We start from the raw sequence: 55932 nt of genomic DNA, 5'->3' as shown, positions 1-55932 counted from the left end.
CCGCCACAACGTCCGCCCGTGGAAGGATGTCCCTTCGCTCGCTGTGCCGCTCGTCCTCGGAGCGGTCCCGGGCGCGTATCTCGCCACGGTCCTCGACGAGGAGATCTTCCGCAAGGTCGTGGCGGTTCTCATCGGCGCGATGGCGATGACCGTCTTCGTCGACCCGAAGCGGTGGGAGGGGAAGAGCGAAGGCGGACGTGTTCCCTTGCGGCTCTATCCGCTCCTTTTTGCGCTCGGCTTCTACGGCGGGTTTCTCCAAGCGGGGATCGGCGTGCTTCTTCTCGGGACATTCGTGCTCGCGGGCGGCTACGACGCGGTGCGCGGGAACGCCGTCAAGTTTGCGCTCGCCGGCATCTTCACGATCGCTGCGCTTCTTCTCTTCGCGGGCGCCGGGCAGGTGCAATGGGCGCCGGGGCTCGTCGTCGCCGCGGGGACGATTCTCGGCGGAATCGTCGGAGCCCGCCTCGTGATCGCGAAGGGAGCCAGATGGGTTCGCGTGTTCGTCGTTCTTGCGGCGGTCGCAGCGATCGCCAAGCTCCTGAGCTGAACGTTCGGGGGAGCGGCGCGCGGTTCCTCGAGCGCGCAAGACGAAGGCCCGGGATTCGACCCGGGCCTTCGCCGCGAAAAACGATTTAGACGTTAATGACCGAGTCCTCGCTCCCGAAGGAGTTCGGAAGGTAGCGGTCCGCAGCCCAATCGTTCTCCCACTTCTTGCCGTCCAACAAGTAGCGGAAACGGTATTGCATCCCCGGCTTCAGGGAGACGGTGACGGAGAAGCCGCCTCCTTTCTTCCGCTTCATCGGATGCTTCGCCGGATCCCAACCATTGAAATCGCCGCAGACAGACGCCGACTTCGCCTGGACGTCCGGAGGCAGGTCGAACGTCACCTTGCACGTTTGGCCCTTTGTCGAATACGTCTTCTTCATCTTCACGCTCCTCGACCCGGCGGCTGACCGGCCGCCTTCCACAATCAAATCGCGGCCCCAGGGAGGCGCCGCCGTCCCCCGCGGCCGACCGGACATCGCTCGCCGATTCCGTCTCCGCGCGGAGCCGGCGCCGTTCCGGCGAATCACGTCGAATCATAGTACAAGGAGAGCCCCTCGCGAAAGAACTTTCGCGCCCTCCCCTCGGAAAGCGGCCGGGTCGCGCTCGCCACACAGGAAACGGCCCGGGCGAAGAGCCCGCCCCGGCTTCCCGACGGCGGCGGTGGACCGAACCCGCCCGGCAAGAGAGCAACCGAGCCATCTCCGGACGGCCATCGCGTCTTCCCAGGAACCCTGCCGCAGTACGCTCCGTCAATGAGACGACCGGTCCGGGATTTCTCAGACAGCCCGATTGCGAAGGTTCGACTTGAGGATATGCGGAGGAAGGAGCGCGGTCACGTCAAGGGACTGCAAAGCGCGTTAAGATTCCGGCAAGCTGGGCCGCGATCATGGTATAATCAACTCGTACTCGACCGTCCCGTAAATCCGCTCCCCAGAGGTGCCGCGTCATGCGAAGACTTATTGCCGCCGTTCTCCTCGCGAGCGTTCTCGCGATCCCGCCGATCTTCGCGGAGGAGATCGCTCTCGCCACCTGGAACCTGCTGAACTACCCGGGAAGCACCGGGCCCGAGAGGGCGCCCTACTTCCGGACCGTCCTCGGAAGCCTCGGACCGGACGTTCTCGTCGTGCAGGAGATGAATGGGCAGTCCGGCGTGAACGCGTTTCTCGCGGATGTCCTCGAGTTCGTCGAGCCGGGAGTGTGGTCCGCGGGGCCTTTTCATGACGGCTTCGATACAGACCGTGCGCTCTTCTACCGCACCGGCGCGATCGAGGTCCTGGGCTACGGATGGCTCGACACCGCTCTTCGCGACATCGACTGGTGGCATGTCCGTCTCCCCGAGAGCGGCGAGGAGGTCCGCATCTACACACTTCATCTCAAGGCGAGTCAGGGGAGCGACAACGAGGCGAAGCGTCTCGCTGAGTGCACGATTCTCCGGAACGCCCTCGACACGCTCGATGCGGATCTTCCGTTCGTGGTCGCCGGGGACTTCAATATCTACACGGCATCGGAATCCGCCTATCAGCATCTCGTCTTGGAGGGGCCCGGGAGACTCTACGACCCGATCGATCAGGAAGGCGATTGGCACGACAACGCCGCGTACGCTTCGATTCACACGCAAAGCACGCGGACGACCTCCTTCGGAGGAGGAGCGACGGGCGGAATGGACGACCGCTTCGACATGATCCTGGCGAGCGTCGAGATGCTCGACGGCGTGGGCCTGGAGATCGACGCGGACACGTACATCGCTTTCGGAAACGACGGGGCGCACCTCAACCAATCCATCATTCAGGGGGGCAACGCGGCCGTCCCGCCGGAAGTGGCCGAGGCTCTCCATCAGAGCAGCGATCACGTCCCGCTTCTCGCGGTGCTCCGCGCGGAGACCTCGACCTCCGTCGCCGGAGCGGTTCTCGCGGCGCCCCTTCTCGCGATCTCTCCGAATCCATTCAACGCGACGGCGACGATCCGCTTCACGATCGATCAGCCGGGCGATCTCGTGCTCGTTCTCTACGACGCGGCGGGACGCCGGGTCGGCACGCTCGCCTCCGGGCGCTTCGCGAGCGGCGCGTTCGAACGTTCCTGGGACGGGAAGGACGATGCGGGGCGCGAGGCCGCCTCGGGTGTCTACTTCGCGCGGCTCGTCGCGGGCGAGCGATCAGTCGTCGAGAAGCTCGTCCTGATTCGTTGAGCGGATTCGGGCGCGGGCGTTTTTCGGACGGCCCGCGCTGTTTGATCCCCCCAAGGCGCTTGCCGATGGTTCGCGCGGACCGCGAAGGCGGATCCGATCGAACGGCGAATCCGAACGCGGCCGCCTGACGTTCCTCATCATCTTTGGTATGATGAAGTCCCCGAGGAGGACGCCATGACGAACACAACGAGACGTGAGTTCTTGAGGCAAGCGGCGGCCGCCGCGGGGGCGGCCGCGCTCGCGCCCTACGCGGTCTGGGCGGACGGCGAAACCGACGCCTCGCCCCCCGACATGTGCATCGCAAGATGGGCGGGCGATCCGGTCGGAGAGGACGCTGTCGACAAGATGGCCGCCGCTCTCACGGAGCGCTCGATCGAGAGTCTCGGGGGCATGGGGCGCTTCGTGAGCAGGGGGGACGTCGTCTGGATCAAGCCGAACATCGCCTGGAACCGCGCTCCGGAGCTCGCCGCGACGACGAACCCCGCGGTCGTCGCCGCGCTCGTGCGCCTCTCGCTCGATGCCGGCGCTCGCAAGGTGAAGGTCGGGGACAACACCTGCCACGACGCGAGGCAGTCCTACCGTTCGAGCGGCATCGAGGCGGCCGCGAGGGAAGCGGGCGCGGAGGTCGTCTTCCTCGACGAGAACCGCTTCCGCGACGTCAAGATCGGCGGCCGCGTTCTCGACAAGTGGCCTCTCTATCCTGAGATCCTCGAGGCCGATCTCCTGATCAACGTTCCGGTCGCGAAGCATCACGGGCTCTCCCGCGCTACCCTCGCGATGAAGAACTACATGGGGATCATCGGAGGGAATCGCGGGGCGTGGCATCAAGATCTCGCGGGCTGCCTCTGCGATATCACCGCCTTCATCAAGCCGAGGCTCTCGATCCTCGACTGCGCGCGCGTTCTCACGGACCGCGGCCCGCAGGGAGGAAATCTTTCCGACGTCAAGAGAATGGACACGGTCGCCGCGTCCATCGACATCGTCGCGCTCGACGCGTTCGGGGCCGAGCTTCTCGGCCACGACCCCGCGCGGATCGGAACGGTGAAGGCGGCCCAGGCCGCCGGTCTCGGGCGGATCGCCTACCGGGAGCTCCGCCTGCGCGAGGTCGCCGTCTCGTGATCGCCCGAAGGCGCGCGCGGATCGTCGTCTGGACGCGGCGCGCGGTGCAGGGAATCGCTTTCGTTCTCTTTCTCAGTCTTCTTCTCGCGACGCGCTCTCCGGCGGATGGTCCACCGGACGGAGCTCTCTCCCTCTTCTTCGACTTGGATCCTCTTCTTCTGGCGGCCACCTGGCTTTCCGCCCGTTCCCTCGAGGGGCTTTCCCTTCTGGCGCTCGCTACCGTCGTCCTCACGATCCTTCTCGGGCGCGTCTTTTGCGGGTGGATCTGTCCCTTCGGCACGCTCCACAACATGATCGCGACGATCCGATCGAGGAAGACGCGTCTTCTCTCCGGCGGCGATGCGTTCTCCCGCTGGCAGCGCGCGAAGTACTACGTTCTCTTCGGGCTCGCCGCGATGGCGATCCTCGGCGCGCACTGGATCGGCGTCTTCGATCCGATCGCTCTCTTCTACCGGAGCGTCGCCGTGGCTGTTCTTCCCTCGCTCCACTACTCGGTGGAGGCGATCTCGACGGCGATCTACCACCAGGACCCGCGCGCCGGCCCTCTTTCTCTTGCGTCGATCAGCGAGCCGGTCTACCGATTGTTGCGCGACCACGTTTTCGTCGTGAAACGAGCGGCGTTCGCGGGGAGCACGCTCGTGTTTCTCGTCTTTCTCGCGGCGGCGCTTTTCAACCTTTTTCGCACCCGGTTCTGGTGCCGTTACGTGTGCCCTCTCGGCGCGCTCCTCGGTCTCTTCGCCGGACGAACCCTTCTCCGGCTTCGATCCGAGAACGAGGCGTGCGGGGGATGCAACCTCTGCCGTCTCGCCTGCCCGGCGGCGGCGCAGCCGGAATTGCCGGGCAAGTGGCTTCCGGTCGAGTGCTTCGGTTGCTGGAACTGCGTCGCCGCGTGCAAGCAGGACGCGATCGATTTTCGCTGGGAATCGCCCTTCAGAAAGACGCCGGCCGGCTCGATCGATCTTCGACGCCGCGCCGTCCTCGCTTCCGCCTTCGGCGGCGCCGGCGCGCTGCTCGCGATGCGTCTCTCTCCTCGCGCGCAGGCGCGCACGTACAACCCTGAGCTGATCCGTCCGCCCGGCTCGCGTCCGGAAGCGAGTTTCCTCGACCGGTGCGTGCAGTGCGGAATGTGCATGAAGGTGTGCCCAACGAACGCGCTTCATCCGGCGACGCTCCAGGGCGGACTCGAGGGGATCTGGACCCCCGTGCTCGTTCCGCGCCTCGGATACTGCGAGTACGAATGCAATCTTTGCGGGGCGGTCTGTCCGACATCCGCCATCCTTCCTCTGCCTCTTCCGGAGAAGAAGGAGGTCCGCATCGGGCTCGCCTTAATCGACACGACCCGCTGCCTTCCGTACGCGTATGAACGGGATTGCATCGTCTGCGAGGAGCATTGCCCGATCCCGGACAAGGCGATCTACTTCGTCGAGACGCCGGTTCGCCTAAGGGACGGAACGGTCCGCGTGTTGAAGCAGCCGCGCATGGATCCGGATCTTTGCACCGGATGCGGGATCTGCGAATATGTTTGTCCTTTCAAGGATCTGGCGGCGATCCGCGTGACGAGCGCCAACGAGAGCCGTCATCCGAGGAATCGTCCGCTCCTTCCCGTCTTCCCCGGCGCGGGCGGCTATGAAGACAAGGAAGGGAGCGAGGAGGAACCGCGAGGTCGAGAGGCCGCCGGCTCGTGGGCCGGAGGCGGGGGATCACTATGAAGACCGGGAGGTATCGGAGCATGCCGCGCGCGTTTCTCGTCGACCGCCGCGCGTTCTTGAAAGCGAGCGGAGCGGTCGGCACGGGGCTTCTTCTCGGAAACCCGTCCGTGTGGGCGGAGGAGAAGTCGCCGGAGAAAGCGCGCGCGAAGACGAACATCGACGAGGCGCTTGAGGTCCCGAGAACGACTCATTCGCTCCCCGGGCCTTTTCCCGGGAGGGTGGTCCACGTGATGGATCCCCAGGCGGTACGGGAAGACGAGCCGCGCGCGGAGGTCGTGGAGGCGATGTTCAACCGAGGCATCCGCGCGCTTGCGGGCGGCGACGAGAAGGCGGCGTTCGATCTTCTCTTCTCGAAGGACGACATCGTCGGCATCAAGGTGAACCCGGTCGGCCCGGGTCTCATCAGCACGCGTCTCGAACTCGTCGATGCGATCGTTCTCTGGCTCGCGGCAAGCGGCATCCCGAAGGAGCGGATCGTTATTTGGGATCGATTCGATTACATGCTCCGGGATGCCGGGTTCACGGCGGAGCGTTACCCGGGCGTCGGGATCGAGGGACTTCAGACGATGGACGAATCGGCCGCGTCGGGCGAAAGCGAGGACGACAGCGGCTGGCTCGACGCCGACGGGAACCACAAGAGCGCCGGCAACTTCGATCCCGACGCATACTACTGGGCGGACGTCGAGGCCCCGTCGGACAAGCAGTATCTCAACCAGCACGTGTTCAACGGCCGGCACTCCTACTTCGGCAAGCTGCTCACGAAGAGGCTTACGAAGATCATCAATGTTCCGGTCTTCAAGAACACGGGGAACGGCATTTCGATGGCGACGAAGAACATGGGCTACGGAGCGATCTGCAACACCGGACGCCTGCACCAGCCGCTTTTCTTCGACGTCTGCACGGAAGTGCTGGCGTTCCCCGCGGTCCGCGACAAGATGGTCCTCTCGGTGACGGACGGTCTCTGGGGACAGTACGACGGAGGGCCGATGCCGAACGCGGCGGCCAGGTACGTCTACAACACGCTCTTCTTCGCCACCGATCCTTTCGCGCTGGACGCGGTCTGCCATGCGATCATGGTCGAGAAGCGGAAGAGCATGGGGATCGACGTCAACGAGCATCCGAAGTACACCGAGTATCTTCGCTACGCGGAGCGGCTTGGGCTCGGGGTCGCGGATCCGGAGAAGATCGAGGTGCTTCACTCATAGACAGGGACGAACGAAAGGGGGGAGTGTCTTGCGATCCGTTCTCGTCGGGCTCGCGGCTCTCGCCGCCGCGTTCTTCTCCGCTCGAGCGGAAGAGCCGTTGGTGGGGTGGGCGCGCGAGGAGCGCCCGCTCCGCTTCGTAGGGAAGGACCTCTACGGCCACATCGACGGCGGGGCCGAGCTCTTCTTCGAGCTTGGCTTCAAGGACCTTCGGGTCGAGCGGTTTCGAAAGGACGGACGGGAGCTTGTCGTCGAAAGATACCGAATGGAGAGCCCGGAGTCGGCTCTCGCGATCTATCTCGCGATGCGCGGCGACGAGCGGCCGGTCGGAGAGGTCGGCGAGCGGAACAGCGGGAACCGCCATCAACTGATCGCCGTGAAGGGGGCGACCTACGTTCAGGTGAACAACCACGGCGGGGATGCTCTCCTTCCCGCGATGGCCGGACTCGCATCGAGAGCTCTCGCCGACGCCGAGCCCGGAGAGGCGGCGAGGCTCCTCGATCTTCTTCCGCAGGACGGCCTCGTTCCCGGGTCGGAGCGAATCGTGCGCGGGCCCTACTCTCTTCAGGCGATCTTCACGCTTGGGGAAGGGGACATCCTGATGCTCGCAGGGAAGGTATTCGGCGTCTCGGGGAACGTCGTCGATGCGGGCGACTCCTCGCGAGTGCTCATTCGAGTTCCGTATCCGGACGCGGAGACCGCGCGCGCCGCCTTCGCGAACCTCGTGACAAACCTCGATCCGTATCTCGAGGTGCTCCGCGCCGACCCGGACCGCCTGCTCTTTCGAGACTATCGAGAGAAGTACGGCGAGGCGTTTCTCGGCGACTCGATGCTCGAGATTCGGGTGAACCTGGCCGAGCCGCCGAAGTAGGAGGCCGCGTAACTTATCGCGCGAGAGAGTGTTGAGCGATCCGAGCCGCGCGCTTCCCCGGAGGAAGGTTTGGGGTTGGCCGCGGCCCGTAACTTTTGCTATAATAAGACGTTAACTGGAACGTCCCGGAACGGGATCCCGGGCATATGAGGAGGGTCATTCCGATGCTGAAAGGCCTCGTCGCCGCGCTTCTTCTTGGTCTTGCATCGCTCGCCGCGGCCTCATCCGCGAACAAAGCTCTCGTCGTCGTCGTCGAGGCTCCCCCTGGTCTCGCCGCCCGTCTGCAAGACGAGGGCGTCACGATCCTCCGCGACATGGATCGGTTTCTCATCGTCGCGGCCGGTCCGAGAGAGATCGCCCGTCTTGAGGAGCTTGGGATCGAACACGAGATCGCGGACGTTTCGATGGATACAAAAACCTTTTACACGGTGTCTGTTCGGGACGCGAAGGGTCTCGCCGCCGTCTCCACGGCCGTGCGGGTTCTCTATAGCGATGGGATCGACGCGCTCGTGCGCGCCGAGCCTGAAGAGGCGGAGGCGCTCGCCGCGGTCGGTTTCGAGATCGCGCGCGTCTTCACGGATCCGGCGCGCGTCCGGTCCGCGGAAGAGGCTCCTCGCGCCGCCAAGAGGCTGACCGCCGATCCGCTCGTCCAGGAGATGGTGGATTCCGTTTCGATCGCGGAGGTCTCCGCCGTCGTCCAGCGTCTCCAGGACTTCCGTACCCGGTACTGCCGCCACGACAGCTGCGCCGCCGCCGCGAGCTGGATCCAGGCGAAGTTCGAATCGTTCGGAATCGACAGCGTTTACTTCCACTGGTTCGATCCGGACATCAAGCACAACGTTGTGGCCGTGATCCCCGGCGTGAAGGACCCGGACAAGATCGTTCTCGTCGGCGGCCACTACGATTCGATCACTGGGAACCACAACTACTGCCCCGGCGCGGACGATGACGCGTCGGGGACCGCTCTCGTGATCGAGTGTGCGCGCATTCTGAGCCGGTATACGTTCAACCACACGCTCGTGTTCGTCGCCTTCGGAGGGGAGGAGGTCGGACTCGTCGGGAGCGAGGCATTCGCCGCGCGCGCCGCGCACGACGGCGACGACGTTATCGGCGTCGTCTGCGCCGACATGATCGGCTACGTGGCGCCGGGCGACGCGATCGATCTTGACATCGTCAAGAACGTCGCCTCGACTTGGATGCGGGATCTTGTGATGGATGTGGGGAGCGTCTACGTGCCGGAGCTTTCGATCGTGGACGGAGCGATCCCGGGGGGCGCGAGCAGCGATCATGCGTCCTTCTGGAGGCACGGCTACGACGCGATCCTTTTCTTTGAAGATTCGAACCAGTACTCGCCATATATTCATACATCAAACGACAGGATCGGAATCAGCTATATCTCGGAGGCGCTCGCCGAACGCTCGGTACGGGCGGCGGTCGGGCTCCTGGCGACGATGGCCGAGCCTTTCGACATCGCGATCGAGCACGTTCCTCTCGCGCATACGGAGGACTCGGAGAACCCGCACCGAGTTCTCGCGACGATCACCGCCTCCGGCTCGCTGAATCCGGATTCGCTCCTCGTGCGGTATCGGACGAGCAGCGCATGGAGCGACCTCGTCCTTACACCTGCGGCCGGACCGAACGAATACGAGGCGTTCATTCCTCCGCAACCATCCGGAACGTTCGTCGATTACTACCTCGTCGCGGGGGACATGGACGGAGACCGGCTCGTCGTTCCGAAAGGCGCGCCGGAAAGCGTACACACGTTCTTCGTCGGTACGATCACGCCGATCGTGGTGGACGGGCTCGAGGAGGAGAGCGGGTGGATTGTCGGGGACGCGGACGACGACGCGACGAAGGGGATTTGGGAGCGTGCAGCCCCGAACGGGACCTGGTGGCCGAACGGCCCGGTCGCTCCGGACGAGGACCACACGCCCGATCCGGGAACGATGTGCTTCGTCACGGGGAACGCGCCTCCGGGGTCGACGCAGCGCGCGAACGAGGTCCAGGGGGGGAAGACGACGCTCTTCAGTCCCGTCTATGACCTGTCGTCGTATCCGAACGTGCGGGTTCGGTACTATCGCTGGTATTCGAACAACACCGGCTTTCTCGATCCGGACGAATGGGTGGTGGACGTTTCCTCGGATAGTGGAGTCTCTTGGGTGCGGATCGAGACGGACGGGAAGAGCGATCAGCGCTGGCAGTTCGTCGAGCGGAACCTGTCGGACTTCATCCCTCTTACCTCCGAGGTCCGCTTTCGATTCATCGCGAGCGACGAGGGGTATATGTCGGTCATCGAAGCCGGCGTCGACGACTTCTCGCTCGTGACGTACGAGGAGGTCGAGACCGAGATCGCTTCCGATGCTCCCCGCGCGGCCTCGCGCGCGGTCCTCGCGAGAAACGTCCCGAATCCGTTCAATCCATCGACGCGGATCGCCTACACGATTCCGGAAGGGGCCGGCGCGCTTCCGGTCTCTTTACGTGTCTATGATCTCTCGGGCCGCCTCGTTCGCGTGCTCGTCGACGGTCCGGAAGGGCCCGGAGCGCGCGCCGTGACCTGGAATGGGTTCGACGAAAGAGGCCGGTCCGTTTCGAGCGGCGTGTATTTCTACCGGCTCCGCTGGAACGGGCAGGAAGAGACGAAGCGCATGGTGCTCTTGCGATAGGAGTTTCTCGTGAGCGACGCGGGAGGCCCGGGCGAGCCCCGGGCCTTTTCGCTTTCTAAGACCCGCCGGCCCTGTTTCTCTTTGAGCGAAGCCCATCTCTCTATCGTCTCTAGGGTGTGAGCGAGTCCGGCTCGCCGGGAGTCGTTTCGGCCGAGAGGCCGGCCTGAGCTCGTTCCCGTTCCCTGCGCAACCCGAACCGAAGAGGAATCCCGCCATGGCGAATCGAGCATCCGTCGCCGCCGCCTTCGGTCAAGTCGAGATCGCCCGAGTCCTCGTCGACGCCGGCGCGGCCGTGGACGGCTTCGATTCGGACGAGAGCACGCCGCTCCACGTGGCGGCCGTTCAGCGCCGTCCTCAGATGGTGGAGTTTCTCCTCTCGCGAGGGGCGGATGTGAACCGCAGGGACAAGAACGGCGCGTACTCAGTCAGCTTCGCCGCGGCGGGAGGGGACACGACGGTGATCCGCCTTCTTCTCGATGCCGGAGCGGACCTCAACTTCAGGGATCGCGGAGGGTACACGCTTCTTCACTTCGCCGCGTCAAGAGGACTCCGAGGTCTCTTCGACGGGCTGATGTTGCGAGGGACCGATGTGAACGCGGCGGCCGAGGACGGGACGACGCCTCTTCATTGGGCGGCGCAGGGGCGGAGCCCCGAGATGATCGATCTCCTGATCGATCGGGGCGCCGACCTGACTCTTGCCGACGAGCACGGCGCGACGCCTCTTCTCTCGGCGGTTTTCGGGGGGAAGATCGAATCCGTCCGTACTCTTCTCCGGAGAGGATCCGATCCCACCTCGGCGGATCCGAGGGGTTTGACGCCTCTCTTTCCGGCCGCGTGGCAAGGGAACGCGGAGATCGCGCGGCTCCTGATCAACGTCGGCGCCGATCCGAGCCATCGGGACACAACCGGATCGCCCCCGCTTCTCGCTGCGGTCGATCGGGGGCATGTTGAGGTCGCGACAATTCTCCTCGACGCGGGAGCGGATGTCGGAGCCGCCGAGAAGAAATCTGATCGTTCCCCTCTCTACGTCGCGGCGATACACGGCCGCGGCGGGATCGTCGATCTTCTGCTCGCGCGCGGGGCCTCGGCGCGCGCGCGGGATGCCGAGGGACGTACGCCTCGCGCTACGGTCACCGCGCAGTGGCGGATCGACTCGTCGCCTCCGGCGCGGATCCGGGCGGGGCTCTTGACGGAAACGGACGTCTCGCCGACGCTCCCGTGCTGCAAGAGCGGGAGGCGTCGGTATGGTATCTCGGCCATTCCGGATGGGCGGTCCGCACGAAGAACCATCTTCTCGTCTTCGACTACGCCCCATTCGTACCGCCTTGCGACGAGCCGAGCCTCGCGAACGGTCACATCAATCATGAGGAGATCGCCGGAGCGCGCGTCGATGTCTTCGCGAGCCACGCGCACGGCGATCATTACAGTCCCGCCGTGTTCGATTGGCGCGACCAGGTGAAGAAGATCACGTATGTCTTCGGCTTCCGCCCGGATTCGGCGTCCGGCTACGAGTTCGTCGGGCCGCGCGACACGAGGAAGATCGACGGAATGAAGGTCTCCGCGATCGAGTCGAACGACAGTGGCGCCGGTTTTCTCGTCGAGGTGGACGGCGTGACGATCCTCCACCCGGGCGACCACGCCAACCGGAGGCGCGACTTCTCGGGGCCCTACAAGGCCGAGATCGATTGGCTCGCCGGTCTCGGCGTTCGTCCGGACATCGCCTTCTTGCCGATCGCGGGATGCGGGTTCGGCGATCAGGAAGCGGTGCGGCTCGGCGTCGAGTACGCTCTCGAGACGCTCGAGCCCGCCGTCTTCTTCCCGATGCACGGGGGAACGAACTCGGGGCGCTACCGGGACTTCATCTCGCAGTGCGAAGATCGGTTCCCCAAGACGCGGATGATCGCGGTCGAGAACAGGGGCGACCATTACCTCTACAAGAAGGGGAAGATCAGTTAGCCGAGATTGTGCGCGCGTCTCCTGCTCCGGCTGCGGATCGCGGCCTCGCGACGAAGATGCGTGCCCAACTTGGGCTAGAACAAAAGCCGTTTCCCTCTTGATCGTTCCCGCTCGGAGACCGCCGTCGGCGCGCGGCGGTCTTGTTCGTTCGGGGAAGTTCGGGATATTCCCGGCGATCTTCCGGGGACGCCGTTCGGAAGTCCTTTGTCGCACATCCCTGTGGATCGCGCAGCGTTCGTCCAGACCGAGAGAAGAAACCCGCGCCGGCAGATCAGATCCTGGCGAGTTTCGTAACCAGTCACCAATGCTCAGACCGGAACCGCGGCGAGGAGCGTGAAGTCGTCGCCGAACGAGGCGAGCCCGGTAGAGGTTTCCACCTCGCGCTCGATCCGCTCGACGATCTCGTCCGGCCCGCGGCTCGCGTGTGCGGCTGCGAGGCTCGCGATCCTCTCCTCGCCGAACTCCTCGTCCGTCGGCCGCATCGCCTCGCTCACCCCGTCGGTGAAGAGAAGGAGCGTTTCCCCACGCTTCAGCGCGGTTCTCCCCTCCTCATAGGGCGCATCCGGCAGGATGCCGAGAGGAATCCCGCCGAGCCCAAGCCTCTCCACGCGTCCGTCCGACCGAACGAGCACCGGTAAATTGTGCCCCGCGTTGACGTAGGAGACGGCGCCGCTCCTCGGATCGATGATCGCGACGAAGAAGGTGATGAAGAGATCGGGCGGCGTGTTCTCGCGGATGAGCCCGTTGATTCGGCGGACGGCGTCCGCGAGCGAGATCTCGAGATCCTTGATGGTTCGAAGAGATGCTTGAAGGTTCGACATGAGGAGCGCGGCGCCGATCCCCTTCCCGGCCACGTCGCCGATCGCGAGCAAGGTGCGCCCGTCGTGAAGGGAGAGGACGTCGTAATAGTCCCCCGCCACATCCAAACAGAACCGGATCCGCGCCGCGAGCCGGAGCCCGGGCGTCTCCGGGAAGACGCGCGGAAGGAGCCCTTCTTGGATGCGGCGGGCGACTCCGATCTGTTCCTCGAGCTTCTGCTTCTCCAGCTTCTCCTCGAACAGCTCGAAGTTTTCCGCGGCGAGAGCGATCTGCGCCGCGAGGGATCGGAGGAGGTCGAGCTCCTCCGGCGAGTAGTCCTCTCCGTTCGTCTTTCGGCCGAGGAGGAGGAAACCGATTCGTTCCGAACGAGCGAAGAGGGGAAGAAGGACGGCCGCTCGTTCCTCCGAGAGACATCGCCTCTCTCCCTCGCTCATGGAGACCCGGCCGCTCGCGACAAGCTCGTCCACGAGAAGCGGACTGTCCCCGGTCCCGAGTCGTCCCACCAGATCGTCGAGCATCTCGAACGCGCTCGTTCCGTTTCCGTTCGGGGTCGACTCGCGGCTCTCTCGGCGGAGGATGGGGCGCACGTCATCCGCGGAGAGCCCGGCGGCGAGCCTGCGAGAGAGCTCGTTCCAGAAAGCCGCCGCGTCGGCCGTTCGCCTCTCCGCGGTCTGCAGGAAATCGCGAAGGAGCGCCCGAAGCCGAGCGCGCTCGGGATAGAAGCGATCCTCGAGAATGTGCCGGACCTTTCGCTGCGCGGGGATGAAGCCCATCGCGAGGATCAACCCGACCACTAGGGTCGGAGTCCGGCTTTCGACCGAGAACTGCTTCAGGATCAGCTCGCCGAAGAGATAGAGGATCGCGAAAACCGCGGCGAGAAAGATCGCGTTGATCGCGACGAGGCGCGTGCCGCGCCGGACCTTCGCCTCGACCTCGAGAAGACGGTATCTGCCGAACGCGTATGCGAAGGAGAGGGGAATGAGGAGGAGGAGAAGAAACGTCGCGTTGAAGAACCAGAGTTGCGCGATCGCCGACCGGCTCGCGAGCCAGTTCGGTGCCAGGAAGACGACCCACGGAAGAAGACCGTAGAGAACGAGTCCGGGGATCGATCCGAAGAGAACGAGGCGCGTTTGACGTCACGCGACGAAGCTCTCCGCCCGTGCGAAGCTCCGGACAAGGAGAAAGGAGCCGAGGAGGAGAAAGAGAGTTCCGTGCACCGCCACGAGACCCGCGAGCCCGATCCGATCGGCGAGGGCGAGCGCGAAGAGCGCGCATCCCGGAAGGAAAAGGAGGGCGTTCACCGCTTTCCTGTGGGCGGCGTAGAACGAGTTCGTCCTCGGAAAGACGAGGAGAAGCTTGAGATAGAAAACAGGCGCGAAGAACGCGAGCGCGGCGAAGGCGAGCCTAAGGAGGTTCGCGTACGGGATCTCGAAGGAGGCATACTCCTCAGCGATCACGACGCGCTGCTGGAGCATGCCGACCGCCGTCGCGAAGCTGAAAAGAGCGAGTGTCCGCACGGGGGGCGAGATCGGCCTCCGCGCGAACGCCCAGAAACCGACGAACACGAGAGCGAGCGTGAGGAGAGTCCTGAGGATGAAGAGGCTCACCACCTGAAAACGGAGAAGGCCGGGAATCGACCGCGTGATGACCTGGTTTTCATGATCCACTCCCCGACTGCGGAAGCGGATCGGGATCACCTTTCCCGGGGGCGTCTCCGTGTTGAAGGTGCTGAAGTAGTTCCGCGCCGTCGCCGGCAGGCCGTTCAACTCGAGGAGCGTATCGCCGGGCGATGGATACGGCGCGCCGACGAAGTCCTGGTTGGAAACCTCGGTGAAGACCGCCGGGCCCGGCGCCGCGAGGGCGACGAAGCTCCAGATGTCCCCCATTCGGACGAAGCGGGCGACCTTTGTGTACTCGCGCGCAAGGAAGACGCCGGAGTACGCAAGCACGAGCGCAAACACACCGATGATGATGACGCGCCAAATCCAGTCGCGATGTTCTTCGCTCATCGGGAGGTCCACGTCCTGGGGTTCATCTCGGATGCCGCTCCGGGGCGCACGACCGGTTCCACCGCAAGAGACGCGCGGAGGGGCAGAAGTGTTGCATCGTCTCGGTTGCTTTCCGAACCGCCGCTCGCAACCGATTGATGTGTCGCGCGATCCGCCGCCGTCCCCTTTTCTGCAGCGCGCGCGTCTACTCGGAAACGCCTCCGCGGAAGAACCGCTCGGATGTTTTCGATCCGCTCGCGTCGTAGGTCGTCCAGAGACCCTCCCGCATCCCCTCTCGAAACTCGCCCTCTTCGGCCTTGGTTCCGTCGGGGTGCCACGCGGTGTATGTTCCCTCTTCTCGTCCGTTCCGAAAGAAGGTCTCGGACTTCTTGGCGCCGTTCTCATGCCGGCGCACCCAAAGCCCCTCTTCTTTGCCGTCGCGGTACGCGCCCTCGCGCGCCTTGACGCCGTTCGCATGCCAATACGTGAAGCGGCCGTAGCGTTTCCCCGCGCGGTACTCGCACTTGGTTTCTTGTTGACCGTTCGGATGCCAGGCGATGTACGGCCCGTGATTGACCTGCCTTCCGTCCTCGTCGAGGCGAACGGCGCGGCGCACGCGCAGGCGGCCGTCGGGATAGCGGGTCTCGACGACCTCTGGCTTCCCTCCGCACGAGAGAACCAGCGCGGCGGCAAGACCGGCAAGAAGAAAGCGTCCGCATTGCTTCATTCGCGACCTCTTCCCTGTCCGATCGAGACGCGGTCGATGTCCGAGCCCGACGCTCATCCTATCACACGCTCCGGCGGCTCGGCCGCCCGCCTTCTACTCGCGCATCGGGATCGCAACGAAAGAAAGAGCGGGAACGCATCCCGCGCCCCCGCTCTCTTCGCTCGGAAGTTCGAACCTACCAGCGGTTCCCTCTGTCCCCTCGGCCGCCGCCTCTGCCGCCGCCGCCCCCGCCGCCCTGGCGCGGCTTCGCCTCGTCGACCTTCAGGGACCTCCCGCCCATGTCGTAGCCGTTGATCGCGCTGATCGCGGCCTGGGCCGTGTTGTCGTCCATCTCCACGAAGCAGAAGCCTCGCGGCTGCCCCGTGTAGCGGTCCGTGACAAGGTTGACCGAGTGGACGGCACCATGCTTCTCGAAGAGCGAGCGCACTTCGTCTTCCGTGGCCGTGAAGGGAAGGTTGCCGACATAGATCTTCGTCATGTTCTCTCCTGTTGAGTCGACGTCCTCGCGCGCGATGGAACGTCTTGGGAGTAGCTCGCCGCCGCGGCGCCGATGCCGAGACGACAGGACACGAGAGGACGATCAGACACCTGACGGAAATCGGGGGAAGCGCTACAGGAAGGACCCATGGAACTTCTAACGTAGGGCACCCGGCCGAAAAGGCGCCGCACCTCTCTTCACCGGCAATCATATCACGGAACCGCCGCGAGGAAAAGCAAGGATTTCCCGCGATCTTCGGCCGGTCCGATCCGGCTCTTTTCAGGGCTGTCCGTCCGGCGCCGCCGCCCGGATCACGACTCCAATCGACCGGCCACCTTCTCGACGGCGTCCAAGATCTCCCAAGCACGAACCGCCTCGGTCATCCGGTTGTTGTCCTCGTGGAGCGGTCGGTCCTCTTCGAGGCGCGGAACATGCTTGCGGATCGTCTCATGCGCGGCGCGCACCCCGGGCCCCGATTCTTGGCCGCGGAAGTCGAGCGCCTGCGCGCCCGCGATCAGCTCGATCGCGAGGACGCCGTACGCGTTGTCGAGAATCGTGCGGAGCTTGTGCGCCGAGGTCATCCCCATGCTGACGAAGTCCTCCTGGTCGGCCGCGGCGGGGATCGATCCGGTCGCCGCCGGGTGCGAGAGGATCCTCTGCTCGCAGATCAGCGCGCCCGCCGTGTACTGCGAGAGCATGAGCCCGGACATCATGCCGGGATTCTTCGTGAGGAAGGGGGGAAGACCGACGCTGAGCGCCGGGTTCACAAGCCGGTTCATGCGGCGCTCGGACAGTACCGAGGCGGTCGTCACGCCGATCGCGAGAAGGTCGAGCGGCATCGAGATCGGCGTCCCCTGGAAGTTCGCGCCGGTGAGGACGAGGTTGTCCTCGGGAATGAAGATCGGGTTGTCGCCGACGCCGTTCAGCTCGATGAGAAACTGCTCGCGCGCGTACTTGAGCGCGTCCCGCACGGCGCCGAGGACCTGGGGGGTTGATCGCATCGAGTACGCGTCCTGAACCTTCTTCGTTTTGCTCGCGAGGAACGCGCTCCCGCGGACGACCTTCATGATGTTCCGCGCGCTCGCCGCCGCCCCGGGAAAGCCGCGGAGAACGTGGAGCCGCTCGTCGTACGGCTTCATGTTCGCGTTCAACGCCTCGAGCGTGACCGCCGCGGTAATTTCCGCCGTGCGTAGGAGCTTGTCGATCTCGTCGATGAGAAGGCAGCCCATGCCGAGCGTGACGTTTGAACCGTTGATGACGGCGAGGCCGTCGCGCGCCTCATAGACGATCGTCGGGATCCCGGCGGCGTCCATCGCCTGTCTGCCCGGCATCCGCTTCCCCTTGTAATAGGCTTCGCCCTCGCCGAGGAGCACGAGGGCCATCTGCCCCATCGGGGAAAGGTCGCCGCACGCGCCGACGGACCCCTTCTGGAAGACGACCGGAGTGACCCCTTTGTTCAGCATCTCGGCGAGCGTTCGGGTGACGATCGGACGTTGCCCGGAGTTGCCGTGGCAATGCACGTTGATCCGCGTGAGCATCGCCGCGCGCACGATCTCCTCGGGGAACGGCTCTCCCCATCCGGCCGTGTGGCTGTAGATGAGGTAGCGCTGGAAAAGCTCGGTTTGTTCATCGGAGAGGACGACCTCGGAGAACTCGCCGATTCCCGTGTTGACCCCGTACATGATCTCGCGCGCTTTAATTTTGGCATCAAGCATCGCGCGGCACTTCTCGATGCGGCGGACCGCCTCCGGATCGATGGCGATCGGTTCGCGCCCGCGCGCAACGCGGACCACGTCCTCCACGGTCATACCGCTTCCTCGGACGACAAGGCTCATGCTGCACCCCCAGAGATCGCTCGCCCGCGCTCGCCAACGCGCGCCGCAACAATAAGTTTCGGCGTTCTCCCCCGCGAGCCACGAGGGTACCGGAAGGAGGGAGGGGGGTCAAGGGAGGGGCGAACCGCAGAAACGCGCGCATCGTTCCTTCGGGCCGAAGCAAGAACCGCAAGAAGAGCCGCTTCTCCTCCGCCTACTCCCCGATCACCTTCACCAGCACGCGCTTCGGGCGGCGGCCGTCGAACTCGCCGTAGAAGATCTGCTCCCAGGGCCCGAAGTCGAGGCGCCCCTTCGTGACCGCGACGACGACCTCGCGTCCCATGATCTGGCGCTTGTGATGCGCGTCGCCGTTCTCCTCGCCCGTCCGGTTGTGCTTGTAGCGCTCCGGCGAAGGATCGAACGGAGCCAGCTCTTCGAGCCACCTCCGGTAATCCTCGTGCAGTCCCGGCTCGTCGTCGTTGATGAAGACGGATGCGGTGATGTGCATCGCGTTCACGAGGCAAAGCCCTTCCTGCACGCCGCTCTTCGCGACGATCGCCTCGACCTGAGGCGTGATGTTCAAGAAGGCCATCCGCTCGGGAACATTGAACGTCAATCGTTCGGTAGTCGATTTCATCTTCGTTGCCTCCGCGAAGCCCCCCCTAAGGGAGCCGTTGGTTTGCCAGAGATCCGGCCGCTCTCCTTATGGTAGACTCGATCGGCACCCTCACGAGAGGAGAGAAGATGGACGGGCGCGCGTTCCCGCCGATGATCAAGAGCCTTCCCGAGGCGGACATCCCGTTCCCCGGCGTCCGCGGCTGGATCTCGCAGGGGAATGACCATCAGATCGTCTTTCTCGAGATCGAGCCGATCGGCGAGGTCTCCCCGCACAGCCACGGCGAGCAGTGGGGCGTCGTCCTCGATGGGGAGATGGAGCTCACCGTCGGCGGAGAGACGAAGCGCTATCGAGCCGGGGACGCCTATCACGTCGCGGCAGGCGCCGTCCACTCGGCGAGGTTCCCCGCGCTCTTTCGGGCGATCGACTTCTTCGCCGAAAAGGACCGCTACAAGCCCAAGCGCTGACGGAATCGCGATCCGCGGCCGCAGCAGGAAACGCGTGCATAGTCCAGGCTAGACGCTAAGGCCCTCCATCAGCTTGAGGAAGCTCTCGTACGGCATCGCCTCCCAGCTCTCGGCGGTGAGCGCTCCCTCCGCGCGCGAGATCAGCGAGACTCGATGGGCCGTCTCCACGTCCGGCGCCTCGTAGATGTCCATGAAATCGTACGGGCCGAGGAGCGCGTAGTGCGCGATCCACTTCACGTTCGGGCACGCGCTCTTCACCTTCTGCATCCAGGCCTTTCCCCTGCTTCTCCGTCCCTCCGCGTCCTTGAGCGCGTCGGGGGCGAGACGGGTCATGAGGACGAACGTCGGCATCTTCCACCTCCTCGTTCACGAGCCGCTCGGTCCTTTTCACCGGATTATCCCCCATCCGGCGCTTCCCAGCAAAGAAACCCGGAGCGAAAAAACGGGTGCCTTTCGCGCCGGGCGGTGTTTCCATTGTGCGGGGAAGCGGGTTTCCGGAAGACGCCGGGAACCCGCGGCGGGTTTTCTCCTGCTCGAAGCGGAAACCTTCTCGCGGAGGCGTGATCATGCGCAAGGCGGTCGGCATTGTCGCGGTCGTGGTTCTCGTTCTCGCGGTCGGCGCCGTTCTCTCCGTCCGCGTCTTCTTTCCCCCGGAAAAAGTGCGCCGTCTGGCGGTCGAGAAAGCGAGCGAGGCGCTCGGCTCCGAGGTCTCCCTCGACGACGCCCGGATCTCGCTCTTCCCGCTCGGGATCGAGGTCCGCGGGCTTCGCGTCGCGAATCGGGCGGCTGAAGATCCTCCGCTCATTGACCTTCGAGAGGCGAAGGTTTCCATGCGCCTTCTTCCCCTTCTTTCCCGGAGGATCGAGATCGCCCGGGTCGCGGCGAGAGGAATCGATGTGGCTCTCGTGGTCGAAGAGAAACCGCCGGCGAAGGAGGGAGCGCCCGCCGCGCCTCCTCCCGCCCGGCCGGAAACAGACCTCGCCGCCTCGTTCACCCTCCTTCTTTCGTCCGCCGAGATCGAGGAGGGAATGGTTCGGGTGATCGACCGCGCGGCCGGAGCGGACTTCCTTCTCGACAGCGTCTCCGCGCGGACCGCGCTTCGTCTCGGGGCGCGCGGGGGACCGCTCGTCGCGGAAGGGACGGTTCATGCAGGCCGGTTCTACGCGCCCGGGCTCGGCGCGATCGGATACGCGGGCGGGTTCGGTCCGGTGAGCGCCGAATACGAGGTCGAATACAGCCCGGCCGCGGGGACCGCTCGTGTTCGCGATCTTGCCGTCTCGGCGAGGAAGCTCTCCCTCTCTCTCGAAGGCGAGGTGTCGGGAATCCCCGAGGCCCCGCGAGGCGCGTTCACTCTCGCGACTCCGGAGATCCGCCTCGAGGAGATCCTCTCGCTTCTCCCCGCGGAACGCGCCGGCGGTTTCGAGGGATCGGGTCCGCTTGCGGTGGAGGGGGAGGTGCGGTTCGCCGCCGGGGAGCCGGTCTCGTATCGGATCGCTCTCTCTCTCGGGGGCCTGGAAGTTCGGAACAAGCTCTATCCGGGAAGGATCGAACGCCTCGCGGGTCGGATCGAGGCGACGGAGGAGAAAGCCGTCATCGAGAACCTCACCGCCGAGGTCGCGGGAAAGCCCTTCGCGGTGAGCGGGACCGTCGCCCACTATGAGGACCCGATTCTCGATCTCTCCGTGAACGGGGAGGTTGATCTCGATGCGCTCGCCGCGGCGGGTCTCCTACCCGAGAAGCTCCGCGCCGGCGGAAGGTTGAAGCTCGACATCCGAGCGAACGGACCGGCGAAGACTCCGGAGGGCCTCTCGCTAAACGGCGCGATCGATGCGGAGAACCTTTCCGCCGCGTCCGAGGAGCCGCCGATTCAGGTCGAGAACGGACACGGAAGGATCGCGCTCCGGGGGGAGACCGCGGAGACGAGCGCATTTCATTTTGATTTCAATGGTTCGCCCACAATCCTTTCCGGATCCATCCGAAACCCTCTCGGAGCGCTCTCGGCGGAGTTCGATCTTCGCACGCAGAAGATCGATCTCAACGCGTTTCTCCCTGCGCCCGAGGAGGGCGCGCCCGCTCCGAAGCCGGGGGAGGTCCCGCTCGTTCTCCCGCCCCTTCCGCCCATCGACGCGGCAGGACGGATTCGAATCGACACCCTTCTCACCGGCGTGAACGTTCTCGCCGGCGCGGACGCGCGGCTCGATATCGAGAAAGGAAGCGGCACGATTCGACTCGATCTCGCGCACGGTGTCTTCGGCGGGGTGCGCGTGCGGAAGGCCGCGTCCGATCTTCGAGTCGAGGACGGCGTTCTCTCCGGAACGCTTGCCGCGGACAGCGCGATCGCCTACCGGATTCCCCTCTCCTCGCTCAAAGGAAAGATCTCCGTCGTCCCTCCGGGAGAGATCGACCTCACCGATCTCGCGGCGAAGGTCTATCGCGGCTCGGTCTCCGGAAACGCGCGCGTCGAGATCGGCGGCCCGGGCGAGGCGATCTATCGCTTCCGCGCGCGAGCCGAGGATCTCGAGGCGAATGACTTCCTTTCGAGCCTCACGCCGGCGCGCGACGTTCTCTTCGGCCGCTTCGAGATGGAGTCGGAATGGGAGGGGAGCGGCCTCACCGAAGAGGAACTCCTCCGTCATCTGTCGGCTTCCGGAAACGTGCGCGCGAAGGACGGGTCGATCCGGAACCTCCCGGCTCTCGGCCGTCTGTCGAGCTTTCTCGGTTTGGGCGAGATGAAGGACGTCCGGTTCCGCGAGATGTGGTCCGCTTTCTCGGTCGCGGACGGGAAGCTCCGCCTCGACGATCTCGTCATCGCCTCGCCCGACGCCGACTGGAACATCTCGGGCGCGGTCGGCTTCGACGGAACCCTCGACTACGGGATCTCGGTTCTTCTTTCGGAAGCGGTCTCGAGGCGGTATCGGGAGAAGACGACTCTTGCCGGTCTCTTCGCGGACGAATCGGGACGGATCCTCCTCGACTTTCGGTTGACCGGGACGGCGAAAGAACCCGTTCTCACCTACGATGCCGCGAAGACCGCCTCGCACGCGGGGGTCCGGAATCTGGGCGATCTTCTCCAGAAGCTCAACTCGGACGACAAGGTCAAGGGAGCGATCGACAACCTCCTCACCGGGGAGAAGAGTCCTCTCAAGGATCTCCTCGGCCGCGAGAAGAAGAGGGAAGCGCCGCCGGACACGGCCGCCGCCAAGTAGCGCGGATCGGCTTGTCCTCGCGCGGCTCTTCGTCTATCTTTCGTGAGGCTCGTGCCACCCCCCGTCATCGCCCGGACGCGGCAGGAGGTGTCTCCGCATGCTTCACTGGTTGCTCGCGCTTCTCATCACGTTCGGGGCGGCGTATTTCCAGCGCAAGACCGGCCCGACGGTTCCGCTGGCGGAGGATGCCGCCGTGGGGCGCGGCCTGCTTCGAGTCGTCCTCCACCGCTCGCACGGGGGCGAAGGAGACCAGCCGGTCGTGATCGAGAACGCCGGACCCGAGGTGACCGGCCGGATTCTTTGGAGGCGCTATCCGACGCGCGAGGAGTTCCGGTCGATCGAGCTCGCGCGAAACGGCGAGCGCCTCGAAGGCGCGCTCCCGCATCAACCGCCGGCGGGGAAGATCGAGTACCGAGTGGAGCTGACCGATGGAAGCCGCACGGTCCGCGTTCCGGAGAGGGGGACCGCCGTGACGCGTTTCAAGGGGGCCGTTCCCGCTTGGGCGCTGGCGCCGCACGTTCTCTTCATGTTCGCGGCGATGCTCTTCTCCAACGCGGCCGGGATCGCGGCGCTTCGAAAGGAGACTCGCCTCGCGGCACTCTCGTGGTGGACGGCCGTTCTGCTCTTCCTCGGCGGTCTTCTCTTCGGGCCGATCGTCCAGAAGTACGCGTTCGGAAGCTTCTGGACCGGTTTTCCGGTCGGATACGATCTCACCGACAACAAGACTCTGATCGCGTTCATCGCGTGGATTCTTGCGCTTCGGTCTCTGCGGAAGGGTAGACACGCGCGGCGATTTGTCCTCGCGGCGGCGCTGGTCATGTTCGCAATCTTCCTCGTTCCGCACAGCCTTCTCGGGTCGGAGCTGAAGCCCGAGTAGGCGGAACCTTCCCGCTCGAGGGGAGAAAGGTTGATCGATGAAGGGTATGGTCCTCGAGAAGATCGGGGCGCCGCTCCGGCTCGTCGATCTTCCCGAACCGTCCCCGGGCTCCGAGGAAGTTCTCGTCCGCGTTCTCGCCTGCGGAGTGTGCCGGACCGATCTCCACATCGTCGACGGCGATCTCGCCGATCCGAAGCTTCCCCTCGTTCCCGGTCACCAGATCGTCGGCGTCGTCGCGGCGCGCGGGGCGCGAGTCGACGGCCTTCGGGAAGGGAATCGGGTCGGAGTTCCCTGGCTGGGGCGTACCTGCGGCGTCTGCCCGTATTGCCGGAGCGGGCGGGAGAACCTCTGCGGCGAGGCGCGCTTCACCGGCTACCAGATCGACGGCGGTTTCGCGGAGCTCGCTCTTGCCGACAATCGGTACTGCTTCCCCATTCCCGAAGGATACGATTCCGTGGAGGCAGCTCCGCTCCTTTGCGCGGGGCTCATCGGGTATCGGTCTCTGGTGAAGGCGGGGGATGCTCGCGCGCTCGGGCTCTACGGGTTCGGCGCGGCGGCCCACATCGTCGCGCAGGTCGCGCGGCACCAAGGGCGCGAAGTGTACGCGTTCACGAGGCCGGGCGACGAGAAGGCGCAAGCGTTCGCGCTCTCTCTCGGGGCGGTCTGGGCGGGCGGCGCGGACGAGAAGCCTCCGGTCCCTCTCGATGCGGCGATCCTCTTCGCTCCGGTCGGCGCGCTCGTCCCCGCCGCGCTCCGCGCGGTCGCCCGCGGCGGACGCGTGGTCTGCGCCGGAATCCACATGAGCGACATCCCGTCCTTTCCTTACGAGATTCTCTGGGAGGAGCGGGAGATCGTGTCGGTCGCCAACCTCACGAGAAGCGACGCTTTCGAGTTTCTTCCTCTCGCCGCGCAAATCCCCGTGCGGGCGCGCGTGCGAGCGTATACGCTTGAGGATGCGAACGACGCTCTCCGCGATCTCCGCGAAGGACGCCTGGAGGGCGCCGCCGTTCTTCGAATCAGCTGATCGGCGGGAAACGGCCCGGGGTCCTCGGATCGCGCAAAGCACGGACGGGACAACGAATCGCGAAACCCCGCCACGCGGTCCGCGAGCTCGGCCCGAGATCTTGCGGGAGACACTAATGAAATCGCTTCTCGGAATCGCTTTCGTTCTTCTTGCTCTTTCCGGAGCTTCCCTCGCGGAGACCCGTCAAGCGGACATCCCGCCGGGTTCCGGCTTCGTTGCGACCATCCCGCCGATCGCCGACATCCTCTCGAGCATCGCGGGAGAGCGGGCGAGCGCGTCGTGGCTCTTGCCGGCCGGCGCGTCTCCCCACACGCACGAGCCGAGGCCGTCCGACATCCGCGGCGTCGAGAAGGCTCTCGTGTTCTTCTATGTGGACCGGCTCCTGGACGGATGGGCAGCCTCGATCCCCGCGAAGAGAAAGGTCCATATCCTCTCGCTCGTTCCCGATTCACTCCTTCTTGACTTCCCGGCGGAGGGAGAGGAAGACGCCGGAGAGAGAGAGGATCATTCCCACGAGCCGACGCCTGGAACGCACGACCATAGCTTCGGAACGGATCCGCACTTCTGGACCGATCCGATCGCCGTCCGCGCCGTCGTTCCGAGGCTGGCCGAGAAGATGATCGAGGCGGACCCGGAAGGCGAAGAGGTCTACCTCGCGAACGCGAGAGCGCTCGAAGCGCGTCTCGACTCGCTCCACGTCGAGATCGAGAGGAGGATCGCCCCGGTCCGCGGCCGCAGGGTTGTCCTCTCGCACCCGTTTCTCTGCTACTTCCTCCACCGTTATGGGATTCCCCTCGCGGGCGTGATCGAGATCGTCGAAGGAAAAGAGCCGACGGCGAAGGACCTCGCGCGCGCGATCCGCGAGGCGCCCCGGAGGAACGCCTCGATGATCGTAGCGCTTCCACAGCTTTCCCGAAGGGCCGCGGACCTTGTCGCGGAGTCGACCGGTCTCTCCGTTCGCGTGATCGACCCGCTCGGCGGAGTCCCCGGGAAGGAAACCTATGAGGAACTGCTCTTCGCGATCGCGGACGGGATCGCGGGAGAGGGACGATGAAACCTCCGGCCGTCGAGGTGGAGGGAGCCGCCGTCCGTTCCGGAGAACACTTCATCCTTGAAGATCTCACCTTCTCCGTCCCGGAAGGGGCGTTGCTCTGCATCGTCGGGCCGAACGGGGCGGGGAAGACAACGCTCCTTCGGGTCTTCCTCGGGCTCGCCTCGCTTCATCGAGGAGCCGTCCGTGTCTTTGGGGCGCCTCCCGGCAAGAACTCCGCGCGGCGGATCGCCTACGTCCCCCAGATCAAGACTCTCGACCGCCGCTTTCCGTCGATCGCGATCGAGCTCGTTCTTTCCGGACTCAAGGGACGCTGGCCCGGGCCGGCGGGCCGAGAGGAACGGGAGAAATCGCTCGCCGCGCTCCGGCTCGTGGCCGCCGAGCATTTGGCCCGGAAGCGGATCGCTTCTCTCTCGGGGGGGGAGATGCAGCGGGTCTACCTCGCGCGGTGTCTCGTCGGAGAGCCGAGGCTCATCCTCCTCGACGAGCCGGTCACGGGGATCGACGCGGTCGGCGAACAGGACTTCTATGCCTGCCTCGAGAAGTACCGGGCCGCGACGCAGGCGACGCTCCTCATCGTCACGCACGATTGGCAAGTCGCCTCGTACCATTCGAGCCACGTCCTCGTTCTGAACCGAAGACTAATCGGGTTCGGTCCCCCCACGGAAGCGCTGACGGAGAAGACGCTCAGCAGAGCGTATGGCCACCTCGGCCACCTGCACGACAAGCTGCGCGGCTCGGGAGGGCCGGCGGATGTTTGAGATGTGGAGCTTTCCGTTCATGCAGAGGGCGCTGCTCGCGGGAGTGCTCGTCGGATTCCTCTCGAGCTATTTCGGGGTCTTCGTCGTGCAAAGGGGTCTCAGCTTTCTCGGAAGCGGCCTCGCGCACGCCGCGTTCGGAGGGGTGGCGCTCGGGATTCTCCTCGGTGTGCAGCCGCTCTGGGTCGCGCTCCCCTTCACCGTTCTCGTCGCGCTCGCCATCACGCTGGTCAGGGATCGGACGTATCTCGCCGGGGACACGGCGACCGGCATCTTCTTCGCGGTTTCCGTCGCGCTCGGGGTTCTCTTCCTCGCCCTCCACCAGCGCTACACCGAAGACGCCTTCGCGCTTCTCTTCGGTTCGATCCTCGCCGTGAACGCGGTCGATCTCTGGATGAGCGCGGGGGTCGCGCTTCTCGCGCTCGCGGCGATTCCATTCTGGGGCCGCTGGGCGTACGCGACGTTCGACCGGGATCTCGCCGAGGCGGACGGCGTGAACGTCCGCAGGGATGACTACGTTCTCTCCTTCCTCATCGCGGTGGCGGTGGTCGTCGCCGTCAAGGTCGTGGGGATCATGCTCGTCGCCGCGTTCCTCGTGATTCCTGCGGCGTCGGCGCGTCTCATCGCCCGCACCTTCTTCGGCATGACGCTTCTCTCCATCGCCTTCGGCGTCCTCTCGACCGCGGTCGGTCTCGCCGTCTCGTATCGTCTCGACGTGCCGAGCGGCGCGATGATCATTCTCACGCAGGCCGCTTGCTTTTTTCTCGCGCTGGCGCTTCGGAGATGAGAACCGCCTCGGGGAGCGGAGTGCGCGTTTCGGACTAGAATGCGCGCTCGATCCCCGCGAGCGCGTGGAAGGCGGCGTTCGGGACGCTCGCGCGTCCGTCAGCGATCGGCACGCGCGCCCACGCGATCGAGAGCTTCGCCTCCGCGGCGAGCCGGAATCCGGCGACAAGTCGGGACTTTCTCTCCGCCGCGACCTGCAGGCCGAAACCCGAAAGGTAATAGCCCTCCCCGAGGATCCCCTCGCCCGGCGGGATGGTTCGACCGCGAACGGTCGTTTCGGGATGAGCAATCACCGGTCCGGCGCCGAGATGAAGGACCGCCGGATGCCCGGACCACGATCTCCCGAGGAGGAGGAAGTTGTAGCCGTGACTGATCTCGAAGCGCTCGATCTCGGGCGGGGGACGACGAAGGCGAAGCTTCTGGTGGACGAGCTCGATCTCCCACGCGCCGCGCGCGTCCTCGCGAGCCAAACGGAGCGAGTAGTAGATCGGCGGTTCGAAGGCGCGCGTGTCATAGCGCGCGGTCAGGCGGATCTCCGGCTCGCCTTCTTGTTCGACGGCGAGGTGGGTCGGAAGGTTGAGGGCGCCGCCGGCGGAGAGGCGCACGGTCCAAACCACCGGTTCCGCGCTTGCGCGGGGCGCAAAGCAGATGAGAAGAACCGCCGTCGAAAGAAGCGACCCGACGAGGAGGATCGGGGAGCCGGCTCGGCTCGGCATCAGCGGATCTCCTCGGCGGCGCCTCGCGCGTGCGCAGCGGCAGCCGCGAGGACCTCGACCAGCATCTGCATCGTCAGACGTCCCGTGAACGTGTTCTGCTGGCTCGGATGGTAGGAGGCGAAGAGCGCGGGAGCTCCGGGAAACCGGAAGAAGGCCCCGTGCGCAAAGCGAGGGGAAGGGATGCCCTCGAGCCGGTCCTTCGTGCGATAGAGTCTGATGCATGATTCGAATGCGATCGCGCCGAGGGCGACAAGCGCCCGCAGACGGGGCATCGACTCGATCGTCCGCACAAGGTACGGAAAGCAGCGCTTCCGCTCTTCCCCGGTGGGATGGTTGTCGGGGGGAGCGCAGTGGACGGCCGCGGTGATCGCGCAATCGAGGAGCGCGAGTCCGTCGCCCCGGCGAATCGAGACGGGCCCGTCCGCGAGGCGGGCTTCGTGTAGCGCTCGAAAGAGGAAATCTCCGGAGCGATCGCCCGTGAACATGCGCCCGGTGCGGTTGGCTCCGTGCGCTCCGGGAGCGAGCCCGACGAGGAGCAGCCTCGCCCGCGGGTCCCCGAAATCCGGGACCGGCTTGCTCCAGTAATCGAAATCACGGTACGCGCTGCGGCGGACGCGGCCGATCTCCACGCAGTGCGCGCGAAGACGCGGACACTTCTCGCAGCTCACGATCTCCCGTTGCAAGGAATCCCACGCCGACCGGTCGTCCATGCGATAAGATTACCCGCAGTTTGTCCGCATGGATCGGAGAATCGGCGCGCATGACCGAAACGAACTCAAAGCCCGCGGCCGAGGAACGACCGGTCACGCAGAGAGATCTCGCGGCGATTTGGTGGCCGCTTGCTGCGAGCTGGCTCATGATGGGGCTCGAGCTTCCCGCGGTGAGCGCCGTCATGGCGCGCCTCCCGGAGCCGAACGTCCATCTCGCCGCTTACGGCGGCGTCGTCTTCCCTATTTCGCTCGTCATCGAAGCTCCGATCATCATGCTTCTCGCTGCATCGACGGCTCTCTCCAGAGACATGGAGTCCTACCTTCGTCTTCGCCGGTTCATGATCCGCGCCGCCCTCACGCTCGGCGCCGTGCACCTTCTTGTTTCCGCCACGCCTCTCTACTCGATCGTCGTCGATCGGCTTCTCGGTGTCCCCGAGGAGATTCGCCGCCCCGCGCGCATCGGCATGCTCATCTTGACCCCCTGGACGCCGATGATCGCCTACCGGCGCTTCCAGCAGGGGCTTCTCATCCGCTTCGGACGTTCGCGAGCCGTCGGGATCGGGACCGGAATCCGGCTCCTCACGAACGTCGTGGTGCTCGCGGCCGGTTACTGGGCCAGAAGCCTCCCAGGGATCGCCGTGGGAACACTGGCGGTGGTCGCGGGGGTGACGACCGAAGCGATCTACGCCGGCATCGTCTCTCGCGGCGTTGTGCGCGGTCCTCTCGCGGAGGCCGTTCCGGCGGCGGATCCGCTCACGCTCCGTCGGTTCGTCCGCTTCTACATTCCGCTCGCGATCACGCCCCTCTTCACGATGCTCGCCCTCCCCATCGTGAGCGCCGCGATGAGCCGCATGCCGCGCGCGATCGACTCGCTCGCCGTGTGGCCCGTGCTGAACGGTCTCGTCTTCACACTCCGATCGGTCGGCTTCGCCTTCAACGAGGTCGTGGTGGTCGCGCTTGACCGGCCGGGCGCGCGAAAGGCGCTCCTCGATTTCACGTTTCTTCTCGCGGGGGCGGTCACTCTCGGGCTCTTTCTCGTGACGGCGACGCCTCTTGGACGATTCTGGTTCGCGAGCGTCTCGGCCCTCGATGCGAGCCTCGTCGGGCTGGCAGAGAGCGCGCTTTGGATCGCCCTTCTCATGCCCGCGTTCAGCGTTCTTCACAGTTTCTTCCAAGGACGCCTGGTGCACGCGCATCGCACGCGGGCGATCACCGAGGCGATGGCTCTCTATCTGGCGTTGACCTCGCTTGTTCTCTGGGTCGGCGTGCGAAACGGAACGGTGACGGGTCTTCAATTCGGCCTAGCGGCCGTGCTCATCGGCAACGCCGCGCATGCCTTCTGGCTCTGGGTAAGGTGCCGGCACATAGGGAAGAGCTCGGCGGGGATCGGCTCGAGCCTCTTTCGGACGATACGGAGAACCGTTTCTATCTAAAATAATCCGGTTCGTTCCCCGGCTTCCATTTGATGTTGCATCCGAGGCTGGGGAGCTGCTCCTCGGAGACCGGATCGCCGCGAAGCACGGCGTCGAGCGCGGCTCGAAGATCCTTGCCCGTCACGGCGACGTCGTTCCCGGGACGCGCTCCATCCATCTGTCCGCGATAGACGAGGCGGCGGTCGCGGTCGAAGAGGAAGAAGTCGGGAGTGCAGGCGGCGCGGTAGGCCTTCGCGACCTCCTGCGTCTCGTCGAAGAGATAGGGGAACGTGTAGGCGACACGAGCGGCTTCTTCCCGCATGCGCTCCGGGCTGTCGTCCGCGTACTTCTCGGCGTCGTTGGAGTTGATGCCGAAGACCGCGATCCCTTTCGCGCGGTATTCGGCGGCGAGCCTCGCGATCTCATGCCGAACATGGATTACGAACGGGCAGTGGTTGCAGAGGAAGATCACGAGAAAGCCCGGGGCCTTTTTCGCGTCGTCGAGCGAAACGAGGTTCCCGTTCGTATCGGGAAGACGGAATGCGGGAGCGACGGTTCCGAGGGGGAGCATGGTGGATGGGGTTCGAGCCATGAGTCCGATTCCTCCTTGTCCGCGAGGGCTTTGTCCGAATCTCGAATATAATGAATGAGACCTGTCCCGGGGAGGGGGAAGAACCGATGACTCGCGAAGAAGCGATGGAGCTCGTGCTCGAGCACACGAAGAACCGAAACCTGGTCAAGCACATGCTGGCCGTCGAGGCGGGGATGCGCGCGTACGCCCGCAGCTATGGAGAGGACGAAGAGAAGTGGGGCGTCGTCGGGCTCCTCCACGATTTTGATTACGAGGAGAACCCGAATCCCGATCGCCTTCCGAACGATCAGCACCCGACGACGGGGGCGAGGATTCTCCTGGAAGCGGGTTGCTCGGACGATATCGTCGAGGCGGTCCTTTCGCACGCGGACTACACCGGCGTTCCGAGAAGAAGCTTGATGGCGAAAGCTCTCTACGCCGTGGACGAGCTGACCGGCCTCGTGGTGGCGGTCGCCCTCGTTCGTCCCAGCCGCAAGCTCGCGGATGTCGATCGGGCGGCGGTTCGGAAGAAGTGGAAAGAGAAAGCCTTCGCCGCCGGCGTGGACCGGCAAGCGATCGTGCGCGGTGCCGAGGATCTCGGCGTTCCGCTCGACGAACATATCGATGTCGTCCTCGCCTCCATGCGGGAGATCGCGGGCGATCTCGGTCTCTGAAGACGATCCCCCGCACCCGGGCGGCCGCGAGAGGAACATCCTTCCGACGGAAGGAGGCTTCTAGCCAAGCGTCCGGTGCGTCCCGTCGCAGGCCGGTGCTTTCCCCGTGTGCTTGCACCGGCAGAGAGCCATCTTCTTCTTCTCCGCGATCTCGATCTTCTTGGGCGCTAAGCCGGTTCCCTTGTGGGATCCGTCGCAGAAGGGCTGCTTCCTCGAGTGCCCGCAGGCGCACCACCAGTAGGTGCCCGGGTCGAGGTCGATCGAGACGGGTGTCTTGTCCGCGATCTTCGGTTCCATCACGGGTTCCTCCTTCTTTTCGGGGCTGCTCGCGGCTACTCGCCGCTCGGTTTCTCGCGTTCCGTACCGCCCCTCCATCCAATTCTTCTCTCGTCGACCGCGCGCTGCAATAGAAACTCGATCTGGCCGTTCACGCTCCGGAATTCCTGGGCTGCCCACCGGTTCAGCTCCTCCAAGAGGTCCGGGTCGATGCGGATGAGAAATGCCTTGCGAGAGGCCATGATTCCCTTAGTGGTAAAGCGTTCCGGCGTTCACGACCGGCGCGGCGGCCGTCTCGCTGCAGAGGACGACCAGGAGGTTGCTCACCATCGACGCCTTCCTCTCCTCGTCAAGCTCCACGACCTTCTTCGCGCTCAGCCGGTCGAGGGCGAGCTCGACCATCCCGACCGCGCCGTTCACGATCTGTGTGCGCGCGGCGACGACCGCGGAGGCCTGCTGGCGCCGGAGCATCGCCTCGGCGATCTCGGGCGCGTACGCGAGGTGGCTGAGGCGCGCCTCGATCACCCGGACCCCCGCGCGCGCAAAGCGCTCGGTCAGCTCGCTCTCGAGAACCCCGTTCACTTGCTCGGTTCCGGCGCGGAGCGTGAGCGTCTCCTCCGCCTCGTCGTCGAACGTGTCGTAGGGATACGATCCCGCGAGATGGCGGACCGCCGCCTCGCTCTGCACGATGACGTACTCCTCGTAGTGATCCACGTCGAACGACGCCCGGTACGTGTCCTCGACCTGCCAAACGACGACGGCCGCGATCTCGATCGGGTTGCCGGCCTTGTCGTTCACCTTGAGCTTGTTGCCGTTCAAGTTCCGCGCGCGCAGCGTGATCTTCCTTTTCGAGTAGAACGGGTTTGCCCACCAGAAGCCGTTCTTCTTCACCGTCCCCGCATACGTTCCGAAGAGGACGAGAACCCTCGAGTCGTTCGGGTTCACGACGAAGAAGCCGATGCTCGCGAGAACCGCCGCGACGAACAAGACGAACGCCGCGATGATGACGGGCGTGCTCTCCGCGGGGATCCCCTGGACGAGCACCCACGTCGCGAGGACGTAGAGCAGGAAGGTCACGACAAGCATCCAGTAGCCCGAGCGGGCGCGAACAGTCTTCTCAGCCATGCTCTCTTCTCCTTTCGTGCTATCGAGAGCGTCCTCGGTTGCTATCGAGAAGATATCATATTGATAGCTCGGTGGCAAGCGAAATCGCCCCCTGAAGGGCTTGGCTCGGAAGTTGTTTTTTTACAATCGGTTATTTCTGAATCAACACCGCGCGCACCGGGCTTGCGTCCCCTCCGAGGATCCGGAGCGGGAGCGCGACGAGGTCGTAGATGCCCTCTTCCGCCCGGGCGAGATCCAGATTCTCGATCCAACGAATCCCCGCCTCGGCGAAGCGGCGGTGAACCGGGAGACCGCCCGCGCCGGGAAGATCGACGCCCGGCGTGTCGATGCCGACGAGGAGGAGGCCGTTCGCGGCGAGGAGGTCCGCGGTCTCCGGCGCGAAGGCGGCGAAGCGCGGATTCCATCGGGAGGGATCCGGATTCGTGTCGGTTCGGACGAGAAGCCGCGGGGGGTCGGCGAGATCGATGCCGGCGAACGTCTCGGGAGAGATCGCGCCGCCTACGCTCGGTCGAGCGCGAAGCACGCGCGCGGGACCGATGAAGGGTTCGAGCGGAAGATCGCCGATTCCGCTCCCTCCCTCCACGACGTGCCGGGGCGCGTCGATGTGCGTTCCGCAATGCGGGCTCAGACTGAGGACGCTGAGATCGACGATTCCCCCGCGCGCCAGGAGTTCCTTCCATTCAAGCGTAAAGGGAGTGTCTCCCGGCCACGGAGCGGTCGCGGGGGAGAGCGGCCTGGTGATGTCGATCACGCGCATCGAATCCCTCCCCGCCCGTGTGCGCTTCGAGCTCGTTCCCGCGGGAAGCCCCGGGCGCGATTCATGTCGCGCTCTCCTCTGTTTGTCGCAGGAGGGCATGGTAGACGTCGCGAAGAGCCAGGGAATCCTGTTCGCAGTAGACCCGAAGGCTCGTCGTGAGACGGGTTCGCTCCTCCTCGGGGATCGTCTCGCGCGTGAGACGGTAGTAGGCCCACACCGCCTCCAGCCCGTCTCCGATCGCCAGGGAATCGTAGCTCCGCCCGGGGACGAGAACGGGCAGGACTGACTTGATCGAAAAGGAGCCGCCGAAGTCGGGATGATAGAAATGCCGCCGAAGAACGGGCAGGAGATCGAAGATCCGCGCATGAAGGCTTTCGAGAGGCGCGCGTAGATCGGGGAATCGCTCGGCGAGTGTCTGGATCGTCTCCTGCTCGAAGCTCGAGTAGACGATCACGCTTCCTTTGCTCTCCGTTTCCCGCAAGAGGGACTCCGCGAACGCGCGGCTCGGGTCTCCGCCGTCGGTCCAGAGGAAGTCGCGGTGTTCGGGGAAGGTGTCCGGGGCCCGGTCAATGTGGCAAGACCATTGGAAAGGGATCAGGTCGTACGGGTGTTGTCCGGTGAAGAGAGGGACAGGGAAACGAGCGGCCTCGAAATCGAGGAAGTGGAGCGGACGGCGAACCGCGCGCGTCAGGGCGGAGCGCGCGCCTCGCTCGGCAACGAGGCGCCGCGAGCGCGTCGCGACGACCTGCCGCTTCTGAACACGGGTGAGCGAAGCGGTCGGCGGAACGGCGGAGAGATCCGCGATTCCCGCGCCGAGGAGCTTCTCGACGTTTCGCCAGCCGCTCTCTCCTTGGTGGAAGTCGAGGACGCTCGGGGAGGGAAGATCGGGCCAGCACGTGTTCCGGAATTCACAGTCTCTGCACGCTCTCCCGAGCGCGGCGGGAGGTTTTTCCGCGAGCCGCGAGAATCGAGCGAGCTCCCTCGCGGCTTCTCGAACCGCCGGAATTCGCTCGCGGGCCTCCGCGTCACAATCGACCCTGCGGAAGATCGTCGGCGATTCGTTCGTCGTCTCGCGGTCGACGAGCATCAGTCCTCCCCTCCCCCGCATGCCGAGGCCGTCCATGACGTGAAGTTGAACGGCGAGGTCGCGGAGATGCTCCTCACGCGTCTCGGTTCCCGACTTGACTTCCCAGAGACGCCACCGATCGCGTCCTTCCCGGACGAGCAGATCGGGCCTCGCACCGACGGAATCGCTGACGAAGGCGGCTTCGTAGAGGACGCGCGATCCGGAAGCGATCGCCCTACGAGTCGCGCGGAGAGCGGCGCCGAAGTCCTTCCCCTCGATCAGAATCCCTCTGGGGAACTCTCTTCTCGCGCGTTCTCCGAGGAGGCGCCCCTGCACCGCGTGCAGCCGGCGCGCGGCATCCTCGCCTTCCTCGCGGGCGCGGGCCGGCTCGGCGTTCGATTCGAAGTACCCGAGGCGGGGGCATTCGAGAAAGGCGAGGATGGTCTTCTTGAAGAACCGCATCGTGTCGGGATCCCCGCGCCGATTCGCGCGCTTCCGATTCTCTCCGTTCGCGGGTCCGCTCGCAACGGTTTCCTCGGGGCGGGCCGACGAACCGCTTCAGTCCTTGTTTTCGCTTGACAGGGATTTCGGGCGAACCTGAGTCCGCTTCACATTCGTTGGTTTGGCTGCGCCGGCGGGCGAAAACCGCGCGGGTGGCAGCGCCGAGTAGACGGCGGGCTGTTGGGACCGCGACCCAGAAGGAGGGTGAACGAGCATGAAGACGTGGGGATTCCCTAGGTTGGCGGTGGTGTTCTTGACCGTGCCGTTTCTCTTCGCCGGTTGCGGCGGCGACGACAACGGGACGAACGAGCCGACGAACCGTGATCCGGTCATCGTCTCCGTGACGGTTTCCCCGGGCTCGGTGACCGCGGGGGGATCGGTCATCATCACCGTGACCGCGACGGATCAGGATGGGGATGCGCTCACGTACAGCTATGTTCCGAACGGCGGTTCGATCACCGGTTCGGGGGCGAGCGTAACGTGGAACGCCCCGACGACCGCGGGCCCGTATTCGGTCAATGTGACGGTGAGCGACGGCAAGGGCGGCACGGCGACCTCGACGGGGAGCCTGATCGTCATCGCAGCCGCGACCGGAATCTCGGGGACCGCGCAGGTAACTGCAGGCGTTCAGGTCGATCTTCGCAACTCACGCGTCGCGGTCTACACGAGCGTCGCCGACTGGGTCGCCGATCGCTACGTGATGACGGTGCCGGCGACTGGAAGCGAGTTTTCGGTATCCTTCACCTTCATCAACATGGCCCCGGGGACCTACTACCTGGATCTCTGGAAAGACATGGACAACGACGGCGTGATCGACGCAGGCGATCTGTTCGGGTTCTACGGACAGGGCGCCTGGCCGAACACAATCAACTTCACGCCGATCACGGTTCTTCAGGGGCAAACGACAAACATCGGGAACATCTTCGTTTTCCAAATCTGATCAGCCGCGCGCCTTCCGCACGTTCTCATGAAGCGGGTGCTCCACTCCGGGGCGCCCGCTTCTCTTTGTGTTCCCGGTACGCAATGACCGGCCGCCCGCTCTCGCAGTTCCGGGCATACTTGGCTACAGCTGAGGGAAACGGGGCTCGCGTCGTTCGCCCCGCGCCGGTCCGCCCCGGCGAGACGATTCGGATTGTGGCGCCGGGTGCTCGATCCGTACGGCCCTGAAGGCAAACGCCCCGAGCAACCGGCTCTCTTGACCCGCCGCCGCGCGGGGCGTAGCCTTCCGTGGAAATCGCGAGGGGTAGCATGGTCACCGCGGACTCTGCAGGGGACGATCTGCGAGCTCTCTTCGAGGCTACGTTCGGCGAAAGAGTCCGATCGTGCGTGTCTTTGCGCGCGGACGGATCGGCCCGGCTTCTTTTCCGACTCGCCGGCGATCGCCGATCGGTCATCGGTGTCCGGCACGAGAATCGAGAAGAGAACGCCGCGTTCGTCGGCTTCTCCCGCCACTTTCGCGCGCTCGGCCTTCCCGTCCCCGAGATCTTCGCGGAGGATCCGGACCGCGGCCTCTACCTGGAAACCGATCTCGGGGACGAGAGCCTCGCGGCGCGGCACCAACGCGCGCGGGAAACTGGGAGCGGCTTAGAATCCGCTCTTTCTCTCTACGAGGAAGTCGTCCGCTTGCTTCCACGCTTCCAGGTGTTCGGCGCAGGGGGTCTCGACCGATCGCTCTGCTATCAGGGCCGCGAGTTCGACGCGGAGGCGATGCATCGGGATCTCGCCTACTTTCGCGAGTGCTTTCTCGATCTCCTGGTTCCCGCCGCCGCCTCTGACGCGCTCGAGGAGGACTTCGCGAAGCTCGCCCGCTTCCTCGACGCCGAGGAACGCGCGTTCTTTCTCTACCGCGATTTCCAGTCCCGCAACGTGATGCTCGTCGACGGCGCACCCTTCTTCATCGATTACCAGTCCGGGCGCATGGGGGCCCCCGAATACGATCTGGCCTCGATTCTCTTCGAAGCGAGGGCAGAGCTCGGCGATTCGGTCCGCGGGGGACTCCTCGATGTCTACTTGACCGAAGCGAGAAAGCTCGTTCGACTGGACGAAGCGCGCTTCCGTCGCTTCTTCCCCGCCTTCGCCGGCATTCGCATCCTTCAAGCTCTGGGCGCGTACGGGAATCTCGGCGTCCGCCAAGGGAAGATTCGTTTTCTCCGTAGCATCCCGGCCGCGCTCGCCAACTTGCGATCCCTCCTCGCCACGCCGGACTTCCCTGTCGACCTCCCCGAGCTCCGGCGTCTCGCCCATTCGTTGGCGGAAAACCCCGGATCTCTGAGAGTCATACCTTCATGAGCGAGACGCTTACGATTCATATCTATAGTTTCTCGTACGTGCGTGGAGGCATCCCGCCGGACCCGACAGGGCACGGGGGGGGCTTCGTCTTCGACTGCCGCGCGCTTCCGAACCCGGGCCGCGAGGAGGCGTACAAGAACCTCACGGGAATGAACGAGGCGGTCTCACGCACTCTCGAAGAGAAGGCCGAGGTGCGCACCTACTGGGAGAGAGTTCTCGGGCTCGTACTCGACGCCGCGGAGGTTTTCCGGGGGCGCGGATTCGAACATCTAAGCGTCGCTTTCGGGTGTACGGGCGGGCAACATCGTTCGGTCTACTTCGCCGAGAGGCTCCGACGCTCTCTCGAAGAGAAAGGATACGCCTGCACGGTCGTCCATCGCGACCTGCCGGAGGGATTGGGATGAAAGCGATGATCCTGGCCGCCGGAATGGGCACGCGGCTCGGCCCCCTCACGAAAGACAAACCGAAGGCGCTGGTGGAGATCGCCAATAGACCGCTTCTCGCGTTGCTTCTCACGAAACTGCGGTCCCAAGAAATCACGGGCGTCGTTGTGAACGCATACCACCGGGCAGACCAGATCGAGAGGTTCGTGAAGGAGGAGGCCTTTCCCGACGGATGGGTCCGCGTTCTGATCGAGGAGCGATTGCTCGGGACCGGCGGAGGCGTGCGCAACGCCGCCCGGCTTCTCGGCGGCGAGGAGCCCGTGCTCGTGCACAACGTGGATGTTCTCAGCAACCTCCCGTTCCGAAGAATCGCCGGCGCGCACGAAGCCGCATCCGCCCTCGCGACTCTTGCCGTCGGGACGCGTCGCAGCGGCCGCTCCCTCGCGGCAGACGAGGAGGGGTATCTCTGCGGGCGATGGGGAGAACCGCCGGTGCGGAGTCCCCGCGGAGAGCTCCGGCGCTTCGCCTACAACGGGATCCAGTTCCTCGCTCGCGGGGCCGCAGCGTCCCTTCCGGGCGAGGGCGCCTTCTCGATCATCGACTCGTGTCTCGAATGGGCCTCTCGCCGGGAGGAAGTGCGCGTCTTCCCGATGGACGATTGGTACTGGGCGGAGGCGGGGACGGTCGAGCGGCTCGAGAGATTGAAGCAGGATCTCGCGCGGCGGGCGATTCCCATCGAGAGCCTTGCCTCGTGATCCGTCTCGCGCGCGTTCCGGATGAGCGTCACGCGCCTATCGCCGACGATCGAACGCGCGGCCCCGCGACGAGGTAGGCAACCCAAGCGGGGTCGTTGACCGGTCGGAGCGCGGGGCGGAAAGCGCCGTTCCCCTCTCCGTCCGCGGAAGTTCCTTCCCAGTAGACCCGGATCTCCTCGAAGCCCGCTTCCCGGAGAAGGTCGCGCGCCTCGGGGAGGGACCAGAGCCTCCAATCGTAGCGGAACGCCTTGCGGATTCGACTCCCGTCCTTGAATCGAAAATGAATGAAGCATCGATAAGCGCCGGTGATGGGATTATAGGCGTCCTGGTCCCAGAGATAGGAAAACCCCGGATGGACGAGCTCCTCGATCTGTGGAATCTGCGCCTCAGGTCCGCCGTAGATGTCGAGGAAGAAGAGCCCTTTCGCGTGCAGCGTGCGGCGGACCTTGCGGAAATAGGAGAGGAGGATCGGCCGCTCCTTGAACGTGAAGTAGGAAAAGTTCATCGCGGTCACGACGTGCGGGCGCGCGCGCGGCGGCGATAGAACGTTGCCCTGATAAAGCCGAACGCGCGGCGCGGCCTTGCCGGCCGACGGGAGATTCCGCGTCCGGGCCCATTCGAGGACCTCGGCGTCGAGATCGATGCCGATCGCCCGGTGTTCCGGGGAGATCCTTACCCAGCGGCAGCAGACGGCTGCGGTTCCGCAGAAGTCTTCTCGAAGAACCGTCGGCTCCGAACGGAAGATGTCGCGATAGACCCGCCGTATGAAGCGGATCTCCTCCGCGGGATCCTGAACGGACATCTCGTAGAGACGATGCTTGTCCGCGGTTCGAGCGGTCGGTTTCGCCATGCTTGTCGCCTCGTGCGAGCGGGACCCCCGTCGACTCCCCGCCCTCGGCCGACTCCCGCAAGGAGCGCTCGGGCGGCCCTCGGTTGAGCGAAGCCTTCTGTCCCGTCGTTCGAACTCCGGTCCGGTCGGTCGGGGAGAATAGCACAACGACCGCGCGAGCGGGAGTGCCCGGGCCGGGAAATGGCGACAGACACGGCTTGGGAGGATGGTGTTTGTCGCGGTCTACTAGCCGAGCGTGTCGTCTTCGTATTTTTCCTTGAGTCGCGCGAGGAGCGTGTCGAGCGATTCGGTAGGAACGGGCTGATCGGGCGCGGGTTTCGCCGGCTCCTCCTTTTTCTTCTGTTTTCGCGCTTCCGCGAGACGCGCCTTCTCTTCCCTCCGCCGGCGCTCCGCCTCGAGAATCTTCCGCGAAAGGGCGATGCGGCGCTTCTCGAAATCGACCTCGATAATTCTCACTTCAATGGTTTGTCCCGGAGAGAGCGCTTCGTTCGGATGGGCGATGTGCTCGAGGGAGATCTCGCTCACGTGGAGCAATCCGTCGATTCCCGGCGCCAGCTCGACGAAGGCCCCGAAGTCGGCGAGCCGCGCCACCCTTCCGGTCACGATCTTTCCGACGGAGAGCGATTCGGCGGCGGCGACCCACGGATCCGGCTCCAGCGCCTTCATCGAGAGGGAGATCCGGCGCCCCTTCTCTCCCTTTTCGATGCCGATAACCTTTACCCGCACCTCTTGGTTTGGGGAGAGGACTTGGGACGGATCCTGAACATGAGCATGCGAGAACTCGGAGACGTGCAGAAGCCCCTCGACCCCGCCGATGTCGACAAAGGCCCCGAAGGGGAGGACCCGAGAGACCACGCCTTGGAAGACCTCGCCCTCGCGAAGACGCGCTTCCGTTTCCTCCACCTTCTTCTTTCGTTCTTCCTCGAGAAGGGCGCGCCGCGAGAGGACGATGTTGCGCCCGCCCCCGTCCAGCCGCACGATGAAGAATGAGAGACGGCTGCCGATGTACTCCTCGGGCTTGTCGCAGTAGGCGATGTCGATCTGCGAGTACGGACAGAACGCGCGGCGGCCTCCGACGTTGATCTCGAAACCGCCCTTGTTCGTCGCTTTGACGATCCCCTCTACGGGGACCTTCGACTCGAAACGCTGCCTAAGGATCTCCTTGCTCAGCGGTCCGCGCTTCCGGCCGAGCGTGAGGACGATCTGCTCCTCGGCCGACTCCACGGTCGCCTGAAGCGTGTCGCCGACCTGATGCCGGAGCTCGCCCTTTTCGTCGCGAAGCTCGCGCGTGGCGATCACGCCCTCGCTTCGGCCGCCGAAGTCGAGAAAGCTCTCCTTCTCGCCGATCGCCACGAGCGTTCCCGTGACGCGATCGCCGACGCGAAGATCATCGGTCGGTGGCGGGGTCGACTGTTCCTCGAGCTTCTTCGCGAAGTCGTCGGTCGAATCCGGAGCCGGATCCGGCCGGTTCTCGGGTGTCTCCATGAAGCTCCTTTCCGAGACATAATGGTACCAAATGCGGGAGGGGAGATGTCAATGCGTGTTCTCGATCGCGTGCGGCCGGCGGGCCCCTGGACCGACCGAACGGGAAGCGGTAAGACGCGAGGATCGCGGGCGCGCGGGCGCGAGGACCGAGAACCGGGGTCCGCAAGCTTCCTTTCTGATTGACGATAAGCGGGAGAGACGTACAATTCGCCCGAAACTCGGGTGCGGTCGTCCCCGACGACGGGGACGGAAGAAAGGGAGGTCCAGGCCAATGAAACGTACTGCGTGGGGGTTCAGTCTTGTTCTTGCGCCGATCGTGGTTCTCGTTCCCCTTCTGATGCTGGGATTCGGTTGCGGCGGCGGCGACGACGACAACCCCGGAGGTCCGAACGGCGGAGGAGTCCCGGCTGCGTGGGTCGGGCTTTGGAGCCAATCGGGCACGATGAAGGATTGTGAAACCCAGACGGTCCTCTTTACTGTTACGGACACGTCGGCGATCTGTCCGAATGAAGAAGACTACGAGGGGATCGAGGACTCGGTCGGTGTGGAGTGCGACTACTCGTGGAGCGGGAACCAGAGGACGGTCCACTGCACCTTCTACGACACGATTCCGGGTCCGTGCTACATGGAGACCGAGATCTCCTACACGGGGACGGTGAGCGGAACAAGCTACGCGTTGCAGGGGACGGTCGAGACCTCGTTCACCGGCGAATGCTCGATCGAAGAGGACGGCTGCATGGAATTCGAGATCTCCGGCCAGCGCATCGGCGATGCTCCCGATCCGTGCAACCCATTCGGGGACGGCTGGGGAGGAAACGGCGGGGGCTCGGGTCGCGAGGGGATCTCCGTGGACATCACCGGAGCGGGGTCGCCGGTCGCCTATCAGGCACCCGACGCGATGTGCTGGGTCGCTTACGACGACGCCACGGACTACTACTTGATCAACTCGACGATGTCCGTCGGGGACATGGCCTACTCGCTGAACTTCGGCGTTCCCGCGGCGGACGGCCCTGATTTCGATCTCTCTACCTCGGAAGTCGCAGGCAAAGTTCAGGTGGTCTTCACGAAGACCGGCACGGGGAGCATGGCCGTGCTTCGAGATGTCCTACAGGGTTCCTTCGTCGTGACCGCGTACGATTCCGAGGCGATCTCGGGGACGTTCTCATTCAGCGGAACCGTGGAGGGCACATTGGGCGGAGGAGCCCCGGCGACTTACTCCTTCCAGAACGGCACGTTCGATCTTTCAGTCGACGTGGCTTCGAAGAGGGGGAAGGCCGAACCTCTGCCGAGCCCCGAGTGGATTCTCGCACACGTCCGGCGGACCGTCTTCTAGCCTCCGCCTCTTGTTCACGAAGCGAGCATTCGGCTCGGCCTGCTAATGCAGGCCGAGCCTTTTCTTCTCGGAAAACTCAATACTCCGTGCTCCTCAGAATCCGAGGGCGAGAAGAACTTGCGCGAACCGCCGGCCACCCTCGAAGGTTGAGTAGGGGTGGATCTGAAGGGCGAATGAGAAGGACCGCCTTCTCGCCATTCCCGCGTGAAATCCCGCGCCGACCCATGCTCCGATCGAGTTCTTGTTTCGGTCCGGGTTCGCGAGGGAGCAGAAGTCGATCTCGGTTCCGCTTCCTTTCTCGCACCATCGCCACGAGTAGATCCCCGCTCCCGCGGCCGCGAAAGGGAGAAGGGAGCCGAATGGCGCGCGGCGAATCTCGACCGACGCCGTGAGACGCGCGAGGCCGAAGGAGCCGGAATTCGGATCGTCGCGGAGATCGTGAAGAGCGCCGTCCACCCCGATCCCGATACGCGGCCGCACGTTCCAGATTCCTGAGAGACCGACGGCGAAGCGAGTCTCCGCGCCGTCCCCTTCCAACTCGCGCACGAAACCGACGCCGACTCGAAAGCGGCTCCGGTACGCCGCCGGCTCCCCGGCCGCCCTCAAGGGAGTGATCGAGAAGAGAGAAATGAGGATCGAGCAGAGAGCGAGAAGCCATCCGGGTCTGGGATGGATCGACCGTTCCTTTATACATGAATCGTATGTCTTCACCCTGTTTCCTCCCGAGCGACGGCGAGAGCGGCGCCCGGCGACCGGACATCCTATCGCACGAGCACGATCTTACGGACGGCGGAACGTCCTTCGTTCTCGATCCGGAGGAAATAGACGCCGCTCGGGAGCGAGCGGACGTCGAACGTGATCTCCCGCAGACCGGCGCCGAGCCTCCCGTCCCAGGGGCGAAGGACCTCGCGGCCCCGTGAGTCGTACACCCCGAGGCGCACCTCGCCCGCCTCCGGAATTTGAAAGCGCACGGTCACTCGGCCCGAAACGGGGTTCGGCTCCGCCTCGTCAAAACGGAACACGTCCTCGATCTCCGGCGAGCCGCCGGTTCCCGAGGAGAGCCCGTAGACGCCGGCATGCGCGGAGTCGGTCCACGGATCGAAGTCCACGACGCTCACCGCCCAGGCGAACATCGTTCGGATCGTGTCCGGGTCGAGCGTGCTCCAGTAGTTGTACTCGGCTGAAAGCCCCGGGCAGTGGTCGCACGCGATCTCGATCGCCGCCTTTCCCGGATGCCGCGCGAAGTCGTTGGCGGCTTCGAGCGATCCGCCGACGACGAGCGTCTGGCCGGCCGTGATTTCCGCTCGGATCGCGGTGGAAAAGGGAACCGAGAAGCGGTTCGATTCGATCCGGGTGACGCTTCCGCCCGGCGGAACCTCGACGATGCACCGAATCGGCGGGAAGCCGCTAAACCGGTTTCCTTGGAGAACACTCTCCCCCCGCGAGGCGAGGCGGAGAAATTGGATCGGGAAGAGCGCGGGAAGCTGACAGTCGCCGGCGAAGGTGAACCCGCGTCCTTCGCCGCCGATCCTCGCGCCGACGGCGCCCTCCTCGACGAGGGCCGCGAAGCTTCCCCCGCTCGCCTTCCAGACCGTCCACGCGGGCCCCGCCTCGCTCACGATCGTGATCCCGCCCGGGAGGCGCGCGCCTCCCGAGTACGTCCCCGGCCCCACGAGGATCGTGTCCCCCGCACGCGCGCAGTCCGCCGCCTCGCGGATCGAGGCGATCTCCGAGGGGACGCGAATCGTCCGCGGGGGGCCGAGCACGGGCGCTGCTCCGCCCCACGGCCCGTTGGGCGCTCCCCCCGCGAAAACTCGCCACGACGGATGAAGGGACGGACCGCGAGGCGCGGCGTTCCCGCACGTCCCGACGAGCCAGCTCGTGAGGGGGAAGTCGCCGAAGAACGCGCACGAGTCGTCGCAGTAGCTCGGAACGAACGGGGTTCCGAACGGGATCGCGGCCTTGTGCCAGGAGAGCCCCGGGCTCTGCGCGTAGTCGATCGCGTTCGGCTCGGGGAGGATCTCGATGGTGAGCCGACTCCAGTGAATCGGGCGGCCGCAGCGCGCGACGATCTCGTCCGCCTGCCCGCATCCGGGCACCTCGCCCCCGACGTCGAGCCAAACGCCCGGGGCCGGATAGCACGCATGGGAGCCGTAGCCGACGTTCGGGTCCCCTGGGCAGTCGCCGGGATCGCATCCCGCGCATGTCCACTCCCCATACCCGCCGACCCAGACGACCGGGTGGGTCTCGTCCGCGAGGACGATCTCCGGCGGGGAGCGCTCGAAGAAGAAGTCGTGGAAATAGAAGCAGGCCCTCGTGATCTCCGCTCCGTCCGGATTGGCGGAGGAGAGACGGAGGTGGACGTGCTCCCAGTCCCCTTCGTGGTTGTTCACCCAGTCGTTGCAGGGAAAGAAGAACCAGTACTGGAGAACCGGCGTCCCGCCGTCCAGATAGAGATGCGCATAGGCGGTCGCGGGGAGATCGCGGCCGGGGAGATGGAAACCGTCCCCATGCGCGAACAGATCGTTCCATTCGTGGGGGCAGTCAATGGACGGCCCCCCGTAGTCGGGGTAGAGCCGCACGTAATAGATGGAGTACGCAGCGCCCGGTGGGCGCCCGACGTACGGGATCGCCCCGCCATCCCATCCGAATCCTGAATAGTTGAAAGATGAATGGGAGAACGAAGGAGCCGGGTTCCACCCCGCGTCCGTCGTGCGGGCGACCGTCACGAGCTGCCCCGCCGCGTTGTACACGCGCGCCCAGAGCTTGTCCGCGGTCAGATCTCCTCCGTCCCCTAGAACGCCGACCGGGCACGGCTTCGTGATCGCTTCCTCCCGCGGCAAGATGAGAACGGGGCGGAACTTCTCCGCGAGAAGCACCTCGGCCCGATCGTCGATGCCGTTCCCGTCCGTGTCCTCCCACGCGAGCGTTGCGCGGGGAATCGCGATCGCCCATGCGCCGCACGCAAGAAGCACCATCGTCATCCGGAGCCGCGCGCGCGCGGCCGTTCGATCTCGATGAAGAAGCGTCTCCCCTCCCATCCCCGTCCTCCCCGCCCGACCGGTCCCCGGGACCGGATCGGCGCTTCACACACGGCTTCCCGCACGATTCGTGCCGCGGAGGCTAAACGGGCCGCGGCCGGGACGCGCCGAAAGCTGGTTTGTAACTTGTTGTGTTACAATGCGATAGAAATGCACCGCGCTGCACCGGGCAGCCCGATCGCGCGCACGGAGCGATCTGAGGGATCATCCGGTGGCGAGAGCGTGGGCGGGAGCGTATATTCCGTGGTCGATGCGAATCGGGAAGGCATGGGGGCGGCCGAGGGAGAGGCAGGCGCGGGGATCGCGCGCCCCTCGACGCGGCCAGAAAGAGGTTGACAGCGGTCTTTGCCCCTGGCATAAATCCCGGAGATTTTTCGCGGGCGTTTTTTGTTGACAGGGGCGTCCGGGATCGCCATATTGGCGCCCGGCAGAATCTGGCAGGTGAAGAGGAGTCTTCCGTAGCCGGAAGGGGGGATATCTCTTATGCGAAAGCTCATTCTGATGGCGGCGGTTGTCGCGATGGTGAGCACGGCGGCGAACGCAATGGAGCCCGGATCGATCGCCCTCGGTTGGGTGAAGAACGAGGCTCCGATCGGCATTCGCTACGTATTGGCCGAGAAGATCGCGGCGGACGTGGGTGTCGGCTTCCAGAGCTTCGACAGCGACTTCACGCGGATCTACGCCCACATCGGGCTCCCGATCGAGCTGTTGGCCGGCGACCGGGCATCGCTCGCGTTCCGTCCGGGCTTCACGCTCCGCAACACCTCGTTCGATGAAGAGGACAAAGACTCGACGATGGACTTCTGGGTCCACCTCTGGCTCGCCGTCTACTACGCGGCGACCGACAACTTCGGCGTCACGGCCGCCCACGGTCTGGATGTCGAGATCCTCGACGGCGGCGAGGGCGATAGCCCGACCAACTTCTACTCGGTCGGCGCCAACGCTTTCGAGGTCGGCTGGTACTACTGGTTCTAAGAGAAGCTCTCGCTGATTTCTTCGCCCCCCGCACGACCCCGGGCGGGGGGTTTTAGTCACATGTTCCGATTCGGCCCGGGCAGAGCTCGGGCCGGATCGGTACGTGTCCCCACTGCCGCCTCATCTTTCGATTCGAAAGAGGGTCGCGCGGCACTCGACCATGCGGAAGTCGCGGCGCTCGGCCGCCACGGGGGCGAGGGTCTCTCGAATCTCCTCCGAACGCCTCCCCTCTCCGACCACGATCGCCCAGATCCGCTCGCAGGCATCGTCGGCCTTTCGAAAGGGATCGCCGTAAGGGGGCGCGATCGACCGATTTTCGCCGAGCTTCTCCGCGAGAGAGGGGCCGGCGATCGGGAGGAGGAGCCTCGCGACGGTGAACGACTCCGGCGCCGACACGACCGCGTCCGTCGAGGTGAGCCTCTCCTCGATTGCGTCGCGCACATCTTCCCAACGGTCGGAGCGGATCCAGATCTCCGGTCTCTCCCCGGGGAGGAAGAGAACCAGAACCGGCGCGAGCGTGACCGCGCCGATGAGGAGAGGACGGAGCCGGAGGCGCGTGCGCGCGAGCCGCTCGCCGATCCCGACCGCTCCCGCCCCGAGCAGCACCGCCCAGTAAGGATAGAGAAAGAGGAAGTACCGCATGTTCGGGTGATGATCCGGCCTCGAGGCGGTGAAGAGGGCGGCCGGGAGAACAAGCGTCGCGGCGTCGATCACGGGTGCGAAGCGCGGGCTTCTCCGGAGCCGCGCGAACCCGGCAAGGAGAAGCGCCGTCGTCGCGGAGAAGGCGAGGAGCTTTCCTCCCGCGAAGCCGACCAGCGTTTCGAGAAACGCGCGCGCGAAGAGGATCGTTCCGAAGAGTCCTCCTCCGTCCGCGCCTCGAAGGGTCCTCCCTCCCGCGAGGAGGAGCGCCGCCCGGAGCCACGGTAAATAGAGAAGAAGAGGGAGGAGGGCGGCCGCGAGGTCGCGGCGAACCGAGCGGCGCTCCCCCGCCCACGGAATCGCGAGGAAGAGCGCGTGCGAGGCGTAGAGGACCGCGGCGAAGAGGTGCGTGTAGAGGTTCAGAGCAGTCGCCGCCGCGAAGAGCACGCGGTCCTTTGTCCCGCCTCCCGAGAGGATGCGAAAAAACGCGTAGGTCGAGACCGACGAGAACAAGAGTAGAAGCGAGTACGGCCGGAGCTCGACCGAATAGCGGATGTGAGCCGGCGACGCGGCCGCGAGAAAGAGCGCGGCGAGCCCCACCGCGTGCCCGCCGCGAAGGCACCCGATTCGATGAATCAAGAGGAGCGAAACGAGCCCGAACGGAAGGAAGAGCGCGCGGAGAAACGAGGGATCGTCGGAAAGGAAGCGCGCAAGCCGAACGAGCGCGAAGTAGAGCGGAGGATGAACATCCCCCTGGCCGACATGAACATGGCGATCGACCACGCTCTCCCACGAATCGGTCGACTCGAACGTCCGCGTCTCGTCGACCCAGAGCGACCGGTCGAGCGCGGCGACGCGTAGAAGAAGGGCGAGAAGAAAGAGAGCGAGAATCGGACCGCTTCGCGCGAGCGACCGATACGAATCGTTCGGAGGCGCCTCCCGAATCGGCGCGGGCTGCGTCGCGCGTCTCACGAGACCTCCTCGGCCGTTCGCCCGCGCGTTCGCGAGGGTCACGGCGAGCGTGAAGGCGAGCGGGAAGAGGAAGCTCGCGATCTTGAGGTCGAGCGCATCGCCATCCCTCCCCGGGGATTGTACCAGGTACGCCCTTCACCACCGTACCAGGTACGCTGTACCTGGACCAGACCGCCGGGTTGTCCCCGCTACAGCCTTCGCAGCTTTCGTCCCTCACCCGGGCTCGCGCGGCATAACCCCTTCAGCGGGGCGAGATTCCGGCCGATCCTTTCCGTGAACGGACGCGCTCGGCGCGTGGACCCGAGGGCGCGTTCTTGTTATGCTCCCGGAAGGAAGAGACGGAGAAGGGGCAACTCGAAGAAAATGAAGATCATCGGCATCCACGACGGACACAACGCGTCGGCCTGTCTCCTCGAGGAGGGGATCGTCCGCGCCGCCCTTCAGGAAGAGCGCCTCACGCGCGTCAAGAACGAGAACTGCTTCCCCCATCGATCGGTCCGATGGCTTCTCGAGTCGACCGGCACCGATCCGGGGGAGATCGATTGCGTCGCGATGCACTCGGTCCACATGCCCTACGGCATGACGCAGCAGGAGATCCTGAAGGAGTTCGCCGAGTCGCAGACGTTGAAATCTCAAGTGAAACAGGTCCTCAAGAAGACGCCGGCGAACGCGCTCTTCCGCGCGGGGCGCCGCTCGTCGCGGATCGAGGAGATCCGAAAGGCGGGGCTTCCCGAGGGCCGCGCGGTCTTTCTCGACCACCACACGTGCCACGCAGCCGCGGCGTACTACGGGTCCCCGTGGCGCGGCGAAAAAGTGCTCATCCTCACGAACGACGGCGCCGGCGACGATCTCTGCGCGTCGGTCCGCGTCGGCTCGGGCGGCCGGCTGGAGCCGCCGATCTCGACGGTCGACTGGTCGCACAGCCTCGGCCTCATCTACGCGCAGATCACGTTCGTGATGGGGATGGTCCCGAACGAACACGAGTACAAGCTGATGGGGATGGCTCCCTACGCTCCAGAGAAGGGGGCGAAGATCGCCTACGACCGCTTCAAGGAGCTTCTCGTCTTCGACAACGGGGCCGGTCTCACCTGGAAACGGAAGAACGGCGTCCCGCACACGTACTACAGCTACCGGTTCCTGCGCGATCTCGTCGAGAGGATGCGCTTCGACTGGATTTGTGCCGGACTTCAACAGTTCACGGAAGAACATCTCACACGATGGGCGGAAAACGCGATCCGGGCGACCGGCGTCCGGAAGGTCGCGCTCGGCGGCGGCGTCTTCATGAACGTGAAGGCGAACCAGAGGATCTACGAGCTTCCGGAGGTGGACGGGCTCTTCGTCTTCCCCTCGTGCGGAGACGAGATGAACGCGATCGGCGCCGCGTATCTCGCGTACGCGAACGAGAGGATGCGCAAGGGGCGTCCGTTCGAGATCCCGCCCCTCGGGGACATCTACTGGGGCCCGGAGCCGGAGAGCGCCGAAATCGAGAAGATGGCGCCCGCGCTTCGGGAGAAGGGGCTCACGATCGAGAAGCCGGCCGACATCGAGACGACCGTCGCCGACATGCTCGCGGCGGGAGAGGTCGTCGCCCGCGCCGCCGGCCGGATGGAGTTCGGGGCGCGCGCGCTCGGGAACCGCTCGATCCTCGCCGACCCGACGAGGCAGGACGTCGTCCGCATCATCAACGACATGATCAAGAACCGCGACTTCTGGATGCCGTTCGCGCCGGCGATGCTCGCCGAGCGGAGCGACGAGTACGTCGTGAACCCGAAGAGAATGGACGCGCCCTACATGATCATGACCTTCGACACAACGGAGAAGGTCGGGGAGTTTCCCGCTGGGGTGCAACCGTACGATCGGACCGCGCGGCCGCAGTTCGTTCACCGGAACCAGAACCCGGCCTTCCACAAGATCATCTCGTGTTTCGCGGAGAAGACCGGGCGGGCGGTCGTCCTCAACACGTCGTTCAACCTGCACGGGTACCCGATCGTCTGCACGGCGTCGGACGCGATCGACGTCCTCCTCCGCTCGGGGCTCGAGAACCTCGCGGTGGGGGACTACCTGATTCGGAAATCCGGTGGAAATCCGGTACCTGATACTCTATTTCCCGGTAGGTCTTCGGAAGCGCAGTGAGTTCCTGACGAGGAAATAGGGTATCAGGTACCGGATCGAAACCGGATCGAGAGGGTGTATGGGTAGAGGATCTTTTCTCTTCTTTGAAGACCCGAAGTTGCCCGATCAGTCGCTCCGCGTTCTCGTCGTTGCGAATCTCTATCCGCATGAGGGCGCCGAGAACTACGGGACGTTCGTGCGAGACGAGGTGGGGGCGCTCCGACGGCTCGGCGTAGGTGTCGATGTCTTCTATGTGAACGGGCGCGCGAGCCGCGCGAACTATCTGCGCGCGGTGCCTGCCTACCTCCGCCAGGTGCGCGCGCGGCCCTACCAGCTCTTGCACGCGCACCACACGCTGACCGGGCCTGTCGCTCGCCTCGAGCGCCGGCTTCCCCTCGTTCTCACATTCCACGGAACCGAGGTGGCCGAGTCGTACACGGCGCCGCTCTCCCGCCTCATGGCGCGTCTCGTCGACGGACGGATCGCCACGAGCCGCTGGGTCGAAAGCCATCTGGGCCGCAAGGCAGATGCGATCATCCCGCCGGGGGTCGACTACGATCTCTTCCGCCCCACCGATCCGCGAGAGGCGCGGCGCACGCTCGGACTCCCGCTCGACCGGAAGCTCGTCTTGTTCGTCGGTCTCATGCGGCCGGAGAAGCGCGTGGATGTAGCCAGGGAAGCGGTCCGGCGCCTCGGGGAGAAAGGAATCCCGGTCGATCTTGTCCTCGCTACCGACAAGAAGCATGAGGAGATCCCTCCTTACATGAATGCCGCGGACGTCCTGGTTCTTGTGTCGACGGGGGAAGGCTCGCCGATGGTGGTCAAGGAGGCGATGGGGTGCAATCTTCCGATTGTCGCGACCGACGTGGGGGACATCCGAGAGGTGATCGGAGATACTCACGGGTGTTTCCTCTGCGACAAGAGCGTCGAGGGGGCGACGGAGGCGATCGAGAAGTCCCTTCGTTTCGGGCGCCGCACGGACGGGCGGTCGCGCGTGATGCACCTTTCGCTCGAAGAAAGCGCGAAGAAGGTGCGCGCGGTCTACGAACGAGTGCTCGAAAGGAAGAAGAAGTGAAGACCTGCTCGATCGAGGGGAACGCGCCATCCGGGCCCGGCGCGGAGGAAGAGAGCGCGCCAGCGGCGAGAAAGCGCCTTCGCGTGCTCCTCCCGCTCGGCGAAGGGGGACATTCGGTCGAGATGCTCCGCCTCGTCGCGCTCCTCGGCGACCGATACGAATACCATTACATGATTGTCCGCGAGGATGCGTGGAGCGAGAAGAAGCTTCCGATCCCGGGAACGATCCATCGCTGCCGGCGCCCGCATCTCAAGGAGAAGCATCAGTGGAAGGCGCTCTTCGGCTACGCGCGCCTCACCCTTCAATCGCTCGCGATCCTCCTTCGCGCGCGCCCGCACGCGCTCGTTCACGCAGGACCCGCGATGACGATCCCCGTGTCGATCCTCTGTCGATTCCTTCGTATCCCGATCATTTTCATCGAAACCGGTTCTCGCATCCATACCGCGTCGAAGACCGGGCAGTTCATGTACGGAAGAGCCGACCTCTTCATCGTGCAGTGGCCGGAGCTCCAGAAAGAGAAGTTCCCCGATGCCGTCTACGCCGGACTCCTCCTCTGAGGCGCGCGCCGCGGGGCGCATCCTCCTGGTCACGGTCGGCTCGACCGACTTCGATCCGCTCGTGCGCGCCGCCGACGAGGCCGCGCCGCGCATCGACCTCCCGATGGAGATCCAGATCGGCATCGGGCGCTACGAGCCGAAGAACGCGCGGTGGTTCCGCATGGCGCCGAGCTTGGAGCCGTACTACGCGCGCGCGGAGGTCGTCGTCTCGCACGGGGGCGCGGGGACGATTCTCGAGGTCCTTCGGCGCGGGATCCGTCTTGTCGCCGCCGACAACCCGGACCGTCCCGACCAGCATCAGAAGGACATGATCGGGCACATGGCCTCACTGGGGCGTCTTGTCTGGTGCGGCGACCTCTCGCGTCTCCCCGAGGCCATCGAGGAGGCGCGCGCGCTCTGCCCCGAGCCGCTCGTCACGGCTCCGCCCCTCATCCACCTTGTCGTCCGTGAGTTCCTCGGCGCGATCGAGAACGGCGGCGATCCCCGCGCCGTCGCCCGCGCCTGGAGGGGACGACGGGTGGAGAAGCCCTGATCGCGTGACAGGCGCCCTGCGCGAGGCCCCTCTAGCCATAATGCTCCGGATGTGATAAAATAAGGCTTGCACTACTCCACCCGCCGCATATGCCCGACACGGTTCCGGAAAGTCGAGGAGAACACCGTGAAGCAGCCGAAGCCTCGGCCCATGAGGAGGTTCCGCTCATGAGGAGAGTATTGTCCGTCCAGGTTCTTCTCTTTGTCCTCGCGCTCTCCGCCTCTGCGGACATCCCGAACCGGACGCGCGTTCCCGTGCTGGAAGGCATCTCGCTCCACGATCGCGGGGCGGCGTCCGGCACCTGCTCGATCGTTTACTACAATCTCTGCTCGCGGTGGCTGTGGGTTTGGTCGGGTTGGGAGCCGGGGGACGAGGTCGGCGTCGTGTTCGATCTCCCGGCCGATTGCGGCGCGCTTCCGAACGAGGTGTGCACGAACACCGAGTTCTGGTGGTACTGGCGGTACACGACGCCCGGCTGGGGATACACGATCACGTTCAATCTGTACCGGGTCGACGAAGAGGGATGCAAGGTCGGCGCGTCTCTCGCCACGATCCCGAGATACGATCCTTCCGGAACTCACTATCCGGGGCCGCTCGTCTTTCCCGAAGTCGTCAATCTGACCGGCCGCGTCGCGATCACCGCGATGTGGGACAAGGGAACGCTCCCCTACCTCGCGACCGACAACAACGCCAAGAACCTCGCGGCTCCGCTCTTGTGCCCCGGCTACTCGCCTTCGCCGGCGCATTCCTTTTCCTGCGGCGGGATGGGCGCGCCCTACTGTCCGCCGCTGCCCTTCGAGGATGCCCACGGTCCGGTCCAGATCCTGATGGAAGCGAGCTTCGAGTGTCGCCCGGTGATCGGCACTGCGGAGTCCTCGTGGAGCGCGGTGAAGACGCTCTTCCGGTGAGAGCTTGCTCGCTGCCTGGAAGACTCCCAAGACGCGATTCGTGATTTCGAAGAACGACCGTTTGCGAGGGTATCGCCGTCGCTCAAAACGCGAATCGACCGGGCGTCCGTCGTTCTCGACAAACGGCCGCTCCATCCAGCGCACCCGTTGCGAAGACCGCCTCGGCGCCCCCCCGCCGGCGCCGCCGTTGACACCCGCCGGGGCATTCCTTAACCTTGTCGAGACCGTGCCGAGGCGGAGCTCCCCGTTCCTTGCCGAGGTTTTCGTTCGGTCCGCCGAGAGAGGCATCGTCTCCGGAGGGGCGCATGGCGGAAGCCGCACGCGACCAGTGGAAATCCAAGATCGGGTTCATTCTGGCCGCGTCCGGGTCGGCGATCGGGCTCGGCAACATCGTCTTCTTCAGCGCGAACGCCTACCGCTTCGGTGCGGGCGCGTTCTATATCCCCTACCTCATCGCGCTCGTTCTGCTCGGCATCCCGGTGATGATGATGGAGCTCGGGCTCGGACACCGGGCGCAGCGAGGCTTCCCCGAGGCGATGTACCAGAGCGCCGGCGTGAAAGGGGAGTGGGTCGGCTGGTTCGGCCTTCTCAACGCGTCGGTCATCACGATGTACTACATCACGATCCTCGGATGGGTGCTCGGGATGCTGATCGGCGCGTTCGGCTCGCTCTGGCAGCCGACGGCGGTCAGCGCGTTCGGCATCGAGAAGGGCGTTCTCTCCAACTCGATGGCTCACTTCTTCGACATGGTCTCGCGCGGGGACACGATGGTGTACGTCCTCATCGTGTGGATCCTCAATGTCTCGGCCGTCTGGTGGGGGACCAAGTCGATCGAAGGGTTGGTCAAGGTGTGCGTCCCGCTCATGTGGCTATTCATGTTCATTCTGATCCTTCGCGGGATCACGCTCCCGAATGGGACGCAGGGACTCCTTCTTCTTTTCGCTCCGAACTTTGAAGTCATGAAGGATCCGGAGGTCTGGCAAGGGGCGTTCTCGCAGATCTTCTTCACCCTTTCGCTCGGGTTCGGCATCATGGCGACCTACGCGTCGTACCTCCCGAGGAAATCGGATCAGCCGACGAACGCGCTCACGATCAGCTTCTTGAACTGCGCGTTCGAATACGCCGCCGGGATCGCGATCTTCTCGCTCCTCTTCTGCTTCGCGATCGTTCCGCGCGCGTCCACGCTCAGCATGACGTTCTTCGTGATCCCCGAGGGGATCGGGGCGTTTCCGGTCGGCACGGCGCTCTTCGGCGTACTCTTCTTCACGCTGCTCTTGATGGCGGGGATCACATCCTCCGTGTCGCTCATCGAGGCGGTCGGGGCGGGGATCATCGACAAGTTCGGGTTTTCCCGAAGGAAGACGCTTCTCGTCGTCTCGGTCATCGGGGCGGCCGGTTCGTGCTGCTTCGCGATCCCGACGGTCATCGACCCCGCGCTTCGCTCGAACGGCACGCTCGGCCTTTCGCTTCTCGACCTCTTCGATCACTGGGCGTTCTCGTACGGACTTCTGACGTGCGGGTTCCTCGAGTGCATCTTCATCGGTTGGGTGCTCGGGGCGCACAAGCTCCGCGCGTCGCTGAACGAGCATTCGCGCCTCCGGATCGGCCCGATCTGGGATTGGATGATCAAGATCGTGATCCCGCTCGTGATTCTTCTCGTTCTCGTGAACTCGCTCCGCCAGGAGTTCCGGAACGGGCTGTACGGATCCGCCCTCGAGACGGGACGTCTCGCCAACCTTCACGTTCTCGTTCTCGCCCTCTATCTCGCATTCACGATCGGCGGCGCGTTCGTCCTGACGGGCGCCGGGGTGTATCACAGGAGAAGGAGAAGACGCGCGGCGATCCTCCTCGACGAGGAGAAGCGATGACGCGTGTTTTCTCGACGATCTTCGCGGTTCTCCTTTTCGCACGGCCCGTCGCGGCGTTCGATCTCGTGCTGGAGGTGCCGACCCCGACCGAAGGATCGGACGTAAAGGTTCTTCTCGATCCGGCCGATTCGGAAGCTGCGCTCCATCTCGCGGCCATCTATCGCCCCGGGAGCCGGACGGAGAAGCGGGAGGAGATCGGGCCGTTCGGGCCGGGCGGAGAGATCGTTTGGCGTCCGTCGCACGCGGGGATCACGCGTCTTCTCGCGCACGATCCGGCCGATGGGGGCGCCACCGAGCGGGCCACTCGGAACGTCGCGGTCCGCTTTCGGCACCCGCCGCCCGGGGGGATCCTCATCTTTCTCTTCGCGGGAGGGTTTCTCTTCGGTGGGGCGATCCTCGCGATGCGATGGGCGCTCGCCGGCGAGGCCTCCGCGGCGCGGCGCGCGAAGCGCCGGGGTGCTCCGAGCACGTAGTTCTTGGATGAAGCCTCGGCTTTCGGCTATCCTCGTTCGGGCGAGGCCGCGGTTCTTTCGACGGGAGTCGGCCCGGGTCCGATCGGGCGGCCCGTAAGGCGACAACATTCGAGGGAGAGAGATGACGCACGTCGTAACCGAGAATTGCCACATGTGCCGCTTCACCGACTGCGTGACGGTGTGTCCGTCGGACGCCTTCCACGGCGACGGCGAGATGCTCTACATCGATCCGGAAGAGTGCATGGACTGCGCGGCCTGCGTGGACGAGTGTCCCGTGAAGGCGATCTTCGCCGAGGAGGATCTCTCGGAAGATCAGCAGAAGTGGATCGCGATCAACGCGGAGAAGGCGCCCGGTCTCCCGGTGGTGAACGAAAAACAGGATCCGCTACCCGGCGCGGAGGAGAGGAAGAAGCAGCTCGGCTCTTGAGCGGTCGCTTCTCCCTGCGCCGCGGGGCGGATGAGATGAGGAGAGAGCGATGACGTACGTCGTAACCGAAAACTGCCACATGTGCCGCTTCACGGATTGCGTGACCGTTTGTCCGGTCGACTGCTTCCACGGCGACGAGGAGATGCTCTACATCGATCCCGAGGAGTGCATCGACTGCGGCGCGTGCGTCCCCGAGTGCCCGGTCGAGGCGATCTTCGCCGAGGAGGACGTGCCCGAGGATCAGCAGAAGTGGATCGCGATCAACGCGGAGAAGGCGGCGGGCCTTCCGGTTGTGAACGAGAAGCAGGATCCGCTTCCGGACGCGGAGGAAAAGAAGAAGAAGCTCGGGCTCTAGTCGAAATCCTTTCGATGTATACGATCGGAGCGCGCGGCCGGTTCCGCCAAGACCGGGCCGCGCGTTCATATGTTCATAGATGAAATACGTATTTCGATTCAGATCTGACGTCGTCCTTTGCGCTTGCATCCACGTTTCTGCGGGAGGAGGGGGCGGTGAGGGTTCCGGTGTCAGGCTACCGAACCAACGTTCCATCCGGAGTTGCGTAGCCTGTCACCGGAACTCCCCGGAAC

Annotated in this window: 54 protein-coding genes (1 of these 54 only partly in view); 33 read left to right on the top strand and 21 right to left on the bottom strand. The window is 65.1% G+C overall.

Annotated features, from left to right (window positions below; translation table 11 throughout):
• Nucleotides 1-547: the 3' portion of a sulfite exporter TauE/SafE family protein gene (locus FJY73_03375; GenBank protein MBM3319700.1), read on the top strand. Its footprint begins 194 nt before the window's first position; 547 of the gene's 741 nt are visible here — the last part of the coding sequence; its start codon lies off the left edge, out of view; it ends in the stop codon at nucleotides 545-547.
• Nucleotides 548-632: 85 nt separating this feature from the next.
• On the opposite strand, the gene FJY73_03370 is transcribed toward FJY73_03375, so the two are convergent.
• The gene (locus tag FJY73_03370; protein MBM3319699.1) at nucleotides 633-926 is read right to left on the bottom strand and encodes an isoamylase early set domain-containing protein; all 294 of its coding nucleotides are present in this window, start codon (nucleotides 924-926) and stop codon (nucleotides 633-635) included.
• 566 nt (nucleotides 927-1492) lie between these two features.
• Here FJY73_03370 and FJY73_03365 point away from each other — a divergent pair.
• The 8 genes from FJY73_03365 (at nucleotide 1493) to FJY73_03330 (ending at nucleotide 12251) form a co-directional block, all read left to right on the top strand.
• Nucleotides 1493-2731, top strand: coding sequence for an endonuclease/exonuclease/phosphatase family protein (locus tag FJY73_03365; protein MBM3319698.1), 1239 nt, complete (start codon nucleotides 1493-1495; stop codon nucleotides 2729-2731).
• A 174-nt stretch (nucleotides 2732-2905) separates the two neighbouring features.
• The gene (locus tag FJY73_03360; protein ID MBM3319697.1) at nucleotides 2906-3850 is read left to right on the top strand and encodes a DUF362 domain-containing protein; all 945 of its coding nucleotides are present in this window, start codon (nucleotides 2906-2908) and stop codon (nucleotides 3848-3850) included.
• Nucleotides 3847-5559, top strand: a complete 1713-nt coding sequence (locus FJY73_03355; GenBank protein MBM3319696.1) for a 4Fe-4S dicluster domain-containing protein — start codon at nucleotides 3847-3849, stop codon at nucleotides 5557-5559. Before FJY73_03360 ends, FJY73_03355 begins: the two co-directional genes overlap by 4 nt.
• 20 nt (nucleotides 5560-5579) lie before the next feature.
• Nucleotides 5580-6764, top strand: coding sequence for a DUF362 domain-containing protein (locus FJY73_03350; GenBank protein MBM3319695.1), 1185 nt, complete (start codon nucleotides 5580-5582; stop codon nucleotides 6762-6764).
• 28 nt (nucleotides 6765-6792) lie between these two features.
• Nucleotides 6793-7632, top strand: coding sequence for a hypothetical protein (locus FJY73_03345; GenBank protein MBM3319694.1), 840 nt, complete (start codon nucleotides 6793-6795; stop codon nucleotides 7630-7632).
• Nucleotides 7633-7796: 164 nt separating this feature from the next.
• On the top strand, nucleotides 7797-10295 hold the full coding sequence (locus FJY73_03340) for a M20/M25/M40 family metallo-hydrolase (GenBank protein ID MBM3319693.1): 2499 nt from the start codon (nucleotides 7797-7799) through the stop codon (nucleotides 10293-10295).
• Nucleotides 10296-10509: 214 nt separating this feature from the next.
• On the top strand, nucleotides 10510-11754 hold the full coding sequence (locus FJY73_03335) for an ankyrin repeat domain-containing protein (GenBank protein MBM3319692.1): 1245 nt from the start codon (nucleotides 10510-10512) through the stop codon (nucleotides 11752-11754).
• Entirely contained in the window at nucleotides 11751-12251 is a 501-nt protein-coding gene (locus FJY73_03330) for a hypothetical protein (GenBank protein ID MBM3319691.1), read from the top strand. The genes FJY73_03335 and FJY73_03330 overlap by 4 nt, the downstream gene beginning before the upstream one ends.
• 308 nt (nucleotides 12252-12559) lie before the next feature.
• Here FJY73_03330 and FJY73_03325 read toward each other — a convergent pair whose 3' ends face one another.
• The 6 genes from FJY73_03325 to FJY73_03300 form a co-directional block, all read right to left on the bottom strand.
• Nucleotides 12560-13864, bottom strand: a complete 1305-nt coding sequence (locus tag FJY73_03325) for a SpoIIE family protein phosphatase (GenBank protein ID MBM3319690.1) — start codon at nucleotides 13862-13864, stop codon at nucleotides 12560-12562.
• 342 nt (nucleotides 13865-14206) lie between these two features.
• A complete protein-coding gene (locus FJY73_03320) occupies nucleotides 14207-15079 on the bottom strand; it encodes a hypothetical protein (protein ID MBM3319689.1) in 873 nt (290 codons plus the stop codon).
• A gap of 184 nt (nucleotides 15080-15263) precedes the next feature.
• Nucleotides 15264-15785, bottom strand: coding sequence for a toxin-antitoxin system YwqK family antitoxin (locus FJY73_03315; GenBank protein MBM3319688.1), 522 nt, complete (start codon nucleotides 15783-15785; stop codon nucleotides 15264-15266).
• A 175-nt stretch (nucleotides 15786-15960) separates the two neighbouring features.
• Complete coding sequence (locus FJY73_03310) at nucleotides 15961-16263, bottom strand: RNA-binding protein (protein MBM3319687.1); 303 nt, start codon at nucleotides 16261-16263, stop codon at nucleotides 15961-15963.
• Nucleotides 16264-16574: 311 nt separating this feature from the next.
• The gene (locus FJY73_03305; protein MBM3319686.1) at nucleotides 16575-18098 is read right to left on the bottom strand and encodes a histidine ammonia-lyase; all 1524 of its coding nucleotides are present in this window, start codon (nucleotides 18096-18098) and stop codon (nucleotides 16575-16577) included.
• A gap of 193 nt (nucleotides 18099-18291) precedes the next feature.
• Nucleotides 18292-18714 carry a YjbQ family protein gene (locus FJY73_03300; protein ID MBM3319685.1) on the bottom strand — a complete coding sequence of 141 codons (423 nt, stop codon included), beginning with the start codon at nucleotides 18712-18714 and terminating at the stop codon, nucleotides 18292-18294.
• Nucleotides 18715-18821: 107 nt separating this feature from the next.
• Between FJY73_03300 and FJY73_03295 the strand changes: the two genes are divergently transcribed.
• Nucleotides 18822-19160, top strand: a complete 339-nt coding sequence (locus tag FJY73_03295) for a cupin domain-containing protein (protein MBM3319684.1) — start codon at nucleotides 18822-18824, stop codon at nucleotides 19158-19160.
• 48 nt (nucleotides 19161-19208) lie between these two features.
• Here FJY73_03295 and FJY73_03290 read toward each other — a convergent pair whose 3' ends face one another.
• Entirely contained in the window at nucleotides 19209-19511 is a 303-nt protein-coding gene (locus tag FJY73_03290) for a GYD domain-containing protein (protein MBM3319683.1), read from the bottom strand.
• Nucleotides 19512-19726: 215 nt separating this feature from the next.
• Here FJY73_03290 and FJY73_03285 point away from each other — a divergent pair, with 215 nt between their 5' ends.
• The 6 genes from FJY73_03285 (at nucleotide 19727) to FJY73_03260 (ending at nucleotide 26863) form a co-directional block, all read left to right on the top strand.
• Nucleotides 19727-22366 carry an AsmA family protein gene (locus FJY73_03285; protein MBM3319682.1) on the top strand — a complete coding sequence of 880 codons (2640 nt, stop codon included), beginning with the start codon at nucleotides 19727-19729 and terminating at the stop codon, nucleotides 22364-22366.
• A 97-nt stretch (nucleotides 22367-22463) separates the two neighbouring features.
• Nucleotides 22464-23243, top strand: coding sequence for a hypothetical protein (locus FJY73_03280; GenBank protein MBM3319681.1), 780 nt, complete (start codon nucleotides 22464-22466; stop codon nucleotides 23241-23243).
• A 37-nt stretch (nucleotides 23244-23280) separates the two neighbouring features.
• Nucleotides 23281-24267 carry a zinc-dependent alcohol dehydrogenase family protein gene (locus tag FJY73_03275; protein MBM3319680.1) on the top strand — a complete coding sequence of 329 codons (987 nt, stop codon included), beginning with the start codon at nucleotides 23281-23283 and terminating at the stop codon, nucleotides 24265-24267.
• A 115-nt stretch (nucleotides 24268-24382) separates the two neighbouring features.
• Nucleotides 24383-25321 (top strand): zinc ABC transporter substrate-binding protein, encoded by a 939-nt coding sequence (locus FJY73_03270; GenBank protein ID MBM3319679.1) that lies wholly within the window; start codon nucleotides 24383-24385, stop codon nucleotides 25319-25321.
• Nucleotides 25318-26079: an ABC transporter ATP-binding protein gene (locus tag FJY73_03265; GenBank protein MBM3319678.1), complete on the top strand. Its 762-nt coding sequence runs from the start codon at nucleotides 25318-25320 to the stop codon at nucleotides 26077-26079. Before FJY73_03270 ends, FJY73_03265 begins: the two co-directional genes overlap by 4 nt.
• Nucleotides 26072-26863: a metal ABC transporter permease gene (locus tag FJY73_03260; protein ID MBM3319677.1), complete on the top strand. Its 792-nt coding sequence runs from the start codon at nucleotides 26072-26074 to the stop codon at nucleotides 26861-26863. Before FJY73_03265 ends, FJY73_03260 begins: the two co-directional genes overlap by 8 nt.
• Nucleotides 26864-26897: 34 nt before the next feature.
• Here FJY73_03260 and FJY73_03255 read toward each other — a convergent pair whose 3' ends face one another.
• Together FJY73_03255 and FJY73_03250 are read right to left on the bottom strand one after the other, a co-directional pair.
• Nucleotides 26898-27578 carry a hypothetical protein gene (locus tag FJY73_03255; protein ID MBM3319676.1) on the bottom strand — a complete coding sequence of 227 codons (681 nt, stop codon included), beginning with the start codon at nucleotides 27576-27578 and terminating at the stop codon, nucleotides 26898-26900.
• A complete protein-coding gene (locus tag FJY73_03250; GenBank protein ID MBM3319675.1) occupies nucleotides 27578-28288 on the bottom strand; it encodes a uracil-DNA glycosylase in 711 nt (236 codons plus the stop codon). The genes FJY73_03255 and FJY73_03250 overlap by 1 nt, the downstream gene beginning before the upstream one ends.
• Nucleotides 28289-28338: 50 nt before the next feature.
• On the opposite strand from FJY73_03250, the gene FJY73_03245 reads away from it, so the two are divergent.
• Nucleotides 28339-29721, top strand: a complete 1383-nt coding sequence (locus tag FJY73_03245; GenBank protein MBM3319674.1) for a hypothetical protein — start codon at nucleotides 28339-28341, stop codon at nucleotides 29719-29721.
• Here FJY73_03245 and FJY73_03240 read toward each other — a convergent pair.
• Nucleotides 29714-30292, bottom strand: a complete 579-nt coding sequence (locus FJY73_03240) for a thioredoxin family protein (GenBank protein MBM3319673.1) — start codon at nucleotides 30290-30292, stop codon at nucleotides 29714-29716. The two genes, FJY73_03245 and FJY73_03240, sit on opposite strands and share 8 nt — an antisense overlap.
• Nucleotides 30293-30378: 86 nt before the next feature.
• Between FJY73_03240 and FJY73_03235 the strand changes: the two genes are divergently transcribed.
• Complete coding sequence (locus tag FJY73_03235) at nucleotides 30379-30945, top strand: HDIG domain-containing protein (GenBank protein ID MBM3319672.1); 567 nt, start codon at nucleotides 30379-30381, stop codon at nucleotides 30943-30945.
• A gap of 60 nt (nucleotides 30946-31005) precedes the next feature.
• On the opposite strand, the gene FJY73_03230 is transcribed toward FJY73_03235, so the two are convergent.
• From FJY73_03230 to FJY73_03210, 5 genes are all read right to left on the bottom strand, one after another.
• The gene (locus tag FJY73_03230; GenBank protein ID MBM3319671.1) at nucleotides 31006-31245 is read right to left on the bottom strand and encodes a CDGSH iron-sulfur domain-containing protein; all 240 of its coding nucleotides are present in this window, start codon (nucleotides 31243-31245) and stop codon (nucleotides 31006-31008) included.
• A 32-nt stretch (nucleotides 31246-31277) separates the two neighbouring features.
• Entirely contained in the window at nucleotides 31278-31463 is a 186-nt protein-coding gene (locus tag FJY73_03225) for an Arc family DNA-binding protein (protein MBM3319670.1), read from the bottom strand.
• A gap of 7 nt (nucleotides 31464-31470) precedes the next feature.
• On the bottom strand, nucleotides 31471-32346 hold the full coding sequence (locus tag FJY73_03220; protein MBM3319669.1) for an SPFH domain-containing protein: 876 nt from the start codon (nucleotides 32344-32346) through the stop codon (nucleotides 31471-31473).
• Between the two features lie 130 nt (nucleotides 32347-32476).
• The gene (locus tag FJY73_03215; protein MBM3319668.1) at nucleotides 32477-33103 is read right to left on the bottom strand and encodes a cyclase family protein; all 627 of its coding nucleotides are present in this window, start codon (nucleotides 33101-33103) and stop codon (nucleotides 32477-32479) included.
• A 61-nt stretch (nucleotides 33104-33164) separates the two neighbouring features.
• Complete coding sequence (locus tag FJY73_03210; GenBank protein ID MBM3319667.1) at nucleotides 33165-34631, bottom strand: DUF2779 domain-containing protein; 1467 nt, start codon at nucleotides 34629-34631, stop codon at nucleotides 33165-33167.
• A 253-nt stretch (nucleotides 34632-34884) separates the two neighbouring features.
• On the opposite strand from FJY73_03210, the gene FJY73_03205 reads away from it, so the two are divergent.
• The 4 genes from FJY73_03205 to FJY73_03190 all read left to right on the top strand — a co-directional run bounded on the left by FJY73_03205 (nucleotide 34885) and on the right by FJY73_03190 (nucleotide 38097).
• Nucleotides 34885-35610 carry a hypothetical protein gene (locus FJY73_03205; GenBank protein ID MBM3319666.1) on the top strand — a complete coding sequence of 242 codons (726 nt, stop codon included), beginning with the start codon at nucleotides 34885-34887 and terminating at the stop codon, nucleotides 35608-35610.
• 386 nt (nucleotides 35611-35996) lie between these two features.
• Nucleotides 35997-36959 (top strand): phosphotransferase, encoded by a 963-nt coding sequence (locus FJY73_03200; protein MBM3319665.1) that lies wholly within the window; start codon nucleotides 35997-35999, stop codon nucleotides 36957-36959.
• Nucleotides 36956-37363 carry an ATP-binding protein gene (locus tag FJY73_03195; protein MBM3319664.1) on the top strand — a complete coding sequence of 136 codons (408 nt, stop codon included), beginning with the start codon at nucleotides 36956-36958 and terminating at the stop codon, nucleotides 37361-37363. The genes FJY73_03200 and FJY73_03195 overlap by 4 nt, the downstream gene beginning before the upstream one ends.
• Nucleotides 37360-38097, top strand: coding sequence for an NTP transferase domain-containing protein (locus tag FJY73_03190; protein MBM3319663.1), 738 nt, complete (start codon nucleotides 37360-37362; stop codon nucleotides 38095-38097). The genes FJY73_03195 and FJY73_03190 overlap by 4 nt, the downstream gene beginning before the upstream one ends.
• Before the next feature lie 28 nt (nucleotides 38098-38125).
• Here FJY73_03190 and FJY73_03185 read toward each other — a convergent pair whose 3' ends face one another.
• Together FJY73_03185 and FJY73_03180 are read right to left on the bottom strand one after the other, a co-directional pair.
• On the bottom strand, nucleotides 38126-38947 hold the full coding sequence (locus FJY73_03185) for a class I SAM-dependent methyltransferase (protein MBM3319662.1): 822 nt from the start codon (nucleotides 38945-38947) through the stop codon (nucleotides 38126-38128).
• A 225-nt stretch (nucleotides 38948-39172) separates the two neighbouring features.
• Complete coding sequence (locus FJY73_03180; protein ID MBM3319661.1) at nucleotides 39173-40432, bottom strand: S1 RNA-binding domain-containing protein; 1260 nt, start codon at nucleotides 40430-40432, stop codon at nucleotides 39173-39175.
• A gap of 271 nt (nucleotides 40433-40703) precedes the next feature.
• Between FJY73_03180 and FJY73_03175 the strand changes: the two genes are divergently transcribed.
• Nucleotides 40704-41765: a hypothetical protein gene (locus FJY73_03175; GenBank protein MBM3319660.1), complete on the top strand. Its 1062-nt coding sequence runs from the start codon at nucleotides 40704-40706 to the stop codon at nucleotides 41763-41765.
• 93 nt (nucleotides 41766-41858) lie between these two features.
• On the opposite strand, the gene FJY73_03170 is transcribed toward FJY73_03175, so the two are convergent.
• Both FJY73_03170 and FJY73_03165 read right to left on the bottom strand, forming a co-directional pair.
• Nucleotides 41859-42476, bottom strand: coding sequence for a hypothetical protein (locus tag FJY73_03170; protein ID MBM3319659.1), 618 nt, complete (start codon nucleotides 42474-42476; stop codon nucleotides 41859-41861).
• A 50-nt stretch (nucleotides 42477-42526) separates the two neighbouring features.
• Nucleotides 42527-44806 carry a T9SS type A sorting domain-containing protein gene (locus tag FJY73_03165; protein MBM3319658.1) on the bottom strand — a complete coding sequence of 760 codons (2280 nt, stop codon included), beginning with the start codon at nucleotides 44804-44806 and terminating at the stop codon, nucleotides 42527-42529.
• A 483-nt stretch (nucleotides 44807-45289) separates the two neighbouring features.
• Here FJY73_03165 and FJY73_03160 point away from each other — a divergent pair, with 483 nt between their 5' ends.
• A complete protein-coding gene (locus FJY73_03160; protein MBM3319657.1) occupies nucleotides 45290-45781 on the top strand; it encodes a hypothetical protein in 492 nt (163 codons plus the stop codon).
• Nucleotides 45782-45901: 120 nt separating this feature from the next.
• Here FJY73_03160 and FJY73_03155 read toward each other — a convergent pair whose 3' ends face one another.
• Nucleotides 45902-47392, bottom strand: a complete 1491-nt coding sequence (locus FJY73_03155; protein MBM3319656.1) for a glycosyltransferase family 39 protein — start codon at nucleotides 47390-47392, stop codon at nucleotides 45902-45904.
• Between the two features lie 363 nt (nucleotides 47393-47755).
• Between FJY73_03155 and FJY73_03150 the strand changes: the two genes are divergently transcribed.
• From FJY73_03150 to FJY73_03110, 9 genes are all read left to right on the top strand, one after another.
• A complete protein-coding gene (locus FJY73_03150; protein ID MBM3319655.1) occupies nucleotides 47756-49525 on the top strand; it encodes a hypothetical protein in 1770 nt (589 codons plus the stop codon).
• A 58-nt stretch (nucleotides 49526-49583) separates the two neighbouring features.
• Entirely contained in the window at nucleotides 49584-50579 is a 996-nt protein-coding gene (locus FJY73_03145; protein ID MBM3319654.1) for a glycosyltransferase family 4 protein, read from the top strand.
• A complete protein-coding gene (locus tag FJY73_03140) occupies nucleotides 50576-51136 on the top strand; it encodes a hypothetical protein (protein ID MBM3319653.1) in 561 nt (186 codons plus the stop codon). Before FJY73_03145 ends, FJY73_03140 begins: the two co-directional genes overlap by 4 nt.
• Complete coding sequence (locus FJY73_03135; GenBank protein ID MBM3319652.1) at nucleotides 51108-51668, top strand: hypothetical protein; 561 nt, start codon at nucleotides 51108-51110, stop codon at nucleotides 51666-51668. The genes FJY73_03140 and FJY73_03135 overlap by 29 nt, the downstream gene beginning before the upstream one ends.
• 167 nt (nucleotides 51669-51835) lie before the next feature.
• Nucleotides 51836-52576: a hypothetical protein gene (locus FJY73_03130; protein MBM3319651.1), complete on the top strand. Its 741-nt coding sequence runs from the start codon at nucleotides 51836-51838 to the stop codon at nucleotides 52574-52576.
• Nucleotides 52577-52881: 305 nt separating this feature from the next.
• The gene (locus FJY73_03125; protein MBM3319650.1) at nucleotides 52882-54444 is read left to right on the top strand and encodes a sodium-dependent transporter; all 1563 of its coding nucleotides are present in this window, start codon (nucleotides 52882-52884) and stop codon (nucleotides 54442-54444) included.
• On the top strand, nucleotides 54441-54917 hold the full coding sequence (locus FJY73_03120) for a hypothetical protein (protein ID MBM3319649.1): 477 nt from the start codon (nucleotides 54441-54443) through the stop codon (nucleotides 54915-54917). Before FJY73_03125 ends, FJY73_03120 begins: the two co-directional genes overlap by 4 nt.
• A gap of 121 nt (nucleotides 54918-55038) precedes the next feature.
• Nucleotides 55039-55344 (top strand): ferredoxin family protein, encoded by a 306-nt coding sequence (locus FJY73_03115; GenBank protein MBM3319648.1) that lies wholly within the window; start codon nucleotides 55039-55041, stop codon nucleotides 55342-55344.
• A gap of 49 nt (nucleotides 55345-55393) precedes the next feature.
• Nucleotides 55394-55699 carry a ferredoxin family protein gene (locus FJY73_03110; protein MBM3319647.1) on the top strand — a complete coding sequence of 102 codons (306 nt, stop codon included), beginning with the start codon at nucleotides 55394-55396 and terminating at the stop codon, nucleotides 55697-55699.
• Nucleotides 55700-55932 lie beyond the last annotated feature (233 nt).

The sequence above is a fragment of the Candidatus Eisenbacteria bacterium genome (genome assembly GCA_016867715.1).
In the GTDB taxonomy this organism is placed as follows: Bacteria; Orphanbacterota; Orphanbacteria; order Orphanbacterales; family Orphanbacteraceae; genus VGIW01.
This window is presented reverse-complemented; position numbering and strand designations above follow the sequence as displayed.

What these genes read in the sequence shown, in the direction of transcription:
- FJY73_03300 (MBM3319685.1), bottom strand. Translation starts at nt 18,714, where the DNA reads ATGAAATCGACTACCGAACGATTGACGTTCAATGTTCCCGAGCGGATG.
- FJY73_03190 (MBM3319663.1), top strand. Translation starts at nt 37,360, where the DNA reads ATGAAAGCGATGATCCTGGCCGCCGGAATGGGCACGCGGCTCGGCCCC.
- FJY73_03205 (MBM3319666.1), top strand. Translation starts at nt 34,885, where the DNA reads ATGAAGACGTGGGGATTCCCTAGGTTGGCGGTGGTGTTCTTGACCGTG.
- FJY73_03120 (MBM3319649.1), top strand. Translation starts at nt 54,441, where the DNA reads ATGACGCGTGTTTTCTCGACGATCTTCGCGGTTCTCCTTTTCGCACGG.
- FJY73_03275 (MBM3319680.1), top strand. Translation starts at nt 23,281, where the DNA reads ATGAAGGGTATGGTCCTCGAGAAGATCGGGGCGCCGCTCCGGCTCGTC.
- FJY73_03365 (MBM3319698.1), top strand. Translation starts at nt 1,493, where the DNA reads ATGCGAAGACTTATTGCCGCCGTTCTCCTCGCGAGCGTTCTCGCGATC.
- FJY73_03305 (MBM3319686.1), bottom strand. Translation starts at nt 18,098, where the DNA reads ATGAGCCTTGTCGTCCGAGGAAGCGGTATGACCGTGGAGGACGTGGTC.
- FJY73_03235 (MBM3319672.1), top strand. Translation starts at nt 30,379, where the DNA reads ATGACTCGCGAAGAAGCGATGGAGCTCGTGCTCGAGCACACGAAGAAC.
- FJY73_03245 (MBM3319674.1), top strand. Translation starts at nt 28,339, where the DNA reads ATGACCGAAACGAACTCAAAGCCCGCGGCCGAGGAACGACCGGTCACG.
- FJY73_03360 (MBM3319697.1), top strand. Translation starts at nt 2,906, where the DNA reads ATGACGAACACAACGAGACGTGAGTTCTTGAGGCAAGCGGCGGCCGCC.
- FJY73_03265 (MBM3319678.1), top strand. Translation starts at nt 25,318, where the DNA reads ATGAAACCTCCGGCCGTCGAGGTGGAGGGAGCCGCCGTCCGTTCCGGA.
- FJY73_03320 (MBM3319689.1), bottom strand. Translation starts at nt 15,079, where the DNA reads ATGAGCGAAGAACATCGCGACTGGATTTGGCGCGTCATCATCATCGGT.
- FJY73_03150 (MBM3319655.1), top strand. Translation starts at nt 47,756, where the DNA reads ATGAAGATCATCGGCATCCACGACGGACACAACGCGTCGGCCTGTCTC.
- FJY73_03195 (MBM3319664.1), top strand. Translation starts at nt 36,956, where the DNA reads ATGAGCGAGACGCTTACGATTCATATCTATAGTTTCTCGTACGTGCGT.
- FJY73_03350 (MBM3319695.1), top strand. Translation starts at nt 5,580, where the DNA reads ATGCCGCGCGCGTTTCTCGTCGACCGCCGCGCGTTCTTGAAAGCGAGC.
- FJY73_03175 (MBM3319660.1), top strand. Translation starts at nt 40,704, where the DNA reads ATGAAACGTACTGCGTGGGGGTTCAGTCTTGTTCTTGCGCCGATCGTG.
- FJY73_03295 (MBM3319684.1), top strand. Translation starts at nt 18,822, where the DNA reads ATGGACGGGCGCGCGTTCCCGCCGATGATCAAGAGCCTTCCCGAGGCG.
- FJY73_03280 (MBM3319681.1), top strand. Translation starts at nt 22,464, where the DNA reads ATGCTTCACTGGTTGCTCGCGCTTCTCATCACGTTCGGGGCGGCGTAT.
- FJY73_03335 (MBM3319692.1), top strand. Translation starts at nt 10,510, where the DNA reads ATGGCGAATCGAGCATCCGTCGCCGCCGCCTTCGGTCAAGTCGAGATC.
- FJY73_03220 (MBM3319669.1), bottom strand. Translation starts at nt 32,346, where the DNA reads ATGGCTGAGAAGACTGTTCGCGCCCGCTCGGGCTACTGGATGCTTGTC.
- FJY73_03210 (MBM3319667.1), bottom strand. Translation starts at nt 34,631, where the DNA reads ATGCGGTTCTTCAAGAAGACCATCCTCGCCTTTCTCGAATGCCCCCGC.
- FJY73_03165 (MBM3319658.1), bottom strand. Translation starts at nt 44,806, where the DNA reads ATGGGAGGGGAGACGCTTCTTCATCGAGATCGAACGGCCGCGCGCGCG.
- FJY73_03125 (MBM3319650.1), top strand. Translation starts at nt 52,882, where the DNA reads ATGGCGGAAGCCGCACGCGACCAGTGGAAATCCAAGATCGGGTTCATT.
- FJY73_03310 (MBM3319687.1), bottom strand. Translation starts at nt 16,263, where the DNA reads ATGACGAAGATCTATGTCGGCAACCTTCCCTTCACGGCCACGGAAGAC.
- FJY73_03135 (MBM3319652.1), top strand. Translation starts at nt 51,108, where the DNA reads ATGCCGTCTACGCCGGACTCCTCCTCTGAGGCGCGCGCCGCGGGGCGC.
- FJY73_03340 (MBM3319693.1), top strand. Translation starts at nt 7,797, where the DNA reads ATGCTGAAAGGCCTCGTCGCCGCGCTTCTTCTTGGTCTTGCATCGCTC.
- FJY73_03110 (MBM3319647.1), top strand. Translation starts at nt 55,394, where the DNA reads ATGACGTACGTCGTAACCGAAAACTGCCACATGTGCCGCTTCACGGAT.
- FJY73_03285 (MBM3319682.1), top strand. Translation starts at nt 19,727, where the DNA reads ATGCGCAAGGCGGTCGGCATTGTCGCGGTCGTGGTTCTCGTTCTCGCG.
- FJY73_03215 (MBM3319668.1), bottom strand. Translation starts at nt 33,103, where the DNA reads ATGCGCGTGATCGACATCACCAGGCCGCTCTCCCCCGCGACCGCTCCG.
- FJY73_03145 (MBM3319654.1), top strand. Translation starts at nt 49,584, where the DNA reads ATGGGTAGAGGATCTTTTCTCTTCTTTGAAGACCCGAAGTTGCCCGAT.
- FJY73_03250 (MBM3319675.1), bottom strand. Translation starts at nt 28,288, where the DNA reads ATGGACGACCGGTCGGCGTGGGATTCCTTGCAACGGGAGATCGTGAGC.
- FJY73_03225 (MBM3319670.1), bottom strand. Translation starts at nt 31,463, where the DNA reads ATGGCCTCTCGCAAGGCATTTCTCATCCGCATCGACCCGGACCTCTTG.
- FJY73_03260 (MBM3319677.1), top strand. Translation starts at nt 26,072, where the DNA reads ATGTTTGAGATGTGGAGCTTTCCGTTCATGCAGAGGGCGCTGCTCGCG.
- FJY73_03290 (MBM3319683.1), bottom strand. Translation starts at nt 19,511, where the DNA reads ATGCCGACGTTCGTCCTCATGACCCGTCTCGCCCCCGACGCGCTCAAG.
- FJY73_03240 (MBM3319673.1), bottom strand. Translation starts at nt 30,292, where the DNA reads ATGGCTCGAACCCCATCCACCATGCTCCCCCTCGGAACCGTCGCTCCC.
- FJY73_03315 (MBM3319688.1), bottom strand. Translation starts at nt 15,785, where the DNA reads ATGAAGCAATGCGGACGCTTTCTTCTTGCCGGTCTTGCCGCCGCGCTG.
- FJY73_03130 (MBM3319651.1), top strand. Translation starts at nt 51,836, where the DNA reads ATGAGGAGAGTATTGTCCGTCCAGGTTCTTCTCTTTGTCCTCGCGCTC.
- FJY73_03270 (MBM3319679.1), top strand. Translation starts at nt 24,383, where the DNA reads ATGAAATCGCTTCTCGGAATCGCTTTCGTTCTTCTTGCTCTTTCCGGA.
- FJY73_03185 (MBM3319662.1), bottom strand. Translation starts at nt 38,947, where the DNA reads ATGGCGAAACCGACCGCTCGAACCGCGGACAAGCATCGTCTCTACGAG.
- FJY73_03115 (MBM3319648.1), top strand. Translation starts at nt 55,039, where the DNA reads ATGACGCACGTCGTAACCGAGAATTGCCACATGTGCCGCTTCACCGAC.
- FJY73_03180 (MBM3319661.1), bottom strand. Translation starts at nt 40,432, where the DNA reads ATGGAGACACCCGAGAACCGGCCGGATCCGGCTCCGGATTCGACCGAC.
- FJY73_03160 (MBM3319657.1), top strand. Translation starts at nt 45,290, where the DNA reads ATGCGAAAGCTCATTCTGATGGCGGCGGTTGTCGCGATGGTGAGCACG.
- FJY73_03370 (MBM3319699.1), bottom strand. Translation starts at nt 926, where the DNA reads ATGAAGAAGACGTATTCGACAAAGGGCCAAACGTGCAAGGTGACGTTC.
- FJY73_03255 (MBM3319676.1), bottom strand. Translation starts at nt 27,578, where the DNA reads ATGCCGAGCCGAGCCGGCTCCCCGATCCTCCTCGTCGGGTCGCTTCTT.